Source organism: Paraburkholderia sp. WS6, assembly GCF_030464835.1.
GTDB classification, from domain to species: domain Bacteria; phylum Pseudomonadota; class Gammaproteobacteria; order Burkholderiales; family Burkholderiaceae; genus Paraburkholderia; species Paraburkholderia madseniana.
In genome coordinates this window covers 56,967-114,637 of sequence record NZ_JALQCK010000024.1, presented here as the reverse complement: position 1 = coordinate 114,637, position 57,671 = coordinate 56,967, and the positions used below count along the sequence as shown (strand labels likewise).

The 57,671-nt window shown below is 60.7% G+C and carries 50 protein-coding genes and 2 pseudogenes (2 of these 52 cut by a window edge); 34 read left to right on the top strand and 18 right to left on the bottom strand.

What is annotated here, in order from left to right:
* Positions 1–370, bottom strand: partial view of a nicotinamidase gene (locus M0D64_RS26425; protein ID WP_266259864.1) — the start only. The gene continues 380 nt to the left of window position 1, outside the view; 370 of the gene's 750 nt are visible here — the first part of the coding sequence; the start codon lies at positions 368–370; the stop codon falls past the left edge of the window.
* A gap of 45 nt (positions 371–415) precedes the next feature.
* Between M0D64_RS26425 and M0D64_RS26420 the strand changes: the two genes are divergently transcribed.
* Both M0D64_RS26420 and M0D64_RS26415 read left to right on the top strand, forming a co-directional pair.
* Positions 416–766 (top strand): NUDIX domain-containing protein, encoded by a 351-nt coding sequence (locus tag M0D64_RS26420; RefSeq protein WP_323135784.1) that lies wholly within the window; start codon positions 416–418, stop codon positions 764–766.
* A 105-nt stretch (positions 767–871) separates the two neighbouring features.
* On the top strand, positions 872–1,279 hold the full coding sequence (locus tag M0D64_RS26415; RefSeq protein ID WP_266259862.1) for a lysozyme inhibitor LprI family protein: 408 nt from the start codon (positions 872–874) through the stop codon (positions 1,277–1,279).
* A 304-nt stretch (positions 1,280–1,583) separates the two neighbouring features.
* On the opposite strand, the pseudogene M0D64_RS26410 reads toward M0D64_RS26415, so the two are convergent.
* From M0D64_RS26410 to M0D64_RS26400, 3 genes and pseudogenes are all read right to left on the bottom strand, one after another.
* Positions 1,584–1,817 (bottom strand): annotated as a pseudogene (locus M0D64_RS26410) (altronate dehydratase); the annotation flags it as partial.
* A gap of 4 nt (positions 1,818–1,821) precedes the next feature.
* A pseudogene (locus M0D64_RS26405) lies at positions 1,822–2,003 on the bottom strand (LysR family transcriptional regulator); the annotation flags it as partial.
* Between the two features lie 240 nt (positions 2,004–2,243).
* Entirely contained in the window at positions 2,244–2,783 is a 540-nt protein-coding gene (locus tag M0D64_RS26400; protein ID WP_266259861.1) for a hypothetical protein, read from the bottom strand.
* Positions 2,784–3,053: 270 nt separating this feature from the next.
* Between M0D64_RS26400 and M0D64_RS26395 the strand changes: the two genes are divergently transcribed.
* Positions 3,054–4,985: an SMP-30/gluconolaconase/LRE-like region family protein gene (locus M0D64_RS26395; RefSeq protein WP_266259860.1), complete on the top strand. Its 1,932-nt coding sequence runs from the start codon at positions 3,054–3,056 to the stop codon at positions 4,983–4,985.
* A 417-nt stretch (positions 4,986–5,402) separates the two neighbouring features.
* Here M0D64_RS26395 and M0D64_RS26390 read toward each other — a convergent pair whose 3' ends face one another.
* Complete coding sequence (locus M0D64_RS26390; RefSeq protein ID WP_266259859.1) at positions 5,403–6,074, bottom strand: c-type cytochrome; 672 nt, start codon at positions 6,072–6,074, stop codon at positions 5,403–5,405.
* A gap of 517 nt (positions 6,075–6,591) precedes the next feature.
* Positions 6,592–7,002, bottom strand: coding sequence for a VOC family protein (locus M0D64_RS26385; protein WP_266259858.1), 411 nt, complete (start codon positions 7,000–7,002; stop codon positions 6,592–6,594).
* Between the two features lie 764 nt (positions 7,003–7,766).
* Between M0D64_RS26385 and M0D64_RS26380 the strand changes: the two genes are divergently transcribed.
* The 7 genes from M0D64_RS26380 (at position 7,767) to M0D64_RS26350 (ending at position 15,131) form a co-directional block, all read left to right on the top strand.
* A complete protein-coding gene (locus tag M0D64_RS26380; protein WP_095423610.1) occupies positions 7,767–9,431 on the top strand; it encodes a cbb3-type cytochrome c oxidase subunit I in 1,665 nt (554 codons plus the stop codon).
* Positions 9,432–9,433: 2 nt separating this feature from the next.
* Positions 9,434–10,030 carry a cbb3-type cytochrome c oxidase subunit II gene (locus M0D64_RS26375; RefSeq protein ID WP_266259857.1) on the top strand — a complete coding sequence of 199 codons (597 nt, stop codon included), beginning with the start codon at positions 9,434–9,436 and terminating at the stop codon, positions 10,028–10,030.
* Positions 10,027–10,614 carry a cytochrome c gene (locus tag M0D64_RS26370; RefSeq protein ID WP_095423608.1) on the top strand — a complete coding sequence of 196 codons (588 nt, stop codon included), beginning with the start codon at positions 10,027–10,029 and terminating at the stop codon, positions 10,612–10,614. The genes M0D64_RS26375 and M0D64_RS26370 overlap by 4 nt, the downstream gene beginning before the upstream one ends.
* Positions 10,615–10,632: 18 nt before the next feature.
* Positions 10,633–12,924: a cation-translocating P-type ATPase gene (locus tag M0D64_RS26365; protein WP_266259856.1), complete on the top strand. Its 2,292-nt coding sequence runs from the start codon at positions 10,633–10,635 to the stop codon at positions 12,922–12,924.
* Between the two features lie 13 nt (positions 12,925–12,937).
* Entirely contained in the window at positions 12,938–14,179 is a 1,242-nt protein-coding gene (locus tag M0D64_RS26360) for a molybdopterin-dependent oxidoreductase (RefSeq protein ID WP_266259855.1), read from the top strand.
* A gap of 15 nt (positions 14,180–14,194) precedes the next feature.
* Positions 14,195–14,629 carry a cytochrome c gene (locus M0D64_RS26355; RefSeq protein WP_095423605.1) on the top strand — a complete coding sequence of 145 codons (435 nt, stop codon included), beginning with the start codon at positions 14,195–14,197 and terminating at the stop codon, positions 14,627–14,629.
* 67 nt (positions 14,630–14,696) lie between these two features.
* A complete protein-coding gene (locus M0D64_RS26350) occupies positions 14,697–15,131 on the top strand; it encodes a hypothetical protein (protein WP_266259853.1) in 435 nt (144 codons plus the stop codon).
* 69 nt (positions 15,132–15,200) lie between these two features.
* Here the strand turns inward: M0D64_RS26350 and M0D64_RS26345 are convergent, their stop codons facing one another.
* Positions 15,201–16,097 carry a LysR family transcriptional regulator gene (locus M0D64_RS26345; protein WP_266259852.1) on the bottom strand — a complete coding sequence of 299 codons (897 nt, stop codon included), beginning with the start codon at positions 16,095–16,097 and terminating at the stop codon, positions 15,201–15,203.
* Between the two features lie 107 nt (positions 16,098–16,204).
* Between M0D64_RS26345 and M0D64_RS26340 the strand changes: the two genes are divergently transcribed.
* On the top strand, positions 16,205–17,338 hold the full coding sequence (locus M0D64_RS26340) for a TDT family transporter (RefSeq protein WP_266259851.1): 1,134 nt from the start codon (positions 16,205–16,207) through the stop codon (positions 17,336–17,338).
* A gap of 366 nt (positions 17,339–17,704) precedes the next feature.
* On the opposite strand, the gene M0D64_RS26335 is transcribed toward M0D64_RS26340, so the two are convergent.
* Positions 17,705–18,076, bottom strand: a complete 372-nt coding sequence (locus M0D64_RS26335; protein ID WP_054035614.1) for a YciI family protein — start codon at positions 18,074–18,076, stop codon at positions 17,705–17,707.
* Positions 18,077–18,342: 266 nt separating this feature from the next.
* On the opposite strand from M0D64_RS26335, the gene M0D64_RS26330 reads away from it, so the two are divergent.
* Complete coding sequence (locus M0D64_RS26330) at positions 18,343–18,858, top strand: SRPBCC domain-containing protein (protein ID WP_266259850.1); 516 nt, start codon at positions 18,343–18,345, stop codon at positions 18,856–18,858.
* A gap of 435 nt (positions 18,859–19,293) precedes the next feature.
* On the opposite strand, the gene M0D64_RS26325 is transcribed toward M0D64_RS26330, so the two are convergent.
* Positions 19,294–20,217 carry a LysR family transcriptional regulator gene (locus M0D64_RS26325; RefSeq protein WP_266259849.1) on the bottom strand — a complete coding sequence of 308 codons (924 nt, stop codon included), beginning with the start codon at positions 20,215–20,217 and terminating at the stop codon, positions 19,294–19,296.
* 167 nt (positions 20,218–20,384) lie between these two features.
* Between M0D64_RS26325 and M0D64_RS26320 the strand changes: the two genes are divergently transcribed.
* From M0D64_RS26320 to M0D64_RS26295, 6 genes are all read left to right on the top strand, one after another.
* Entirely contained in the window at positions 20,385–21,125 is a 741-nt protein-coding gene (locus tag M0D64_RS26320; RefSeq protein WP_266259847.1) for a glucose 1-dehydrogenase, read from the top strand.
* Positions 21,122–22,042 (top strand): SDR family NAD(P)-dependent oxidoreductase, encoded by a 921-nt coding sequence (locus tag M0D64_RS26315; protein WP_266259846.1) that lies wholly within the window; start codon positions 21,122–21,124, stop codon positions 22,040–22,042. Before M0D64_RS26320 ends, M0D64_RS26315 begins: the two co-directional genes overlap by 4 nt.
* A gap of 23 nt (positions 22,043–22,065) precedes the next feature.
* On the top strand, positions 22,066–22,794 hold the full coding sequence (locus tag M0D64_RS26310; protein WP_266259845.1) for an SDR family NAD(P)-dependent oxidoreductase: 729 nt from the start codon (positions 22,066–22,068) through the stop codon (positions 22,792–22,794).
* Entirely contained in the window at positions 22,788–23,237 is a 450-nt protein-coding gene (locus M0D64_RS26305) for an ester cyclase (protein ID WP_266259844.1), read from the top strand. Before M0D64_RS26310 ends, M0D64_RS26305 begins: the two co-directional genes overlap by 7 nt.
* 137 nt (positions 23,238–23,374) lie before the next feature.
* Positions 23,375–23,764, top strand: a complete 390-nt coding sequence (locus tag M0D64_RS26300) for a Rid family hydrolase (protein WP_266259843.1) — start codon at positions 23,375–23,377, stop codon at positions 23,762–23,764.
* 539 nt (positions 23,765–24,303) lie between these two features.
* Positions 24,304–24,834 carry a GNAT family N-acetyltransferase gene (locus M0D64_RS26295; RefSeq protein ID WP_266259841.1) on the top strand — a complete coding sequence of 177 codons (531 nt, stop codon included), beginning with the start codon at positions 24,304–24,306 and terminating at the stop codon, positions 24,832–24,834.
* Between the two features lie 125 nt (positions 24,835–24,959).
* On the opposite strand, the gene M0D64_RS26290 is transcribed toward M0D64_RS26295, so the two are convergent.
* Positions 24,960–25,931 carry an AraC family transcriptional regulator gene (locus M0D64_RS26290; RefSeq protein ID WP_266259840.1) on the bottom strand — a complete coding sequence of 324 codons (972 nt, stop codon included), beginning with the start codon at positions 25,929–25,931 and terminating at the stop codon, positions 24,960–24,962.
* Between the two features lie 94 nt (positions 25,932–26,025).
* Between M0D64_RS26290 and M0D64_RS26285 the strand changes: the two genes are divergently transcribed.
* Together M0D64_RS26285 and M0D64_RS26280 are read left to right on the top strand one after the other, a co-directional pair.
* Entirely contained in the window at positions 26,026–26,859 is an 834-nt protein-coding gene (locus M0D64_RS26285; protein WP_266259838.1) for an oxidoreductase, read from the top strand.
* A 174-nt stretch (positions 26,860–27,033) separates the two neighbouring features.
* A complete protein-coding gene (locus tag M0D64_RS26280) occupies positions 27,034–28,395 on the top strand; it encodes an MFS transporter (protein ID WP_266259837.1) in 1,362 nt (453 codons plus the stop codon).
* A 72-nt stretch (positions 28,396–28,467) separates the two neighbouring features.
* Here M0D64_RS26280 and M0D64_RS26275 read toward each other — a convergent pair whose 3' ends face one another.
* The 3 genes from M0D64_RS26275 to M0D64_RS26265 form a co-directional block, all read right to left on the bottom strand.
* Positions 28,468–29,109, bottom strand: coding sequence for an MAPEG family protein (locus tag M0D64_RS26275; RefSeq protein ID WP_266259835.1), 642 nt, complete (start codon positions 29,107–29,109; stop codon positions 28,468–28,470).
* 157 nt (positions 29,110–29,266) lie between these two features.
* A complete protein-coding gene (locus tag M0D64_RS26270; protein ID WP_266259834.1) occupies positions 29,267–30,046 on the bottom strand; it encodes a carbonic anhydrase in 780 nt (259 codons plus the stop codon).
* A 437-nt stretch (positions 30,047–30,483) separates the two neighbouring features.
* Entirely contained in the window at positions 30,484–32,103 is a 1,620-nt protein-coding gene (locus M0D64_RS26265) for a methyl-accepting chemotaxis protein (protein ID WP_266259833.1), read from the bottom strand.
* A gap of 530 nt (positions 32,104–32,633) precedes the next feature.
* Here M0D64_RS26265 and M0D64_RS26260 point away from each other — a divergent pair.
* Positions 32,634–33,086: a cupin domain-containing protein gene (locus tag M0D64_RS26260; protein ID WP_266259831.1), complete on the top strand. Its 453-nt coding sequence runs from the start codon at positions 32,634–32,636 to the stop codon at positions 33,084–33,086.
* Between the two features lie 25 nt (positions 33,087–33,111).
* Here M0D64_RS26260 and M0D64_RS26255 read toward each other — a convergent pair whose 3' ends face one another.
* On the bottom strand, positions 33,112–33,711 hold the full coding sequence (locus M0D64_RS26255) for a hypothetical protein (RefSeq protein ID WP_266259829.1): 600 nt from the start codon (positions 33,709–33,711) through the stop codon (positions 33,112–33,114).
* 442 nt (positions 33,712–34,153) lie between these two features.
* On the bottom strand, positions 34,154–34,933 hold the full coding sequence (locus M0D64_RS26250; protein WP_233469127.1) for a YoaK family protein: 780 nt from the start codon (positions 34,931–34,933) through the stop codon (positions 34,154–34,156).
* A gap of 386 nt (positions 34,934–35,319) precedes the next feature.
* Here M0D64_RS26250 and M0D64_RS26245 point away from each other — a divergent pair, with 386 nt between their 5' ends.
* The 12 genes from M0D64_RS26245 to M0D64_RS26190 all read left to right on the top strand — a co-directional run bounded on the left by M0D64_RS26245 (position 35,320) and on the right by M0D64_RS26190 (position 54,311).
* The gene (locus tag M0D64_RS26245; protein ID WP_171929396.1) at positions 35,320–35,715 is read left to right on the top strand and encodes a response regulator; all 396 of its coding nucleotides are present in this window, start codon (positions 35,320–35,322) and stop codon (positions 35,713–35,715) included.
* Between the two features lie 11 nt (positions 35,716–35,726).
* The gene (locus tag M0D64_RS26240; protein ID WP_266259828.1) at positions 35,727–38,204 is read left to right on the top strand and encodes an ATP-binding protein; all 2,478 of its coding nucleotides are present in this window, start codon (positions 35,727–35,729) and stop codon (positions 38,202–38,204) included.
* A 226-nt stretch (positions 38,205–38,430) separates the two neighbouring features.
* Positions 38,431–38,844, top strand: a complete 414-nt coding sequence (locus M0D64_RS26235; RefSeq protein ID WP_266259826.1) for a response regulator — start codon at positions 38,431–38,433, stop codon at positions 38,842–38,844.
* Between the two features lie 353 nt (positions 38,845–39,197).
* Complete coding sequence (locus M0D64_RS26230; protein ID WP_266259825.1) at positions 39,198–44,717, top strand: AAA family ATPase; 5,520 nt, start codon at positions 39,198–39,200, stop codon at positions 44,715–44,717.
* 221 nt (positions 44,718–44,938) lie between these two features.
* Complete coding sequence (locus M0D64_RS26225; RefSeq protein WP_266259824.1) at positions 44,939–45,685, top strand: response regulator; 747 nt, start codon at positions 44,939–44,941, stop codon at positions 45,683–45,685.
* A gap of 566 nt (positions 45,686–46,251) precedes the next feature.
* A complete protein-coding gene (locus M0D64_RS26220; protein WP_266259823.1) occupies positions 46,252–47,181 on the top strand; it encodes a LysR family transcriptional regulator in 930 nt (309 codons plus the stop codon).
* Positions 47,182–47,314: 133 nt separating this feature from the next.
* Positions 47,315–49,051 carry a ubiquinone-dependent pyruvate dehydrogenase gene (poxB, locus tag M0D64_RS26215; RefSeq protein WP_266259822.1) on the top strand — a complete coding sequence of 579 codons (1,737 nt, stop codon included), beginning with the start codon at positions 47,315–47,317 and terminating at the stop codon, positions 49,049–49,051.
* A gap of 9 nt (positions 49,052–49,060) precedes the next feature.
* Positions 49,061–50,452, top strand: coding sequence for a cytochrome ubiquinol oxidase subunit I (locus M0D64_RS26210; protein WP_266259821.1), 1,392 nt, complete (start codon positions 49,061–49,063; stop codon positions 50,450–50,452).
* A 16-nt stretch (positions 50,453–50,468) separates the two neighbouring features.
* Positions 50,469–51,455, top strand: coding sequence for a cytochrome d ubiquinol oxidase subunit II (gene cydB, locus M0D64_RS26205; protein ID WP_266259820.1), 987 nt, complete (start codon positions 50,469–50,471; stop codon positions 51,453–51,455).
* A gap of 149 nt (positions 51,456–51,604) precedes the next feature.
* A complete protein-coding gene (locus tag M0D64_RS26200) occupies positions 51,605–52,348 on the top strand; it encodes a (Fe-S)-binding protein (protein WP_171928146.1) in 744 nt (247 codons plus the stop codon).
* Positions 52,345–53,721 carry a lactate utilization protein B gene (locus M0D64_RS26195; protein ID WP_266259818.1) on the top strand — a complete coding sequence of 459 codons (1,377 nt, stop codon included), beginning with the start codon at positions 52,345–52,347 and terminating at the stop codon, positions 53,719–53,721. Before M0D64_RS26200 ends, M0D64_RS26195 begins: the two co-directional genes overlap by 4 nt.
* Positions 53,718–54,311: an LUD domain-containing protein gene (locus tag M0D64_RS26190; protein ID WP_266259817.1), complete on the top strand. Its 594-nt coding sequence runs from the start codon at positions 53,718–53,720 to the stop codon at positions 54,309–54,311. The genes M0D64_RS26195 and M0D64_RS26190 overlap by 4 nt, the downstream gene beginning before the upstream one ends.
* 93 nt (positions 54,312–54,404) lie before the next feature.
* Here the strand turns inward: M0D64_RS26190 and M0D64_RS26185 are convergent, their stop codons facing one another.
* Entirely contained in the window at positions 54,405–55,145 is a 741-nt protein-coding gene (locus M0D64_RS26185) for a response regulator (protein ID WP_154561142.1), read from the bottom strand.
* Positions 55,146–55,370: 225 nt separating this feature from the next.
* The gene (locus tag M0D64_RS26180; RefSeq protein ID WP_266259816.1) at positions 55,371–56,153 is read right to left on the bottom strand and encodes an SDR family NAD(P)-dependent oxidoreductase; all 783 of its coding nucleotides are present in this window, start codon (positions 56,151–56,153) and stop codon (positions 55,371–55,373) included.
* A 121-nt stretch (positions 56,154–56,274) separates the two neighbouring features.
* On the opposite strand from M0D64_RS26180, the gene M0D64_RS26175 reads away from it, so the two are divergent.
* Positions 56,275–57,174 (top strand): LysR family transcriptional regulator, encoded by a 900-nt coding sequence (locus M0D64_RS26175; protein WP_266259815.1) that lies wholly within the window; start codon positions 56,275–56,277, stop codon positions 57,172–57,174.
* 1 nt (position 57,175) lies between these two features.
* On the opposite strand, the gene M0D64_RS26170 is transcribed toward M0D64_RS26175, so the two are convergent.
* Positions 57,176–57,671, bottom strand: the 3' portion of a protein-coding gene (locus M0D64_RS26170; protein WP_168435734.1) for a LysR family transcriptional regulator. 464 nt of this gene lie beyond the right edge of the window; 496 of the gene's 960 nt are visible here — the last part of the coding sequence; its start codon lies off the right edge, out of view; its stop codon occupies positions 57,176–57,178.

Sequence of the window (57,671 nt, the reverse complement as noted above, 5' to 3'; positions counted from 1 at the left end):
CCGGCCACAAGACCTGTGTGCCGTACGACAACTGCGCCGTCTCGAACGGCTTCTTACCGGGATGGGAACTGGCGAACGACGCGTGTCCCGGTGTGTGCCAGTCCTGCGTAATGACAATGTTCTCGAACTTGCTAGCCAACTCGTTGATGAGTGGCACGACCTCGGCGCCGCCTTTCACCGGCAACGTTCCGCCATCGATGAAACAATTTTGCATGTCCACGACGATCAATGCGGATTTGCTGCCGGGCTTGATGTGTTTGCCTGACGCAGCCGCTGCTGCCAAAGCGCTCAGGCTTCCAAGGCCACAAAGGTGGGCCAGACCAAGCACGGCGGTCGACTTGATCAGTGTCCTACGATGGTTTTCTCCCATGACGAATCCCCTTTTCGATTGAAGCCACAATCATAGAGGCGTCAAATTTATTCCAGACTTCATCTTGATGCATTTGTTTCGTCGAAAGCCACCGTTGCAGCCTTGAATCATAATCACGAAGGCAAACCGCTGCTGCAGGAAAAGTCGTCTGGTGAGACTTGGAGCCTGCCCGCTGGCGGAATTGAAATAGGAGAAAGCCCGCAAGAAGCGACCATCCGGCAGGTAACATTTCGGAATGCGCCAGATGCCGGAACCGGCACTACCGTATCCGAAAGACGAGTTGTTTCGTACATTCTAGGAACGTCGCCTCAATACACCTCCACGCATCAATGCCTATTGAGGTGGCTTTCAGGCCGCTCGCACCTAAGCAGGCATATCGCTGGATGTGCATATTGAGGAGCCCACCATAAGGAAGATCCTACGAAATTCGACGGACACCTTTTGCTTGACCACAGGCAAAATGCGAATTGCACATTTGCAGCTGTCAACGGACGAGGGCGGATGATGACACGAACGGTTAGTTTTCTGATCCTGATGGCTCTTGCTTTGCCCATAGCGTCGGCGCAAAAGAAGGTCGACCCGATCGAGGCTCAGGCCGAAGCATGTCTCGGTACACCGGCGGGGCAGACTACGGCGGGCATGACCGACTGTTCGCACCAGGCTTACCTTGCGTACGACAAACGCATGAACGACGTGTATCAACGGATCATGCGCAACGCCGATCCGCAATCGCGCATGCTGATCCGCAATGCCCAGCGTCAGTGGCTGGCCTTTCGCGATGCGCAACGTCAAGCCGATAACGGCCCATGGCGAGCCGATCGGGGATCGATGACGAGCGCCGATATCGAGGCACTCAATGTGGACGCGATTCGTGCTCGGATCGATGAATTGAACTACTACGCTCCCTAATCAAGTCGGTCGACGCGCCGCGCCCTCTCAGTAGTCGATCTTCGCTGCTCTCGACGAGAACTCGAGATGAGCTCGGAGAATGGCGGGCGCGTTCCCCGTCGGACCGGGTTCGACCACAACGCTTGATACGGACGGTTTGCACGCATGGCCGATGTCCGGCGGATTGCGAAAGATCCTTCCAGTTGTCCCCGCTGTGGGAATCCGCAGGTGCTGCCGATCTCTGCGACTGCATGGGACCAGGTCCACGCGCAAACGCGAACCTCGTCTGTCAAATTCACCCTTCGCCATAGAGCGGAGCGAGTTTTCAGGTGATGACGCCCAATTGCCACGGCACGAATTCGTTTTGTCCGTAACCGTTCACTTCACTTTTCGACGGGACGCCGGACGCACATTCGAGCATGCGCTTGAAGATCGCGCCTCCGAGCTGCGCAATCGAGACGCGTCCATCAACTACGCCGCCGCAATTGATGTCCATATCGTCTTCCTGTTTTTCCCACAGCGCTGTATTCGTTGCAAGTTTCAAGAAGGGCGATGGAGCACCCAGCCTGATGCGTTACGTTTGGTAAAAGCCTTGTTCGCGGCACCAGCTTTCGACTTGAGCAGCGAGTCCTGGCCCACGCGCACGCTGCAGGGCCAGGAAACCCATTTCATTCAGCCTGGCAAAATCGGAGGGAAGACGCACGTGCTCAAGGCGTGGGGGTAACGCCAGCGCCAGTGTCTCGTCGCCCTCGCTTCGTCGACGTATCGTCGGCAGACGATGGCCACGTTCAGACGGGCGCGATCGCCGTGAGCTTCGCCGTCGTCTCTCGCATCGTGTTGACGGATTCGGGTTGAACAGGCGCGAATCGAATTCGACCGTTTGCAAAATCAACCGTTCGGAGACGAATGAACCACGTCACATATCGGTAGAAATTTCGCCGTCCAAAAAGACGGCATTTCGCGGCTGCTGTCACTGCCCGATGGGTTACTCCGAGAAGACGTACTTCCCATTCATTTTTTTAGGCGCAATGAAATTGAAATCAGGGAAGATCCGGGTTCTGACGTACCAGATATAGGCGAACAACCCCACACCAAGCAGACAACCAATCAACGTTGACACTGGACGTTCCGCAAAGCCCGTGAACTGCCTCGGCAATTGCGTAATCGTCAAAATCAGATAGGCGTTATAGGCGCCGACATTGTTTTTCGAAAAACCCCAGACAAACAGCAGGGAAATCGCTACAGCCACCCCCGCGACGATCAACCCCGCCACCGCAGATATCTCGCTGCCAACGGCATATCCCGCCAACAAACCAACAATCACCTGCAGCCAGGCGATGGTCCGAACGGCAATCAAATGGCCGCGGTTTGCACGGCACCGCTCAGGATCTGCGTGCGCTGCGATGAGATATGCAAGCAGACGATCCTTGACGCCTTGTCCCGCCAATCTGGTGAACACTTCGGATTTCGCAACGCCATCCGATAGAAGCTGCACGACCTGGGCTTTGATTTCTTTTCGATTCATTGAGTCCACCCCTATGTTTTTTGGGTAACGGTCAAAACACCCGGATTCATTCGCTATGCATAGCGATACGCCAGGACAACGCGAAATATTACCTGTTGCGCGCGAAGGCGAGGGGAGACCGCGATTCACGCCCGCATACAAAGTCGCCGTGCGGCTTGTAAAGGCGCAATGCGTTGCATATGGTCATACGTGGGTCACCGATCACGAATTTGAAATCTGGCTGGCCGATCATTCACGTGAATGATCACTACATTCTGGAGAGCATCAGTCATGATCGAGAGAAAACGGATTCATGCGGTGCTACTCGCCGCAGCGATAGCCACGATTGCGCCGGCGTGTCAGGCAGGAAACACGACCGACTGGCTGGCGAACACCTATGGCACCCTCGCAGCCCACGTGGGCAACACTGCGCGTTCCATGTGGGTCTCGCCCGAAGGCGTCATCTATACGGCCTCCATGTGGGACGAGTACGAAGGTGGCGTCGCTATCTACCAGGCCGGCAAGAGCCTCGGCTCGATGGGCGCGCATGGCGAGTTTCAGGGCAGTGCGATCACGGGCAACGCGACGTCGATCTTCGTGGCACTACAGCCCGGCGGGACCTACGGAAGCGGTGCGGTGGGACGATACAACCGCACCACCAAGACTCGCGATCTACTGATTCAGATCAGCGCGTTGAACAACCAGCCTCGGATCGACGTTGTCACCGGACTCGCCACGGCGGGCTCGCTCCTCTACGCGAGCGACTTCTACGGCAATCGCGTCCGGATCTTCACTACCGGCGGTGTCTGGCAGCGGGACATCAACATCGCCGGCCCGGGCGCTCTCGCACTGGATGGTGCCGGCAACGTCTGGGTCGCGCAGAAGAGTGAGGCCTCGATCGTCGGGTTCAGTCCAACCGGCGCCCTGGTGAACACCATCCGGATGCCAAGCGGGTCGAAGCCATCGGTGCTCTATTTCGATGCGTCGTCGGGGCAGCTCATGGTCGGGGACGAGGGCCCCGACATGAACATCAAGCGCTACAAGCTCTCGGGCACGCCGGCGCTGGCAGGTACGTTCGGCATTCAGGGCGGTTATCTCGACACCACGACGGGAATCAAAGGCCAGGTTGGCGACAAGCGTTTTACCCGCGTCGCCGGCATCGGCAAGGACACCGCAGGCAACCTCTATGTGCTCAACAACCCTTGGGGCGGAAGCTGGGACCTCGGCCGCGACGGCGGCACCGACATTCACTCCTACAACAGTTCTGGTCGCCTGCAATGGAAGCTTCAGTCTCTCAACTTCGAGGGGATCGCCGCTCCGGACCCGGGTACCGACGGCGTCTACTTCTATGGCGGCACGAACATCTACACCGGCACCGCTGGGGGAACCTTCGTAGCGAACACGGTCGATCCCATCGCCTATCCATCCGATCCACGCATCAACATCAACGATCGCTCACGGGATGAGCACTTCGGTCAACTGGCCACCGTCGGCGCCAACCGGATCCTCGTGGCATCCGGCCAGAATCCCGATATCTACTACTTCTTCCACTTCAATGCTGCGAATGGCTACATCGCAATACCGGACGCCACGCTTCCCGGACCGGCGTTCAAGACGACTGCATCGGTCAGGGACGGATTCTGCATCGACAGCAACGGGGGCGTGTGGGCCGGCCTCGACAAGACCGGTTACATCTACCACTACCCGCTGACCGGCTTCGACGCCAGCGGCAAGCCAACATGGGGACCCGGTATTCCCATCCGCATTCCCGATAGCATCAAGCCGTTGACGCGCATCGTCTACCTCGCGGACAGCGACACCATGATTCTCGGACAGGGCGTTGTCGGGAGTACGGACTGGACGTCGATAGGCACGCGGATCGAGGTGTATCACGGCTGGAGCGCGGGCAACACCACGGCACCCAATCCGGTGATTAAGCTCCCCCACGCCGGCGCCAAGTCGATTGACGCGGCCGGCAGTTATCTATTCGTCGGCTACTGGTTCGGCACCGGGCAAGCTTTGCCGAACATCGACGCCTTCAATCTCGCTACAGGCAATCTCGACACCACGCTGGTCAACACCAGCACCGGTACCGTCGACGCCAGCAGCGCCATCGATTCGATGTACGGCATCAGGGCATACCTTCGATCGACGGGCGAGTACGTGGTCACGAAGAACAACGTCAAGGGTTCCAGTATCACTGTTTATCGCTGGACGCCCTAATCCCATCCACCAACGTGCGTCACTCTGAGCGGGTCATCCTGGTCATCCAGGTTGCGGCGAACTTTGATGAAGCCGCACGCGTCACCGTCCACGAGGTCGCGAACGCGGTCGGTGCCTTCCTATCCGGGTGGGCAAGTCATCGGCTTAACGTGCAAGCTTTGGCAAGGATAGGATTCAGGTAGCTGCGGGTTCTGCGCGGCACTCAAATTTGAGCCGTCGCTACTCACGGTGCAGCCGGCGAGCATCACTACCAGACCCGATATCACGGCGACGTTACTCCACACAGTAAATTGCATTTGTACTCGACACAAAGGGAATGGGTTGCGGTACGGGGAAACCCGTCGCAAACGCTGTCAGGCGTTGCGTTGCAACGCCAACCGACGCAATGTTGACGCGCAGATCACGCGTTGTCGGTCGTCAAGGTCTGGTGACCGAAAGGTAAGCCGCAGCCGCTTCGATCTGTGCGTCGTTCAGCGTGGCCGCGACGGCCGTCATCGTTCCCGGCGCCGGCGTTTTCTCCTTCGCGCGCGCCTGAAATTCGTGTAGCCGGGCAACGACAAACGCCGCCGGTTCACCTGCAATGCCAGGGAAGCGCGCGCCATTGCCTTTGCCGCCGGCCGCGTGGCAACTGAAACAGGCGGGAACGCCGGGTCCTGCACCCATCTCGGCGAGCTGCTTTCCAGCCAGCACCAGGCTTTGTTGCGGCGGCGCACCTTCGGCAAGCGGCGGGTTCTGCTTCGAGAAAAAGGTTGCGAGCTCGCGTATTTCGCTATCGGAAAGATTGTGTGCGACCGTCTGCATGACAGCGCTCGCGCGTGTGCCCGCCTTGAACATTGACAATGCGTGCGCGAGATAATCCGGATCTTTGCCAGCAAGCCGCGGCCCGCCGGTTACGGTGCCGGCGCCCAATGCGCCGTGGCACGCGACACAGGTCGCGATGGACGGAGCCTTCGTCCCCCCGGCGGTGTCCTGCGCATTCACTGCGACAGCGGATTGTGCATGACAGGTACTTGCGAGACCGACGAGCGCCGCAACCGAAAGCGGACGCAAGCCGGCGCGCAACATGTTGACAGAACGTGAACCGATCATCGTGATCTTCCCGATATCCTTTGAACAAGCGCCCGGTGAACGACGCGATGGGACGATTCTGCCGGGATGATTCTGACCGGCGAGCGTCGAGCGGATTACGGATCTGTTATCTGGGGCGATAACTGACCTGTCTGCAAGCGACGCCTGGAACGTCATCGCGACGATGCGTCGTCCCGATGCGTGGCTCGCCGCGAAAAACGTGCTAGTTGGAAGGATGGATGTGCAGGATGTCAGCGATGTCGGACATGCAGTTGTCGGATGAACTGGTGTCGCGGGATCGCCATAGGCGGAAATTCGTGGTCGAGCGATTCACCTGGTATCGGAGTGACCGCTATCGCGGATGGCGAGCTATACGGCCACCACTATTTCTCGATGCATGATCCCGATGGCAATGGCATCAGTTTCTATACCAGCCACTGCAGCGATAAGCCCGTTTGATATTACAGCGGGTCAGTCGCGCAGCATCCGCCCATTTCGCTTTATTTCTCTTCACCTGGCCCGCTCTCCAGATATCGGCCTATCCGTCCTTGGCCAACCTTGACCGGATCTCTGCAGCCGTGAGGTCGCGGTGGTGTGTGGCAATTTGCCATGTGTTTCCCCACGGATCTCTTACCATTGCTCGCCTGTCGCCGTATGGCATGTCGGTCGGAACTTCGAGCGAGATCGCATTCGCCGCAATCGCTCGCTGGAAGGTCGAATCGGCGTCCTCAACGTAGACATACAGAAATGCCGGCATCGGATCGCGAAGGCCGTCTCCGCCGCTAACCATCACGACGGAATCGCCGATCATGATTTCGGCAGGCAGCCCGCGACGGAATTCGCCCTGTGCCTGAAACACCATTTTGATGAATGTGATCAGGTTTTCCGGATCCCGTACGACGATTCGGGGCGTGACGGTATGCCATCCATCAGGCTTAAATTTAGCCATGTTGCGCAGCCTCGGAAGAGATTCGCAAGGGCATTGTCCTCCGAGCGCCGGATGTCCGCAAAGGGGGGCGGTCGTTGAGATGTCGCTCGCCCAAAGGACGGCATTGGGTCGCGTGCTGCCGACCACCGCCGTTCAAGCCCAAAGCGGTTATGCGATTCGCATGAGGCAGTGCCCGGCCATCTACGGCCGTTGGGCCGCGCTTTCGCGCGGACATTTGAGCGTCGGCTACGCCCAGGTATCGGACATTCGGGTACAGACTCGATCCAGAAAGTCGTCGGCCATAACGGCCGTTCGCGTCGGCCCCCCGCCTCGCCTTGCGAAGGTCTGCTTCCGAGCGTGAAGATGTTGCTTTGGATACCAAACGGATATGCCGCGCTGTTCTGTCAATACCTGCATCCGCACCCATCGCAGTCATGCAACGCCAGCGCCGATGCGTTTTCGAAAAAACATCACAGTGACGTCTGCTGGTTGTTTGGCAGGTAACGCGACTTGACAGGTCCACGGGTGCATGGGACATGCCCAGCGGAACAGGCGCCGCCGCGGCGCGGATGCATATCAATAAAGCATGAATCGCATCGCAAAAATGCATATTACATATGTGAGCGCGAGTCCCATACTGCTTTTCAGCCGACGTGCCGGGATCGACAACCGTCTGCATACGGCGATTGTGGTGGACGAAATAAGTCACGGGGATTCCCCAGAGTCGCATAAGCGTGACCGATGTCACCACCGATTTCCTTCGAACAAATGGGGGCTTTACAGCCATGACGCTCACACTCGGCGCGTTGCTCGCGCTGTCGTTTCTCATTTCCGTGCTCGGGCTCTTCATGTTCATATGGGCACAGACACGGGGTTTAATGCGGGCCGGCCCCGAGGCGGCACAAGTGATATTCGAAACCGGTGAACTTGGCACGGTCGAAGAACCCGCGATTTCGTCGACGCAACGCAGCGCGCTGCAGAGGGCCGAAAGCAATGGCAACGCTTCGACGCCGCACGGCGACGCGCAACGAGCCGTGCACACGCGGCCTGATTTGCTGGCCCGCGAAGCGCAGGACAGGTCGAGCCGCACCGCCGCGTTCGCGTTTCTCGCGTCGTCGATCCTGTGGCTGGTGCTCGGCTCGCTCGCCGGCCTGGTCGCCTCGCAAAAGCTGACGTCGCCGGATTTTCTGGTCCAATCGGCCTGGCTGACGTTCGGCCGCATCAGAACCGCGCACTTGAATATGGTGATCTATGGCTGGGCATCGATGGCAGGACTGGGCATCTCGTTATGGATGCTGCCGCGGCTGCTGAAGACCCGTCTCGTCGGCGAGCACTACGCCGTCGCGGGTGCCGGTCTATGGAATGCCGGCGTCGCGGCCGGTGTCGTGGCGATACTCGCGGGCTGGACGGACGGCCTGCAGTGGCTCGAGATTCCGTGGCAGATCGGCATTCTTCTGGCGATCGGCGGCGCACTGTCAGCCGTGCCGCTATTTTTGACGCTATCCCGCCGCAATGTGGACCACCTGTACGTTTCGGTCTGGTACATCGCTGCGGCCCTGCTCTGGTTTCCGATCCTGTATGTCGTCGCGAAAGTGCCGTACGTGCATTTCGGCGTGGAGCAGGCGATCGTCAACTGGTGGTTCGCACACAACGTGCTTGGCTTGTGGCTTACGCCGTTCGGTCTTGCTTCGGCCTATTACTTCATCGCGAAGGTGCTCGGCCGTCCTATCTACTCGTACAACCTCTCGCTGGTCGGCTTCTGGGCGCTGGCGATGTTCTATAGCCAGGCCGGCATTCACCATCTGCTCGGCGGCCCCGTGCCAGCGTGGCTGCAAAGCGTTTCGGTCGTGCAAAGCGTGATGATGCTGATCCCCGTCCTCGCGGTCGGCGTCAATCAGCACATGACGGTGGTCGGGCGCTTCGCGACGCTGCGATATTCGCCCACGCTGCGCTTCGTCGTACTGGGCGCCGCGCTGTACACACTCGTTTCGCTGCAAGGCTCGCTCGAAGCCGTGCCGTTCTTCAATCGCCTCGTGCACTTCACACAGTACAAGGTCGCGCATGCGCACCTCGGCCTGTACGGCTTTTACTCGATGATCATGTTCGGTTCGATCTATTTCGTGATGCCACGCGTACTGGAGCGGGAGTGGCCCTATCCGAAGTTGATTTCCCTCCATTTCTGGCTGGCTGTGATCGGCTTCGCGATCTACTTCGTGTTTTTGAGCATCGGCGGTGTTCTGCAGGGCATCGCAATGCTTGATGCCACGCGGCCCTTCATGGATTCCGTCAACGTGCTCGCGCCTTACCTGAGAGCCAGAACGTTCGGTGGCGTGCTGATGACCGCCGGGCACCTCGTATTCGCATGGCACTTCTTCGCGATGCTACTCGACCGCGGGACGATCCGCTCCGGCCAGGCGCTTATCGGCGGCGCGCCGTCCACAGGAGTCTGACCATGAACCGGGTTCTCACCATCGTCATCGGCGCGCTGATCATGCTGGCGATCGCCACGCTCGTGCTGGTCGCATTGCCGTATCGCGAGTTGCAGGACGAATCGCCGCCCGAACAGCTAAAGCCGTACACCATCGCACAACTGCGCGGCCGCGCCACATACGTCAACATGGGTTGCGTGTATTGCCACTCGCAGCAGCCGCGGGCGGCGACCCTGGGTCCGGACGCATTGCGCGGCTGGGGCCGCCCGTCGGTATCGGCCGACTATGCGTACGACTACCCGCACCTGCTGGGCGTGTCGCGCACCGGCCCGGATCTGTTCAACATCGGCGCACGGCAGCCCAGCGTCGACTGGCATCTCGCTCACCTGTACCAGCCACGCAGTGTGACGCCTGGAAGCGTGATGCCGTCGTACCCGTTCCTCTTCAAGGTGGTCGCGCATCCTGGACCGAACGACAAGGTCGTGACGCTGCCGCCGCAATTCACGCCAGCCGGCGGCCAGGTCGTCGCCACGCAGGAGGCGCTCGATCTTGTCGCTTACCTGACTGCACTCAATCACACGTATCCCGTTCCCGCCACTGAATCCGGAGTGACGAAATGAAACACGACACGCAGCACGACACGATCCAGACACGGGAGTATGCGGAACCCATCGAACAGGCGAATCCGGTGCCCTGGCTTCTCGGGCTCGTCGGCGCATCGCTAGCAGTCTGGGGCGTCAGCTATTTCCTGCTCAATCCGGACCTCGCGCCCGCCAGCGCCAAAGACACCAGCCGCGACGCCGTGACGAGCGCCGCAGCACCCGCCGCGGCCGACGGCGCGCAGATTTTCGCGAGCCGCTGTGCGTCCTGCCATCAGGCAAACGGCGCCGGCCTGCCTGGCGTGTTTCCACCACTGGCCGGCTCTGCATGGGTGAACGGCGACGCGAAGACCGTCTCGCGCATCCTGCTACTGGGCATCAACGGCAAGATCGACGTTGCCGGCGCAACCTTCAACGGCACGATGCCCGCCTTTGGCACGACCCTTTCCGACGCGGAAATCGCGGCGGTGGCCACGCACGTTCGCGCGAGCTTCGGCAACAAGTCGGCTGCACTGACAGCCGACCTTGTGAAGGGTGAGCGAACCGCTCTGGGCACTCGGACGACGCCGTGGGCAGGCGGCGACGAACTCTCGAAGCAGCCGTAGAGCCGGACGAAACGCAAAATGCAATCCAACCTTCCAGATAGTGCGCTGCTGGATGTGCGCGGCATGTGGTGCACCAGTTGCGCGAACGCATTGGAAACCATGCTGCGGCGCCAGCCCGGCGTGCTCGCCGCGAGCGTCAGTTTCGCGGCTGAGTCCGCCTCGCTGCAATGGGATCCGCTCGCGACGTCGCTTGAGCGCCTGCTGCAGCGCACCGCCAAACTCGGATACGCGTGCATCCCCGAAGGCGCGGGGCACGACCGGCGCGCGCATTTCGCGAAAATCCGCCATGACCTGATGGTCCGGCTCGTGGTTGCCGTGTTCTTTTCAATGTGGGTAATGCCGGCGCAATGGGCGCTGTACGTTGCGCCCGAGGGCAGTCTTTCGCCGGCCGCCCGATTTGGGCTGGCGCTGTTTGCAGGGCTCGCCACCATGCCGGTGATCGGCTACAGTGCGCTGCCGTTTTTCCGCGCGGCGTGGCGCACGCTGCGCGCTCGAGCGCCGGGCATGGACGTCCTCGTCGCAACCGGGGCCGGTGGGTCCTGCCTGCTTTCGGTATGGCAGTTGATACGGGGCGAGTCGACCGTCTATTTCGATTCCGCCGCAATGATCGTGGTCTTCCTGTTGGCCGGCAGGCTGCTCGAAACGACCGTGCGAAGCCAATCGGCCGACGCCGTACGCAGCCTGCTCGAATTACCGCCTGAAACCGCGCAGGTGATCGATGCATCCGGCGCCGAAACGCAAGTCCTTGCCAAGCGGGTGGAACGCGGCAGCGCGGTTCGGGTGTGCCCTGGCGAGCGCGTTCCGCTCGACGGCGTCATCACGCAAGGCGTGTCGTCGCTGGATCGCTCGCTGCTGACCGGCGAAACGGCGTTCATCACGGTCGAACCCGGCGACGTGGTGGAAGCTGGTGCACTCAATGGAGATGGCGAACTGGTGGTGCTGGTCGAGCGCGCCTGGGGCGAGCGTCGCGTGGATCTGATCGCGCATAGCGTGCGGCAGATGCTCGCGCGCAAGACGGCGACCCAGGCACTCGCCGAACGGTTCACCCGCTACCTCGTACCGGCCATCTGCGGGGTCGCGACGCTCGCCTTGCTGTGGAACGCAGCCGAGGGTATGGCCATCGCCGCTGCGCTCGAACGCGCCGTGGCGGTGCTCGTCATCACCTGCCCCTGTGCGCTCGGTATGGCCGTTCCGCTCGCGCTTACCGCTGGGGCGGGGCGAGCGGCGCGCGCGGGCGTGCTGTTCCGGGATGTCGAGGCGATCGAGAAGGCCGGCCGCATCGACCTCTTCTGCTTCGACAAGACCGGAACACTGACCGAAGGCTCGCCCCGGCTCGTCCAGTCGCAATGTGCCGACAGCGTGAGCACCGTCGACCTGTTCGTCGACGCGGCGATCGCCGAGCGCGGCAGCGAGCATCCGCTCGCAAAGGCCATCGAATCATTGGTACCGCCGTCATGCCGTGCAACCGTCGACGGCGCGACGGGAACGTCCCATGCGACGCCCGGCGCGGGAGTCGAATGGATCGGCGCGGACGGCTCTCGCATTCTCGCCGGAAACGCGTCCTTTCTCGCAGGGCACGGTGTACCAGTTCCGGACACGGCAGCCACGCATACGACGGTTCATGTCGCGCGCGATGGGCGGTGGCGCGGCGCGCTGCATTTCGCGGACGCGCCGCGTGCCGGTGCACGCCGCGCGCTGGCCACCTTGCGGACGACTGGCGCGGCGCTCGCGATGCTGACCGGCGACGAGCCGGCCGTCGGCTTGCGCGTCGCCGAGGCTGTCGGCATTGACTCCGGCGCCGTGTACGCGGGCCAGTCGCCGGAAGAGAAGGCCCGTCGCATCGTCGCTGCGCAGGCAGCGGGAACGAAGGTCGCGTTCATCGGTGACGGTCTCAACGACGCGCCCGCGCTCGCGGCGGCAGATCTCGGCATCGCCGTCGCCAACGCGACGGCGTCGTCGGTGGCCGCCGCATCGATCGTACTGGTCGAGGGCGGCATCGAGCAGCTCAATGCCGCTCTGGCGATCGCACGGCGCACGGCGCGCGTGATGCGCCAGAACCTCATTGCCGCAGCGATCTACAACTTGCTTGCCGTGCCGCTCGCGTTATCCGGAGTCGTGTCGCCAGCAATGGCAGCCGCGTTGATGATCGCGAGCTCACTTTCGGTGACGCTCAATTCGTCCCGCCTCGCTGCCGGCGTAATTAACCGGGACGGCGCTACTGCTGACACGTTCGACACGGACACCGCACATCACTGCAGCACACAGGATCCGGATCTGCAGCGGCCACCTGCGCCGATGTTCAACACCTGACAGAAGGATGACCATGAAGAACGATGAACGCGACATCTTCCAGCAGCGCCGCAGGCTGCTCGGTGGCCTCGGTGCGCTGGGGCTCGCGGCATTGACGAATCCCATAACGGGGAGGGCAGCACCAGGCAATAACATCATGCTGCCCTTCGAAAATGGTGCACGCCCGCTTACGTCCGCGTTTCCGCAGAAGTCCAACGTCATACTGCAAAGAACGCGGCCGCCGTTAATCGAAACGCCGTTCGAGGTGTTCGACCAGGGAGTCTTTACGCCAAACGACCGCTTCTATGTGCGGTGGCACCTTGCGAACATTCCAACGTCCGTGGATCCGGCCGCGTTCAGGCTGGACATCCGGGGTCACGTGAACAGGACCGTCAGCCTGACGCTGAACGATCTTGTGAAAAAATTCCCGCGCTTCGAAATTGCCGCAGTCAATCAATGCTCGGGGAATTCCCGCGGCTTTTTTAGTCCCCGCGTGCCAGGCGGTCAATGGGCGAACGGCGCGATGGGCAACGCTCGGTGGACGGGCGTGCGGCTGAAGGATTTGCTGACGCATGCCGGTGTCGGCGCAAACGCAGTGCAGGTGCGCTTGAACGGCCTCGATACCGGCGTGATTCCGCAGACGCCGAAATTCATGAAGTCGCTCGCGATCGACCACGCGCTCGACGGCGAAGTGATGGTCGCCTATGCGATGAACGGAGAGCCGCTACCGCTGCTCAACGGCTATCCGTTGCGGCTTGTCGTGCCCGGCTGGTATGCAACGTATTGGGTCAAGATGCTGCACGACATCGAGGTGCTCGACAAGCCCGACGACAACTTCTGGACTGCCAAGGCCTACCTCGTCCCCGATAACCATTTTGCCAACGTGCATCCCGGCGACAAGGACTTCAAGCAGGTGCCCATCAATACAATGCTGCCCCGGTCGTTCTTCACCAATCTGCGCTCTGCGGGCACGGTACAACGCGGTCAGCCGATGCTCGTACGCGGCATTGCGTTCGGCGGTCTCAACGCGCTCGCCAAGGTGCAGTTTTCGTCCGATGGCGGCCGCAACTGGACCGACACCGCGATGGGCCGCGATTACGGCCGCTACAGTTTTCGGCAGTGGCAGACGACGGTCAGTTTCCCGCAAACGGGCAGCCGCACACTGATGGCCCGCGCGATCGACTCGACCGGACAGGCGCAGCCGGATACACCGAACTGGAACGGCGCGGGCTTCATGCGCAACGTCATTGAATCCGTCGATATCAACGTAGTCTGACACGAGGCGAAAACCATGAACTTGAAGCTGCTTCGTATCGCGGCGGTCTGGGCCGCCCCTGTCGCCGTCGGTGCCATTGCCGCGCTGACCGGCAGTCACTACCTGCCTGAATCGATCGCCGGACAGGCGCAGCGGCAGGCCGCCCTCGTGCCTCCGGTGCATTTCGCCCCGCTCGACGTTTCTTTGCCGGCTGGCAGCACGCTCTTTCCACCCGGCGAAGGCGCAGAGATCGCGAATGCCAATTGCGTGATGTGTCATTCGACCGGAATGGTGCTGCGCCAGCCACCGCTGACCACTCCCGAGTGGAAGACCGAGATCATGAAGATGCGCAACGGCTTCGGCGCACCGATTCCTCTCGATCAGGTCGACCAGCTTGCTCACTATCTTGGCGTTATCAATGGGAAGAAGAATGAAGCGGGCCCCTCCGGTGTCGACAACCAGGCCAGCTGACGCACAAGCATCGGACCTGGGAACGCGCGGCTGCGAGTGTGTTCCTGCCCAAGGACTCGACGCTTGCATGCCGCCAATCCGCATGCGGCCTGGTATCGGGACAGCCGCACGACTCGCCGCCGTCGGCTTGCAGATCTTCGCACCGAAATGCGCGCTTTGCTGGACCACCTACGCTGGCCTCGTTAACGCAAGCTGGTTCGTCGCAACGAACATTCATCCGATCTGGGCGTCGCTTGCAGCGCTGTCCTCGACGCTCGCCGTGTGCATCAGCCTGCTCGCGGCGCGGCGAACGCGCCGCTATCGAGCCTGGTCGTGGACGGCAGCTTCGTGGTCGTTCCTCATTGCCGGCTGGTTGCTGGACTGCTTGCCCGTCAGGTGCCTGGGATTCGGTTTGCTCGCAGCCAGCTTTACCTACGCTGGGCTTACCCGCAGAGTGCGCGCCCGTACGTCAACGGGATCGGTGCCCGGTTCGCTGAAAGCGGCCCGGGCGCAATCCGGCTAGCAGCATGCCGACGGGCGCCAATTGACCGTTACGACGACGCGAGACGCCACGATGACGCCCCCTCGTCCGCTAGACGATCATGTGTTCGAACATCTGATCGGCGAGCGTGCGAAAGACGCGCGCGCTCGGGCTCAACGCACGCGCCTTACGCCAGATCATGTTCAGATCCCGCTCGATCTTCAGGTCGTGCACCCGCAACTGCACCAGCACGCCTGTGGCGAGTTCGTCGGCGACCGTTTGGCGCGACACCCAAGCGACCGCATTGCCAAGGCGCAGCATCCGTTTGATCGCCTCCGCGCTGCCCACCGACAGCTTCGGCGACAGCTCATAGCCGTGCCGGGCATACGCGTCCTCGATCACCATGCGTGTGCCGGACCCGGGTTCGCGCATCACGAGTTCGGCATTGCCGACCTCCGCTGCGCTGACGCGGCGCTTGCGCGTCAGCGGGTGGCTGGCGCCGGCGACCGCAATCAGTTCGTCACGACCAATGACGGCCGCATCGAACGCCGATGCGTCGTATGGTCCTTCGATCAGCCCAAGCTGCCGTTCATGCGCCAGCACCGTCTCCTCGACATGTTCGGTGTTCGACACCGCGAGGTCGACCGTGATGCCTGGATATAACCGCCGGAACTCGTCCAGAACGGGAGGCAGCAGATAAACGCCAATCGTGCGGCTTGAGGCGAGCCCAAGGTGCCCGCGCGTCAAACCCGCGAACTCGCCGATCGCGGTTTCGGCTGCGTCCGCCAGCGAGAAAATCTGCGCGGCGTATTCGGCAAGCAGACGGCCTGCCTCAGTGGGCTGCATGCCGCGCGGGAGCCGGTCGAACAACGGCACGCCGACTCGTTCCTCCAGTTCGCGGATCTCGCGCGTAAGCGCCGGCTGGCTAACGTGAAGTCGCTCCGACGCGGCGGTGACGCTGCCGGTCTCCGCAACAGAAAAAAACGCTGCGAGATGGGTGAAGTTCATCGTCTTCTGTATATCAAATAGGCATTAATTCCATATTAATGATGTATTTTCAATATGGGTAGCAAATCCGCACAATCAGTTCATTCCGTTTCGCTGTGGAGATGACCATGTCCAGCCAGATTGGTGCACACGAGGCCACGTCCTTGCAACACTTCTCCGACAAGATTCGCCAGTTCACGCCGAACTGGTTCGCGATGACAATGGGTAACGGCATCGTGTCGCTCGTGCTCGCCGCGTTGCCCCTGAGCTTTCCGGGCCAGCATGCACTCGCCGTTTCGTTGTGGTGCGTGGACATCGTGCTCTATGCGGTGTTCACGGCGATGTTCGCTGCGCGCTGGATCTTCTATCCAGAAACGATCAAACCCCTGCTGCATCACCCGCTTCAATCGATGTTCCTGGGCACCTTGCCAATGGGTCTCGCGCCGATCATCAACGGCGTCGTGCTGTTCGCAGGACCGCATTTCGGCGCAGGTGCCTACTCGCTCGCGTATGCGTTGTGGTGCTGTGACGCACTGCTGGCAGTCGTTGTCGCGGTGGGAGTGCCGTACCTGATGTTCACCGAGCAAAGCCATGCCTTCGAACGCGTTACAGCCGTGCTGCTGCTGCCGATTGTGGCGCCCGAAGTGGCGGCGTCAAGTGCCGCGGCGCTTGCCCCGCACCTGGTCGAACGAACCGCGCAGCTCGTCGTCGGCGCAGGCTATCTTCTGTGGGCGATTTCGGTGCCGCTCGCCTTCTCGGTGCTGACCGTCGTCTTCCTCCGGCTGGTCATTCACAAGCTACCGCATCGTGATCTGGGCCCATCCAGCTGGCTAACTCTCGGCCCGATCGGCACTGCCGCGTTGGGACTGCTTACGCTGGGCCAGGCTGCGCCCAGCGCATTTGCCGGCACTACACTCGCGAACGTTGCCGCCATGGCACGCGACTTCGGCCTGATCGGCTCGCTGATCCTGTGGGGCGCGGGTGTGTGGTGGTTTGCGGTCGCGCTCCTCTTCACATTGCGCTACCGCCGCGAAGGCTTGCCGTTCAACCTCGGCTGGTGGGGCTTCACGTTCCCGCTCGGCGTCTACACCGCGGCGACGCTGAGCCTGTATCGGGTGACAGGGTTCGAGGCGTTCGCCGTGGCCGCCGTGCTGTTCGCAATCCTGCTGTGCGGACTCTGGAGCATCGTGCTGTCGTGGACGTTGCGGGAAGTGGCACGCGGTCGCCTGTTCTACGCGCCTTGCCTTGCCACCGCGCGCTAGCTAGTTATCGATTTTCGGCCGGGGCCCCGGTCAGGGGGCTGCCGCATCGAATACCCTCGCCGTATAGTTTTGCGACGCGGCAGGCGATAAACTCATGCTCGAAAGCGGGCATTGGAAGCGTCAGCTTTCGACGTGACGCGAAGGACCGAAATGGCCGATGACTTCACTGGCAGCACGCGTGCACGAATGACCGCTGGACCTCGGAAGCCGCCGTTCACGTCGCGCTAGCTCCAACGGCCGGAGAGGGTCGATCACAGGCGTCGCCGCTCGGCCCAGAAGTAGCATCGCCGCGATGACTCACGAAGCCGTGAAGGTGTTTGAAGAGAACAGAGCGCCAACGCATATTTGAGACACGCGTCCAAGCCCTCATCGGGCCCAGTAGAAATCCACGGGGATAAGCTCGACGACCCATCCACCTTCTTCGCCCAGCGTGGCCGCCGGGTGCATGGAGGCGATGCGCAACGCCTCGTCATGGGTATCCGCCTCGATGATGAACAGGCCGCCCACGACTTCCTTCGACTCGGTATAGGGCCCATCGGTGACGTGCGTCTTGCCACTGCGCGGGCGGAGCGTCCTCCAGTTGTCCAGATCGCCAAGCGATGCGGAAATCAGTACCTTGTCGGTAGCCCGCATCTTGTCGTCCAATGCGGGGCATTGGCTCACCAGTTTCTTGACGTCGTCTGGCGCCATCGCGGCGAATTTATCGGGGGTGAAGTAGGCCAAGCCGAGGTATTTCATGGGAGATCCTTTGGGTGTGAATAACCTGACGACGAAGCTGATGATCGAAAATCGACAATCTTCTGAAAAGTTTGTAGCGGGTCTCGCCAGACTGTCCGCTTTTGGGGTCGCGCGGTGCCGACCGCCGGGCTCGTGCTGTACATGCGGATCGCGTAAGGCAGAGGTCGGCCAGGTTCAGACACTTGACACCGGCCCGCTAATGGGCGTCAACAATCTGTGCAGTTCAAAACTGCAGCAGTACAATTGCAACCGATTACGGGGCGAATATGGGCTTGCGGGGATTGCTGCTGAAAGGCATCGCTGTCATTGTTGTCGGCGTGATTGGAACCCTTTTTGTCCTGCGCGAAGATAGCAGCGTGCATGCTGACATTCTCATCGATCGGCCGCCTGCCGATGTCTGGAACGTCGTATCTAACAGCACAGCGTATCCCGATTGGAATCCCTTCATTACTCGTGTTGACGGCGACTTCAGGGAGGGAGAGACAATCCGCATTGTGCTAGGCATTGGACCGGATTCGATGGTGTTCAAGCCGACTGTTCTGGTCGTTCGTCCGGAACAAGACCTTTGCTGGCGTGGCAGTGTATGGATTCGGGGCGTCTTCGACGGCACACATTGCATTCACCTCACGGCAGTAACCGGCGGCACCCATCTTGAGCAAACGGAGTCTTTTTCGGGATTGCTCGTTGGGCGGTTGACGAAAGAAGTGATCGAAGAAACTCAGCGGAACTTTCAGGCGATGAATGCCGCGGTTAAGCAGCGCGTGGAAACGAAAACGCCCTGAACGCCCGCTTGTCGCGCGACACTCAACGGTGTCAATGGCCGCAGTCGCTGGTCGGCCAGCAGCGGTCACTCGACGTCGCTGCCCAGATCGCTGACACCCATTAGCGGGCCCGGTGTCAAGTGAGCAAACAATACCGTCGACTGACCGAGCGTCTTAGGTCGAAGTGCATGGGCCTGGCGGTACAGAAGAAGGACTGCGGACCCGAATATCATGCGCTTGAGAGTTTGCTGATTGAGGCGAGCAAATTGACGGGGCAGGACATTTACGGACACAAGATAGATTCATCAACTGCCCCGTAGATCAAGCTAAATTGATCAAGTTCTATGTTGGACCGGGTTCGGCCATAAAGCGACGCTCGTTCGACTGCGACATATGGCTGAACTTCGACACGTTCCGGTCATTCGTCCGATTTTTTATCAGATATCCGCGGATTTATCAGGCATCTGTCTGGCGGATCGGCTTCGCCAGTTCGATCAACAGGCTGCGCAGCCACCGATGAGCCGGGTGAGCATCTGTCCGCCGATTCCAGAGAAGATGAAAGGTCACGGGGGCAACCTGAATTGGTAACCGATGGATGCTGAGGCGTTCCAAGACGCTGCAATGTGCTGCGACTCCGTACATCACTGTCGCGATGTAGCCGGTTTCTGCGACCACGATCGGGGCGATGTACGGGTGTGCCACTGAAACACCGATGCGCCGGACGCGACCGATCTCCGCAAGGGCAATGTCGACGACGCCTTTGTCGTCGGCCTCCGGAGAAACAAGGACGTGAGTGGCTGCGACAAAATCATCCACGGTATCGAACGACGACGAAGCAGGCGATCCCGCCCGTGCGATGCCGACGAACGGCTCCTCGAACAGCGGGTGGTGAAGAATCCTCGTCTCGTTGCCTGGCGCTACTCCGATAGCGAGGTCGACGTCCCCGCTATCGAGAAGTGCGATAGCGTCCCGTCGATCGACGAAGGAGCGTGCCCGCAAGTCGATGCCCGGGGCGTCGACGGACAGCCTGGCGGCGAGCTGGGGCAAAAGAAGGTAAGCGGGGTGATCCGCGAGCGCAAGTGTGAACACGTGATTGCTGGTCGCCTGATCGAAAGCCGGCTCCAACTGAAGCGCGGTACGGACAGTTTCCAGCGCCTGTCTAAGCGGAAGCGCCAGATCGCTCGCTCGCGGCGTGGGAGCAAGCCCATGCGAGCTGCGCACAAATAGCTGATCCCCGGTTGCGCTTCGCAATCGGGCGAGGGCCGCGCTCATAGCCGGCTGGCTGATCCCTATACGTGCTGCCGCACGAGTGACATGCCGCTCGGCCATCAACGCGTCGAAAGCGACCAGCAGGTTCAGGTCGAAACCTTCAATATCCATGCGACGAATGATATCAAATAAACATCATTTGTTGGATATATGGCTATGCGCTCCCATAATCAATTCGAAGCTGATCGCTCAGTCTTCTTGAGTAGTTGGTATTCCCATTGACGCGTGGCCACTGCGGTTCACGCGGGATAGTCAAAGCATCGAAGGAGAGTTTGCCGATGTCTGTTCCATCTAACGTCGCGATCGTCACTGGGGCGTCGCGTGGTATCGGTGCAGCGATTGCGCGCCGATTGGCCGAAAGCGGCTTCACTGTGATCGTCAACTATGTTTCGAATAAGGAGGAGGCAGACAACGTTGTCGCCTCCATCACCGTGGCCGGCGGCATCGCACATACCGTCCGGGCCGATATCAGCAAGGCGGATGACTTTGCCCGGCTGTTTGACGAGGCAGAGGCGAAGGCAGGCCCCGTTGCATTGCTCGTGAACAACGCCGGCCTCATGTCTGCAAAGCGTATCGCGGAGGTCGACGATGAATGGTTCGACCGGTTGTTTGCGATCAACGTGCGGGGCACGCTCAACGGCTGCCGCCTCGCCGCGACCCGGCTTGTCGACGGTGGTGCCATCATCAATCTTTCTACGAGCGTGATCGGCATGTCGCCGCCGGGATACGGTCCGTATTGCGCGAGCAAGGCTGCGGTAGAGGCACTCACGCGCAGTCTGTCGAAGGAACTGGGTGCGCGCGGAATTCGCGTCAATGCAGTGGCACCCGGACCGACCGATACCGAACTGCTCCACGGAGCGAACACGCCGGAACGGACGCAGGGTTTTCGCGACATGACACCGCTCGGTCGATTGGGCGAGCCCGACGACATCGCCAATGTGATCGCTTTCCTTGGCACGCCCGCTGCGGCGTGGATCAACGGACAGACGATCCGTGTCAACGGAGGCATCGTCGCATGAGTCAACAGACCATCCTGATTACGGGCGCCGGCTCCGGCTTCGGCAAGGTCATCGCTCTCGAGCTTGCACGGGCTGGGCACATCGTCTACGCGTCGATGCGCGACCTTGGCGGGCATTCAGAAGAACGGGTTACGGAATTGCGTGCCGTTGCCGACGAGGAAAAGATTGCGTTGCGGCCGGTTGAACTCGATGTTCGAAGCGAGGAGAGCGCACGCGTCGCTGTCGATCTGATTCTCTCGCGGGAAGGGCGTATCGACGTGGTGATGAATAACGCCGCGATGATGATGCATGGATTGACGGAAGCATTTCGACCCGAGCAGATCGCGGAAATTATCGATCTCAACGCGATCAGCTGGGTGCGGGTGAACCGCGCGGCATTGCCCGCGATGCGTCGCGCCGGTCGTGGCCTGCTGCTTTATATCGGCAGCGGCATCAACCGGCTTCCTGATCCGTTCACTGGCCCTTATGCGGCGTCCAAGGCTGCCGGCGATGTGCTCGCGGAAGTCATGGGGCTGGAGGTGGCGCGGTACGGCATCGAGACCGTGATCGTCCAGCCCGGTGCCTACACCTCCGGGACTAACCACTTCAAGAATGCGGTGAGCCCGATCGACGCTGAGGTTGTGTCGCAGTACGACCGTCTTGCTGGTCTTGCGGGAGAACTAGCCGAACGTCTCGACAGAACAAATCTGCCGGACCGGCGTCACGATGTCGGGGAGGTGGCCGAAGCCGTTCGCGACATTGTCGCGATGACTCCGGGTACGCGCCCGAGGCGAGTCGATATCGACCCGCAAGGTCGAAATGTCTGTCGCATCAATGACGTTACCGCCGAACTGCAGCGGGACTACTTCCGTCGGTTAGGTGTCGAGGATCTGCTGCAGCCGGGAGTCGAAGGCGCGGGATCGTCGAGCATCCGATAAACATATATGAGGGTAAGTTAAAGATGTCGAATGAAATAGCAGGCAATGGTGTAAGGGCAAAGGTTGCGGTAGTCACGGGCGGTACACGCGGCATAGGAGACGCCCTGGCGCGTGAATTCGTTGCACGCGGTTTTACCGTGGTGATTACCGGGCGTCGCGCGGATGAAGCCGAGCAGGTTGCGCGAGCTCTTTCGAAAGATGGGGCAAGCGTATCTGGATACCCCGTTGAAATTAATGACGAAGAGTCGGTTGCCCAGTTCGCCCGCTGGCTGAAGGACAGCTTCGGAACGATCGATGTGCTTGTGAATAACGCCGGAGCGCACTTCGATTTCGCGAACGATGTGCTTGCGCCGGACCTGGTGGCTGCGGAGATTGCATTCAGGACCAACGTAATCGGTACGTGGCGAATCACGACAGCGTTGCTGCCGCTGATCGATCGAAACGGCCGCGGCCGTATCGTTAACGTCTCCAGCGATATGGGCTCGTTGAGCCTGCATTACCCGGGGGCACCGGGTTACAGCATCTCTCGTGCGGCGCTGAACATGCTCACGGTGAAACTCGCGGATGCATTGCACAGCGAACGCATTCTGGTCAATGCGGCCTCACCGGGTCATGTGCGAACCGCGCAAGGCGGCCCGGATGCACCGTTGTCTGTCGAGGAGGGTGCAACTGCGGTGATACATGCGGCGCTGCTTCCCGACGATGGTCCTACCGGTCAATTTTTTCGTGAATCCGCTCCGGCGGCATGGTGAACAACATGGCTTCCAGTAACGTTTCGCAGTTAATGCAGCAGTTTTACGCTGCCTTTGAAAAACAGGATGTCGACGCGCTCAGGGCAGTAGTGACCGAAGACTGGCAGGATCTTCCACTCGCGCCGACGCAGACCCCTGGACCCGATGGAGTCGGTCCGGTGTTCGCGATGCTGTCAAACGCATTCGACTCCCTCGAGGTCATCGTCGACGACGTGCTGGTCGATGGCGATCGCGTAGGTGTGCGCGCGCGAATGAGTGGCGTCCATGTGGGCCCGCTTTTTGGTGTGGAGGGCAAACAGGCCAGGTTCAACATTGCGTTGCACGAATTTCACGAGCTTCGCGACGGACGGGTTGCGCGCACGTACCATCTGGAGGATTGGCTCGCGTTCTTTACGCAGGTTGAAGCATTTCCTGGTTCCCCGGGGATTGAGAATCCAGCGTAGCGTGGAGAGTGAGCGGAGCAGAAGGGTGGTCAGGACGAACGAGGCTAAGTCTTCCTGCTCCGCGAATGGAGTCGGCTATAACGTATTACTCATGAATGCAACAACGCTCGACCTTTGAGCCTCATACAGACGAGCCCATGATGCGAGCCATTAACCCGGCTGGACAATCGATTCCCCAGACCTCGCAGGCCATGCTTGTTTCCGGCGATAACCTGCTGTTCATTTCCGGGCAAGTGGCATACGGAGCTGAAGGGGTTATCGGCAGTGATCTCGAGACTCAACTCAACGAGGCGTTCAAGAATCTACAGACCGTTTTGCACGAAGCCGGCGCGACGTTTGAGCATGTGGTGCGTCTAACCATCTATGTGGTCGACTACGATCAATCGATGCTGCCGACAATCCGATCAGTCCGGGGACGCTACGTCAATATGGAACGCCCGCCCGCTAGCACGCTACTCGGAGTCAGCGCGCTGTTCCTTCCCGGAGTACTTGCCGAAGTCGAAGCCGTGGCGACGATTTCGCGGTAGCTCGGTTGGTCGCCGTGGCGCACGATGTAGGTATGTGTCGCCTCGAAATGCGAGCGGTTCGGAACCGGAAACTGGAAGTTTCTATTATCTTTTCCCTTGAAGGGCCAACAAGCGTATCACTTTGCTGCCGTCTTCCGGTCCAGCATCAGGGGTTCACTTCACCGTGAGGGCTGAATTTGATCCATAAGGGGAACAACAAGTCTCTCGGAAAGGATTTGCGAGAAGAGGGTCTCATCGTGATGACTTCGTAAGTGCCATGCGAACGTGTCCACGGTGGTGGCTCGTCGACAGCAATATTTTCTCCAGATAATCAAAGGCTGCTTTGGATCAGATAGGAGCCATCAACCAACGGAATAGCCAACGACTGCATCGGGTCGCCTTGTGCCACTCGCATAGATACTGCGCGCGGCGACCCCTTACGTTTGCGTCGGACCGGGTGCGGCCACAACCGGTCGTTCGACATCGCCGCTCAGATCGCTGACAATCTCTTACTCGCACCCGCGCCCACCGGCGCAATTCTGCATCCGAAAGAGCCTTAAATGACTGGAATATCCATCAGGTCCGCAAATATCGACGATGCTCAAATGATCGCCGATTTTCACGTGAAGGTCTGGAGGCACACCTACCAGGATCTTGCGCCAGCGGAAGCATATGCCGTCCTCAACGAGCAATATCGTGGCGAACAGTGGAAGGAAAAACTGTCTTCGAATGACAGCAGCCAGGTAGCACTCGTTGCTGAGATTGACAGTAGAACCGTTGGAATCGGAGCCGCTGGGGAGCCTTCAGAATCGATATTTGACGGCCGCGGCGAGATCAAATTCCTTTATGTCGATCCCGACTTCAAGCGCCGCGGCATCGGCCGCGAGTTGCTTGCGCAACTCGCGATTCATTTGAGAGAAATGCACTATCGGGGAGCCGCTTTAAGCGTCGTCAAGGGAAACGAACCCGCGATCGCCTTTTACGAGGCGCTAAATGGCCGGCCAGCAGGCGAGTACATCGATCCGGGGCCGGTCTGGCGATCGCAAAACATCGTCTTCGCGTGGGACGACGTTGCGAGTCTGATCCCCTGAGAAATGTCACTTGCATAGACGGCGCAAGTCCCAGCTCTATCGAGCGTTCCTGGAGCCGAGAGCGGCCAACACCGGTAGTGGAGGCCGCAGCGGCGATCGGACTATGAAAACGAAGCGTGCCAAACTCAGTGTGACGAAACGTACGTCGCATCGCCGAACGCTGCCGGAATGGCGAAGCTCTCGCGCATACGCTTCGTCTCCGCCGCTGGCGTCAAGCCAAAAAGCCGTTTGAACTCTCTGCTGAACTGGGACGCGCTCGTGTAACCGACTGCGTGGCTCGCGGCCTCCGCAGTCAAATCCTCGCGGACCATCAACAGGCGAGCCTGATGCAAACGCGTTGACTTCACGTACTGCATCGGCGAAACGTGAGTAATTGCCTTGAAGTGGCTGTGGAAGCTCGGAACGCTCATTCCCGCTTCCTCTGCCAACTGCATCACGTCCAGCGGCTGCGCGTAGCCGGCATGGATGAGGCGTAGCGATCTGCCTATCCGGCCGAACTGCCCTCTCATCGCTAAAGCCCCACGCATCGAGCTTCCTTGCTGTCCGGTGAGCACACGGAAATAAAGTTCGCGCAGCAGGCCCGGGCCTAATACAGCGGCTTCGAGTGGCCGATGCATCGCCGCAAGGAAGCGCAACACGGACGCTTGCATCGCGTCATCCATCGACGTCGACATCATGCTTTGAGGCGCCTGCACGTGTTCCTTGGCGCCTTCACGATCGATCTGTACGGCCAGTTCAGCGGCCAATGTGAAATCGAGGTGAAGGTACAGCGCGAGCAGCGGGCGCTCCTGGGTTGCCTCGGTTTCCATGCTGAACGGAACAGGCACGGACACGGCCAGGTAGTGATGCTCGTCGTACAGATAGAGCTCGTCGCCGAAATAACCTCGCTTGCGGCCCTGACAAACGATCACGATGCCGGGGTCGTAAAGAACCGGCGTGCGTGACAGGGGCCGGTTTGAACGCAAGATGCGGACGCCCGGCAGCGCCGTGAGGTTGTAGCCCTCCTCGGGCGCCAACGCGCGGAGCAACGCAATCACGCGTTTCTGGGTTCCCGAGGAAAGATCTGGATTGTGGGTGGAGGCCCGCTTCGTACTCATAGCTTTAGGCAAGAAAAATAGCGGAATATGGCTTAGCTAGCCCATTCGTTCAGACTAGTATGCATTCTCCAAACACCATTTGGGAGAAGCTTCAGTGGCATTCAGCAAAATTCTGCTCATCACTGGCGTCAGCAGCGGCTTCGGCCGTGCGCTCGCAGGAGAGGCGTTAGCGGCGGGACATAAAGTCGTCGGTACTGTGAGAAGTGCGCAGGCAAAGCGTGATTTCGAGTCTCTGTCCGCGAACGCTGCTTTTGGACGTGTACTTGACGTGACTGACTTCGATGCCATCGAGGGCATCGTGGCGGAAATTGAAGCGAGCGTCGGACCCGTGGACGTTCTGGTCAACAATGCCGGCTACGGGCACGAAGGCATCATGGAAGAATCGCCTTTGTCCGAGATGCGCAGACAGTTCGATGTAAATGTGTTTGGCGCTGTTGCCATGATGAAAGCCGTCCTGCCCTTCATGCGTAAGCGCAGACGTGGCCACATTCTGAATATCACGTCGATGGGCGGCCATATCACCATGCCCGGAATCACCTACTACTGCGGAAGCAAATTCGCGCTGGAGGGTATCTCTGAGGCGCTTGGCAAAGAGGTCAAGCCTTTCGGCATCGCTGTAACAGCCGTCGCGCCAGGCTCGTTCCGCACCGACTGGGCGGGTCGCTCGATGACGCGAACGCCCCGTTCGATTGCGGACTACGACGCTATCTTCGAGCCCATCCGCAAAGCGCGTGAGGAGAAGAACGGCAAGCAATTGGGAGATCCCCAAAAAGCGGCACGCGCGATGCTCGCCGCAATCGCCGCGGACCGCCCTCCCACGCATCTTTTGCTCGGTAGCGATGCACTCGGGCTCGTGAGGGACAAGTTGTCCGCGTTGGGAAATGAGATCCGTGACTGGGAGTCTGTTACGGTCTCGACCGACGGCTGAAAGACCGCTGGAGCAGGGAGGCTGTCGCGTACCTGATCCCTCGCCGTCTGGCCCGGAAAGCTGCGGTCCACAACCGGGACATGGTCGTTTGCTGTCGCCCCTCACTATCACAACGGAAACATTCATCGTCCCACTAGTGAAACACCAACGTCTGGAAACGTTGATCTAAACAACGTGGAAAATGTTGAGGTAGCATCATCGAACTCAACAGGGGAGAAAGCGGTGTTTCGGCGAATCAAATCTCGTATAGACGCAATCGCCCCCGCTCTTGCCAGTCTGCTTCTCAGCGATCTTCTGACGATCCTGGCAGACATGGTTGGCTATATCACGCTCCCTTGGTGGATCGTTCATCGGGGCGGTGCACATGACCTTGCGATCTACAGCGTAAGCATTGCCATCACCACGATTTTTGCAATGCCGCTGCTTTCGCCGCTTGGGGACCGATACGCCAAGAGACCGCAGATTGTATGGGGTGTCTGCGCTTTGATGGTCGTTGCCTTTACCCTCGCTACGCTCGCCTCGCAGTCCGACTACCGACTTATGCTCATCGTCTGCATAGGCGTGGCCACCGTAATAGCGAAAGCTTTCATCGATCCGGCCAGCTCCACCATTTCGGCTGAACTTGTTCCGGCGAATCGTTTGGCCGAGGCGCTTCGTCTTCGTAAGTCGACGCAAGCGGCTGGTCGTGCCTTGGGACCGGCACTGGCTGGAGCAACACTCGCCTTGGGCGGTATCTCTGCAACATTCTGGATGAACGGTATTCTGCTTGGCGTCGCTGCCTACGTGACTTCGCAGCTTCCATCCCAGTCTGAGCATAGCGACCACCATCGCGGTTTAGCCCGTTGGTGGGAAGACCTGCGTGCTGGACTGTACGCTAAATGGATCGTCCCGTTGGAGCGCGGCTGGACACTTGTCAACTTCCTCGTATGGATATTCCAGGGGCCGGCAGTCGGCATGCTGATCCCGCTTAAAGTCCAATCACTCGGGCTGTCGGGTCTCTGGCTGGGTGGTTGCGAAGCGGCCTTATCCATAGGTTTGCTACTCGGCAGCTTTCGTGGTTCTGACGCACTGGTAAGCCGGTTCGGCCGATTCAATGTCCGCGTGGGTGCCGCTATGTGCGAAGGGCTGGCACTTGCCGTTTCGGGCTGGGCCCATTCATCAGTCTTGCTAGTACTTGCGCTTACCTGTGTGGGTTTCGCCAACGCATCGATGGGGCTCGTTGGCGCGACTCATCGGTCATTGGCTATCCCGCAGAATTTCCGCGTGCGCATTCTCGCTGCCAGCATGATGACCACACAGATCGCCGGCATTCTTGGGCCGATGATCGCAGGTGCGGCGCTCACGCATTGGGCGGTAAGCAAGGTCTATACATGCTTCGGTCTCGCCACCTGTCTGCTGGCTTTCGGCTTTGTCCTTATCCCTCGATCGCGTGAATTCTTTGCGCTTAATCACGATCAAGTAAAGGATTGGTTTCGTCACGAATATCCCGATGCGTTCAAAACACCTACACCGTCCGCATCGAAACAAATTACGTAGATCGCATCGCGACAGGAACAGAGTGCCATCGGCTCGGCGAATCAAACGGTCGGCTCGACCGACTCCATTGAATCAACCTGCTTTCACCGGCCGCGTCCCCCAAAACAAGACCGCCTCAATCGCGAAAAATGCAACGAGCGGCGTAATGGCGCCCACCGTCCCCGCGATCTCGCTCCCAAACCGGCTCGTTACATACAGCAGCACGATCATGCTGATCGCCATGCCCGGCGCCCCGAGTCCGCGCATCGCGGCGCTGCGATGGTAGCCGAGCCAGAACGCGGCCCGCGCGACGATCCAGACCACGGTCGTCGCCACGACCGCGCGCATGGACGAGCCGTCGGGACAGTAGGCGGCCAAGCCGAACAGCGATGCCGCAAACACGATGATCTGCTCCACCGTGTTCTGCAGGTATCGTTGATTGATGCGCAACCTGCGTGTCTCGAAGCCCGCCAGCGGATCGAATGCGGGCGAGGTCAATCGTTCGTGCGCTACGGCTTCGACGCCCGTCACCAGGCAGAACAGCACGGCAGCACAGCAGCATTTGAGCGTCAGAAGCATCCGCGCATCGAGGCTGTCCATGCCCGGCAGGGGCGACATCAAAAGATCGATGCCGAGCCAGAGCCCCGAGGCAAACAGCGACGCGACTGCGATGCCGGCAATGCCGACGCTGCGCTGCCGTCGAAAGTCGGACGCGTGATAGGTCGGGTTGGTCATGGATTTTTCCTCCGAGCGTTTCATACGGGGGCATCGGCCTCGGCCAACTGCGGACGGCTATCTTCAGCGTATACATAGCCCAGAAGCAGATTTTTACTTAAACAAAACAAAACCGCCGTACGGCTGCTGGCATCCGTGCACGGGCAAACCCACTCGTTTAGACGAGTGCAATCTTGCCGGTGGCGAGGTCATACATGCCGCCAACAATGTCGATCTTCTTGCTCTCGTAAAGTTTTTGGACGATCGGCGGTGAGCTCTTCAGTCGAGCCATTTGCCGTCGCACGTTCTCGGCGGCCGCGTTGTCCAGCAAGTTGCCGGTCTGCATCTTCTCGGCGGCGATGACGGCCGGCTTGATTGCGGCGATGAGTCCCGGCAAATGACCCGGAAGGACCGCCTTGGCCTTCAGCACTTTGATTGCGGCGTCGACTGCGCCGCATCCGGTATGGCCTAGCACCATGATGAGCGGCACCCCCAGGAACTGGGCGCCGTATTCGAGCGATGCAAGCAGATCCGGGTTTACGATGTTGCCCGCGACGCGTAAAACGAAGAGATCGCCCGGCCCCTGATCGAACGCGAACTCCGGCGCCACGCGCGAATCGGCGCAGCTCAGGATCGTAGCGATCGGATACTGCACCTGCACACGGGCGGCGCGACCTGATGAAAAGTCGCGCTCGTTCGGCGTGTTGGCGGCGTAGCGTGCGTTGCCATCCATGATTCGCTTCAACGCGTCCGCAGGCGCGATCGAGTTGGGTGGTGGCGATGCGCCGGGTGCCGGCGGCTCGGCCGCGATGGCGGCACCCACGCTCCACGGGAGGAGCGCCGCGAGTGCGCCAGTCTTCAGGAAATCCCGGCGCGATACTTGGGGCTCGTGCTGCGCATCACCACAGACATCACACATTTGAATGCCTCCGTCAGTGCTGGGCGCATCCGGCCGCAAACAGGTGCCTTGTTGCGTCGCAACGCAAATGGCACACCGGTCACCTGCTATGTGCACCTCACGTGGTGGTCCAACGCCACGCGGTAGATCAACCAACTTGCATAGGTCCGAGTCTATACCGTCGCCAGGCGCAGTGTCCGGAAAATCCCACGGCTGCGAAGAGCAGACCGTGATAGCGTATTGCGAACTCAACAGAGTCCGGCATTGTTAGAGGTCCGTCAATACGGCGTGCACGCGCGTCCCAAATCAGTGGAACTAAGCCAGGACAAACCGACCCCGGGCGTTGACTCGGGAGAGTGTCTGGACGACATCGAGAAGCACGGGTTCCACATTACCGATGCTCACGTTCGCATTACTGACGAGGTAGTTTGATGCCTGCGTTCGCGTAGGCTGTGGTCCGCCTCACGAAGCTCGCCGCGAGTTCACGACCACCGTCCTTACGCGAACGCCACGCGGCGCGACGTCGAAGCCGGCGCGAACGATGTGCCGCCGCTAGCGTCGGCGTCGCCCACCTGGAAGGCCGCGGCCGCGCGTTGCAGGCTCATCGCCTGCTCCTTCAGCGACTGCGCCGCGGCCGCCGCCTGCTCGACGAGCGCCGCGTTCTGCTGCGTCATGCTGTCCATCTGCGTGACCGCGAGATTCACCTGGTCGATGCCGGCGCTCTGTTCCGCCGCGGCCGCCGCGATCTCCTGCACGACGCCGGTCACACGCATGATCGCGTCGCGCGCTTCGTCGATCGTCGAGCCGGTGTTTTCGACCAGCGTTGCGCCACTGCCGACGCTGCCCACCGCATGACTGATCAGCTCGCGAATTTCCTTCGCCGCGGTCGCGCTACGCTGCGCGAGGCTGCGCACCTCGCTCGCGACGACTGCGAAGCCGCGGCCCTGTTCGCCCGCGCGTGCCGCCTCAACCGCCGCATTCAGCGCGAGGATGTTGGTCTGGAACGCGATACCTTCGATCGTTGCGATGATCTCGACCATGCGGCCCGATTCGCTCGAAATGCCCTTCATCGCCGCGACGGCCTGCGTGATCATGTCGCCGCCGCGGTTCGCGATTTTCGCGGCGCCGGCCGCAAGTTCGCTGGCGGTGCGCGCGTTGTCCGCAGTCTGGCGGACCATCGCCGTCATCTGCTCCATGCTCGATGCCGTTTCCTGCAACGACGCCGCCTGGCTCTCGGTGCGCGCCGACAGGTCCGCATTGCCGTTCGCGATCTCGTTCGCACCGCACGCGACGTTGTCGGATGCATGCTTGATCTGGCAGATGGTGCCCGTCAGCGCGTCGCGCATCCGCTGCATCACGTGCAGCAGGCTCGACGTGTCGCCGTCGCGCGTGCGAATCGCTACCGTCAGGTCGCCCGAAGCGATTGCGTCCGCTACATTCGCCGCGTAGGCCGGATCGCCGCCGACCGTGCGCGCGATACTGCGGTTCGTCACCGCGACGAGCGTCACGAGCACCGCCGACACGGCCACGAAGATCGCGCCGATCAGCCACAGCGATGCCATGAACGCAGCGTCGATGTCGTCGACATAGGCGCCGGTCGCGATGATCCAGTCCCACGGCGCATAGCGCACCACGTAGCCGATCTTGCCGACCGCTTGCGCCGACGCCGCGCCCGGATGCGGGAACACGTAGTCGACAAAGCCGCCGTCCGGCGCCTGTGCAGCCGACGCGAACGTCACGTAATGGTGGCGGCCATCGGCATCCGCGCTGCCCGCGAGATCCTTGCCTTCGAGTGCCGGCTTGATCGGATGCATCACCATCTGCGGCTTCGAATTGATCACGAGGAAGTAGCCGTCTTCGCCGTAGCGGACGCCGCGCAGGCGTTCGAGTGCCTGCTTGCGGGCGTCCGCCTCCGGCAGCGCGCCGCTTTGCGCCAGCGCCGCATACTCCGTCACGATGCCGAGCCCGACGTGCGCGATGTTCGTGAGGTCGTGCTTACGTTCCTCGATGCGCGTCTCGCGCGACTGCCACGCCGCCGATACCGAGACGGCGAGCAACGCGATGAGGCTGATGATCAGCGGCAGCCACAGCTTCTGCGTAAAACTGAGCTTGTGCATCCTGAGTCCTCGTGCAAACGAATGGAAATCGCGCAGGGCTGCCGTGCGAAGTGGCATGTGTATGGACGCGCCGAGTGGCGCCGGTGGACTGTGCGGCGGCCATCCAGGTGGTTCCTGTTCGAGTTATCGGCGGATGCGAGCGAAAGTTTCGTCCTGTGAAACCCTCGGTTAACACCTTGCCGCTGCCTCCACCCCGGCTTCGCGCAGAAAATTCGACAATGCCGTACGCGAAAGCGGATCACACACGACGGTCACGGTCTCCGCTGTAAGATCGAGCCGTTTTATCGTGCGGCGAAATAACTGACCTGAATCGCGTGCGGTCAGGAACGCAAAGCCCGCATCCAGCGCCACCACCCTGCCTGCGCCGAATTGGCGTGGAACCGTCCCCCTGAGACTGCCGGACAGTTGAGAGGCGCATAATCCTGGATGAACCGCGTTCCTTTTGGTCGGCGGACGCGCCGCAAGCGGCACGCCCCTTACCCGCAACGCTGGTGGACTGACGAGTATCCTTAATGCAAAGGAGTTCGAAAATGACACTGAACGGCGCGGCTCCAATCGAACCAATCAACATTGGTCAATTGAGCATTCAGTACCTGGTCGATGGAACTGCCACGGGCGGGATGGGTGTTTTCGAATTGACGGTGGGGCCTGGTTCACAAGTCCCACCGCCACATAGCCACACGCGTAACGAAGAGTGCGTCTACGTGCTGGAGGGCATGCTTCGGTACTCGGTCGACGGGGTAGTCCGAGACCTGGTACCGGGAGAATGGATGTTTACTCCGCGTGGGTCGGTTCATCACTTTAGCAACCCGCACAATGACGCGGCCCGCGCGCTGATCGTTCTTACGCCCGACATAGGCGCTCAGTATTTTCGTGATGTCGGGGCAATCGTAAGCGCCGGCGGGCCGCCCGACCGCTCAAAGCTTATCGATGTCATGTCAAGGTACGGGCTGGTGCCGGCGGCACCACCACCATCGCCTTAGCGAGCGTGGTCCGTCCGGGACTCGACTAACGGAAGCCGTAGACCAGGACCTTTTTCCCCTCAAAGCTTTCTTGCACACCTTGCTCGCAATCCGGTGGACACACTGCTTGGCCGTCCATGCTAGCGCCTGCCACAGTGACCGCCCTGTAGACAACGGATTCGACGAGCGTCCCGTCGGCAGCGACGACGATGTTCAGATCAGTCTCGACGCCGGCCGGCACGGCTCCGCCTGCGGTATAGACGATTTTCATCGTGCCGGTGCAATCGGAGTTCACCGTGTAGGCTCCGTTCTGGTTCGGATTAAATGTAGTCTGCCCCCCTTTCGGCAGACCGCCGATAACCCCGAAGTCGGTGCGCGTAAAACCGCCTGCGCCGTCGAACGTCACCAGGGCGACGTCATCAAGGATCGACGGTGCGGCGTACGGATGAAACGTACCATCGGCAGATTTCTTCAATCCAAGTATCTGACCGTGACCGATAAAACTAAACGGTCCCCTTAGCGTTGCGTTCGAGCAAAGGCCGCCGCGGTCGCCGCGCTCGCCGGCGCCGCCGGCCTGCGCGGCGCCACTGAGCGAGAGAAGTACAACGGCGAGTGCTGACAAAGTGCCTAAATGCTTGATCTTCATGGTCATCCCCTTGTTACCGAACCAGGCACGTAACATCACAGCGCGCAGCGGGCTATTGCCTGGCGAGATGAGGCGCCCAATTCAAACAAATGAAATAAAAAGCGGTCGCAGTGTTACCGGCTGCCGCCGTTTGCCGAGCAAGCGATGAGAGAACGAGAGGCCGTCGGTGCGACCGCCTGTTCCCGAGCGTGAGGCGAGAAAGCCCATGCGTGGGCCAATGTAATGAATGGCGAAACTCTTCACCAGGCAGTCAATTTTCGCCCGGTGTCGGCAGACACGTGCGGAAAGGGCGCACGAAAGTCCGCGCAATTGTGACGTCGAGGGTCAGCCATGCTTTAGAGTCGCATAGCAAAAAGTAGCGTAGTCCACGCTATTCGCAGATGCCAGATGAAGATCGGACAAAAGGCAGGCGCATTCAGCATTGCGCGGTGCGAATGATGAACTATCGCGCTTGGCCGGACACTCGATCGCGGTTTGAGACCTGGCCGCGAGGCCCGGATGTGGCGCCGCGCTCGTCCGCTGTGGTGCCTGACAAGCGGCCTGATAAGACGCGCCGAAAAATGTCGAGCAACGCAATGAAAAGAAAAGTGGCCGGCACGCCTAACGCCGCATCGTGCAGGCGGCGTGTAGTCAAACCGCCCACCACGGCGCCGAGCGCGAAACTGAGGCTGATCGTGCCGAGTACGACCGCCTCGCGTAAGCCGGCGGGGTCGCGTTTCGGTATCGTCGATTCGAAAAATAGCTGGATGCTCCGCCGCAAATTGCCGGTGGTCATGACCGACGTATAGGTCACCGTTCCGGACTGCATGAAGAACATCGTTTGCAACGTCGCGACGAACGAAATGCCGGGTATCAACCAGAATTCGGGCAGCCCTTTCAGCGCCGCTGCCGCTAGAAACACGATTTCGAATATGAGTGCAGCGATGGCCGGCTGACGGACCCAGCGTGGCGTCATCAATTGCAACAGACGCGCTGCCAGAATTCCGCATGCAAAGCCGACGAGCGGCGAAACATGTCTCGACGCCTGGTGCCAGTCACCGGCGGCCAGATTGACTGCCATCAGCACGATATTGCCGGTCATCGAGTTGGCGAAGACCTTGCCGTGTCCCAGGTAGGTGAACGCGTCGAGAAAACCGCCCGACAACGTCAGCAACACTGCCACATTCAAATGCGCCTTTGCCGCTTCCATGTCCATCGAGCGCATCATTTCTCGAAGATTCATTTGCTTTCCTTTAGAGCATTCAGGATTGGGCAGTCCGCTCGGCAAGGTCGCCGCATTGCGGGCCGCGCCGTGATAAATATCAGATGACGTGGTTTGTCCGGCGCTGCAGGAAGATCATCTATTGCACGTATTGCCTGCCTGGGCTTCGGTCGTTGCGTTGACGTCCGATGACCGCATTTCATCAACGGGCCGTTACCTGCGGGTTTCAGTCATGAACGGTTCGGTTGCAATTGAAATGAGGCGGTCGCTTCACTCCGTTTCATTTGTAACTTTGGGCGAGCGCACTGAAACAGTGGCGAGACGGGCAGCCGCTTTAATACGTCATACAGTGCTGCGGCGAGCTTGCCTCGCCACCTCGCGGTCGCTTGAAAAGGGGTATTGGGACGATGGAAACCAAAACAGATATTCTCGTAATCGAAGACGATCCGTTCATGCGCGATCTGATTGCGTTGTCGCTGCGGGATGCCGGATATCGCGTCCTCGAGTGCAATGCGGCGCACGCGCGACGTCTTGACGAAACGGTCTCTGCGAAGGTCGTCGTCGTCGATCTGAATGTGCCGAAATCCGGTTCGATGGAGACCATCAATGCACTGCGCGCGCGTTTTCCGCAGGCATCGATCGTGGCGATTTCCGGTTACTTCAGGGGCGGCCCTGCGATGGCCGACGCGGCCATCCGGCAACTTGGAGTGGAGCAGGCACTGGCGAAACCGTTCGGAGGCAACGAGCTCGTCGCGTCAATCAAGACGCTGCTCGCGCCGTTGTCCATGAATGAACCTCGATGAGGCGGCTTGACATGACCGATACGGAACGGGCGAGACAAAGTTTCGCGTGGCCGGGCAGATACTGGCTCATCACATTGGGCGGCGGTCTGCTGATCGTTTTGCTGTGGATCGGCGCGGCGACCGACATCATGCGCTCCCGCCGGCTAACGCTCGCCTACAACGACCACGAGCTGTCGAGTCTCGTGAGCGCGCTCGCGGAACAGACTGCGCGCTCGCTGCAGGGCGTCGAATTCATCCTTGGCCGTACTTCCGTGTGGGCGCTCGATCCGGCGCGCACGCAATTATCGCCCGATGAGTCCCGCGCATTTCTGCGTCAGGAAATCGACGGTGTACCGCAGATTCGTCAACTCGAGATTTTCGATGCGGCCGGCAACCGGGTCGCGACAACGCTAACGGCGCCAAAACCCGTCAATGTCACAGGCCGAACGTACTTCCAGCAACTACAGCGCGCGCACGGAGATGCACGGGCGATCAGCGAGCCCATTGTGAGCCTCGCAGACGGAAGACCGACTTTCGCTCTCGCGCGGCGGCTTGAAGACGCGCAAGGTCAGTTCAGAGGCGTCGCGGTCGCGCTGGTCGAAAACGAGTATTTCCGCAACTTCTATGAACAGGTCAATCTCGGTCCCGGCACCTCGATCCGCCTGCGGCGCATCGACGGAACACCGGTTGTCGTGTTCGAAGGACAACCGGCGGACCACCCGTCGCGGCACGTGCGTTTAGCGCAGCGAGCGGTAGTCGGTTTTCCACTGAGGGTTGAGGTTACCCGCGACGAAGCGGTGGCACTTGCAACGTGGCGCACGTCGACCATCGATGAACTGATTGGCGCGGCTGCACTCTCGTTGTTCGTCGCGGTGCTCGCCATCGCGCTCGTCAGACAGGTTCGGCGCCTCGCCCGGGTCAATCGCCAGTTGCAGTCCAGCCAGCAACACTGGCGAGTCGTGTTCGAGAACGCGCCGGCGGGCATCATGCTGCTGCGTCCGCACGGCTACTATCTGAGCGCCAATCCCGCATTCCAGCGCATGATCGGGTATACGGCGGCCGAACTCGCCGAATTGACGGCTGCGGATATCTCGCATCCCGACGACATCGAGCTCACGCAACGGTTCATCGACCAGTTGATGCGCGGCGAACACGACAGCTTGCGTTTCGAGAAACGCTATCTCCATCGCGACGGGCATGTGGTCTGGACCGATATGAACGTTGCCCGCCTCACTGTCTCGACGGAGTCCCCGGATCGTTCATCGCCGCAACTCGAGGACGTGGTCGTCGCCACCGTGGAGGACGTGACGCAACGCCGTGAGGACGAAGCGGCGCGTCGCCAGCTGGAAAGTCAGCTCCGGCAGTCGCAGAAGCTCGAAGCGCTCGGCACGTTCGCGGGCGGCATCGCTCACGACTTCAACAACATCCTGGGGGCGATACTCGGCTATGGCGAGCGCGCCCTGGATGCGATCGAGGAGGGCACGCCGGAGCGGCGCTATATCGAGCAGGTGCTGAATGCCGGCGATCGCGCACGATCGCTCGTCGAGCGAATTCTGACTTTCAGCCGCAGCGGAATCACCACCCGGATGCCGGTTCATCTCCAGCCGGTGGTCATGGAGACCATTGAACTCCTGAAGGTGCGGCTGCCGGAAACCGTTCAACTCGAGGTTCGACTCGATGCGCGGGATGCGTTCGTAGCCGGCGATCCTGCGCATATGCACCAGGTCGTCATGAACCTGTGCAGCAATGCGATTCACGCGATGCCGGACGGCGGCACACTCCGCGTCGAACTGGCGCTGCAGCACCTCGATACCCCGCGATCGCTATCGCACGGCGCTGTCGGTTCGGGCGAGTTCGTGCGGCTCACGGTGCGCGACACTGGTGTCGGCATTTCCCCCGATCTGCTCGAACGCATCTTCAATCCTTTCTTTACCACGCGCAAAGCCGGCGAAGGCACGGGGCTGGGTCTTTCACTTGTCGAGGGCATCGTTCGGGAATACAGCGGCGCGGTGGACGTGCGAAGTGTCGTCGGAGCGGGCACGCACTTCGACGTCTATCTGCCGGTGATCGACGCGGTGGCCGTATCGGTTAGTCGGCACGAAGCGGCTTTGCCGCATGGTGGCGGACAGACGGTGCTGCTCGTCGATGACGAAGAGGCGCTCGTCGCTCTCGGCGAAGAAGTCCTCGCGGAACTGGGCTATGAACCGATAGGTTTCGTTTCGAGCGAAGCGGCGTGGCAGGCGTTCAACGCGAGTCCTCAGCGCTTCGATGCGGTGATCACCGATCAGACCATGCCGGGTATCACGGGTCTCGAACTGGCCACACGCATTCGCGCGGCTCGCCCTGATGTTCCGGTAATTCTTGCCAGCGGGTATAGCAATGCCGCCCTGGAACGCGACGCGAAAGCGGCCGGCATCGCCGATGTGCTGCGCAAACCGCTTCGGCAAGCCGATCTTGCGTGGGCGATGAATCGCGCGCTTTCGCAGCGGGACAACGAAAGGGCTGGATGATGGGATCGTCGTCCGCGGCGAGGACGTGCGCTAACGCAGTCTATTGAGCGCGAACGTGCATATTCACGATACTTGTGTGCTCATCATGGACAGCACAGCCCGCGTTGGTTACAGATGTGACTTCCCAGACCGCTCGCCTCGTACACTATTCGCAATCAGCGCCAAGCGAAATGCAGGCGTCGACCCATCGCACAAACTGTGCGGTCACGTGCCCCGAAGCGCCGCAATGCCAGTGTCAACCACCGAAATGAACGCCACCACAGCGACGGACATTCTCGTCATAGAAGACGACGCGGTCATGCGCGAAGCCATAGGGGAATGGCTGCAAGCCGCGGGCTACGGCGTGCGCACGGCGGCGGACGGGCATGCCGGACTTGCGGCAGTGAAACTCGCGGCACCTGCGCTCGTCGTGACTGACATCTACCTGCCTGGCACGAGTGGCGTCGCGGTCATCGCCGAATTGAAGCAGGGGTATCCCGGGATTCCGATCATCGCCATATCAGGCCTTTTCAACACGGGGCATGGCATCACCGCGGATTCGGCAATTGCCCTTGGCGCGGCACGGGCGCTTGCCAAGCCGTTCAGGCGCGGCGATCTGCTCCGCGCGGTGGCCGATCTGCTCGGATCGCCTGGCCCGTAGCTGAGCCGTTCCTCATGTTTATCGCACGGGCCGACGTAGTCAGCACTGCGCTCCGCCTGCCAAAACCTTGTCCGCCAGTTAGGCGTGCAGACATCGATGGGGGGCGGCAACTGCTTTGACAATGTCCTTAAGCTGGCCCACGATCATAGGCTGGCGACCCGCGAGCAGACTCAGCAAGAAATCGCGGCTCGGGGCCGACCGGGCGACAGTGGGCTTTGTCTGGTTGATCCTCATCACACCGCTGTCCATGACGGGCAGCATCGTTGGATCGGCCATGCTTGCCATTGTTGCCGACGCCTGCCTGAACTGTTTCGTGTGGAAAGTGCATCCATGTGCGGTCGCAGGAGGCCCTCATGACTGAGCTTTCGGGCTACGTGTTCTCGCCGCTGCGGGAGGGAGACTTCACCCTCTACCGCGGCACTGGCCGCGGCCTGGCGCCGGTCCTGCTTGTCACCGCGGCAGATGCCTCGCTCGCGTGCCTCAAGCGGCTCGAACACGAATATGCGCTCAGCGCCGAACTTGATTCGGCTTGGGCGGCGCGACCCGTCGCGCTGTCCCGCTACAACGACCGCTTGACGTTGGTGCTCGAGGATCCTGGCGGCGAACCTCTCGATCGACTGCTCGGGAGACCGTTGGACATGACGGAATTTCTGCGCATCGCGCTTGCGCTCGCGGGCGCGCTTCGGCAAGTGCATGAGCGCGGACTGATTCATAAAGACATCAAACCGGGAAACATTCTGTTGGACAAGGCAAGCGGCGGCGTTTGGCTCACCGGCTTCGGCATTGCTTCCCGCCTGCCTCGCGAGCGTCAAAACCCGGACATGCCCGAGATGATCGCCGGAACACTGGCCTACATGGCGCCGGAACAGACCGGCCGGATGAACCGCTCGATCGACTCCCGCAGCGATCTGTACGCTCTGGGCATCACCTTCTACGAAATGCTCACGGGGACGCTGCCCTTCACCGCCACCGATCCGATGGGGTGGGTCCATTGCCAGATCGCTAGGCAGCCGACGCCGCTCAGCGAGCGCGCCACAGTTCCCGGGCCGCTATCGGCGATCGTGATGAAGTTGCTGGCGAAAACCGCCGAGGATCGATACCAGAGTGCCGCGGGCGTCGAAGCCGATCTCCGGCGGTGCCTGACGGATTGGGCGTCGCATGGCCGCATCGACCCGTTCGCGGTGGGCTCGCACGACGCATCGGACCGGCTCATGATCCCCGAGCGGTTGTATGGGCGCGAGCGCGAGATCGACACCCTGCTCGCGGCCTTCGATCGAGTCGTGGTCAACGCCACGCCGGAACTCGTACTCGTGTCCGGCTACTCCGGGATCGGCAAGTCCTCCGTGGTGAACGAGCTGCACAAGGTGCTCGTCCCGCCGCGTGGCCTGTTCGCCTCAGGCAAGTTCGACCAGTACCAGCGCGACATCCCGTATGCCACCCTGGCTCAAGCCTTCCAGAGTCTCCTGCGCCCGCTTCTGGGCCAGAGCGAGGAGCAACTGGACCGGTGGCGGGAGGCCCTGAGCAACGCACTCGGCCACAACGGTCAGCTCATCGTGAACCTTGTTCCTGAACTGGAGCTTGTGATCGGAACACAGCCGCCCGTCCCGGAACTGCCCGCGCAGGAGGCGAAGAACCGCTTCCAGATGGTTTTCCGGCGCTTCCTCAGCGTATTCGCGCGCAAGGAGCACCCGCTCGCGCTGTTTCTTGACGACTTGCAGTGGCTTGACACGGCGACGCTCGACCTGATCGAGCACCTGGTGACGCACCCGGAGGTGCGGCATCTGCTGGTGGTCGGGGCCTACCGGGACAACGAGGTCGGCCCCGACCACCCTCTGCGGCGCACGCTCGAGGCGATCCGCGCCGCCGAAGCGAGGGTGCATGAGATCGCGCTTGCGCCGCTCGGACTCGACGATGTTGGCCGGCTCGTTGCCGCTGCCCTGCGCTGTGAGTTGAAGCGCGCGATGCCCTTGGTGCGTCTGGTACAGGAAAAAACCGGCGGCAATCCGTTCTTCGCGATCCAGTTCCTCACGACGTTGGTCGAAGAGAGCCTGCTCACCTTCGACCCGGTCGCGTCAGCCTGGGCATGGGACATCGATCGCATCCGCGCCAAGAGCTACACCGACAACGTGGTGGACCTCATGGCCGGGAAGCTGAAGCGGCTCTCTGCCACCACGCAGGAAGCCCTGAAACAACTCGCCTGCGTGGGCAATGTCGCCGGGATCGCCACGCTGACGCTGGTTCACGCAACCACGGGGAAGGCGATGCACGCGGCACTCTGGGAAGCCGTCCTCGCTGGGTTCGTCCTTCGTGAGGAGGACGCTTACAAGTTCGTACACGACCGGATCCAGCAGGCGGCCTATTCGCTGATTCCCGAGGCGAGCCGTGCCGAAGTCCACCTGCGCATCGGCCGTGTGCTGCTGGCGAGCATGACGGCGGACGAACTCGCCGAGCATGTGTTCGATGTCGCAAACCAGTTCAATCGGGGCGCCGCCTTGCTCACCGAGCGCGATGAGAAAGCGCAGGTGGCAGCAATTAACCTGCGAGCGGGGTGCCGAGCCAAGGCCTCGGCGGCCTATGCGTCGGCGTGCGTGTATCTGACGGCGGGCATGGACCTGCTCGACGACAGTGACTGGAGCAGCCAGTACGAAGTCATGTTCAGCCTGTGGCTCGAACGCGCGGCGTGCGCGTTTCTGACTGGCAACCTGGACCAGGCCGAGCAAGTGATCGAGGCGCTATTGCAGCGCGCGGCGTCAAAAATTGACCAGGCGGCCGCCTGCCATCTGAAGCTCCAGTTTCATGTCGTGAGGTCCGAGAACTCACAGGCCGTCAACAGCACCCTCGCGTGTCTACGCCTGTTCGGGATCGACCTCCCGGCACACCCGACCCAGGAGCAAGTCCAGGCGGAGTATGAGACGGTCTGGCGCAACCTGGCGGAGCGCCAAATCGACAGCCTGATCGACCTGCCTCTGATGAACGATCCGGAACTGCAGGCCGCTATGCGTCTACTTTCGGCCCTGTTCCAACCGGCTTATTTTACCGACTCCCAATTGTTGTGTTTGCTCCTGTGCCGCATGGTGAACATCGGCCTGCAACACGGCGCGAGCGGTGCGTTCGCCCACGCTTGCGGCTCTCTCGGGGTCCTCCTCGGCCCAGTGTTTCACCGTTACTACGACGGTTACCGTTTCGCCAGGTTCGCATGCGATCTGGTCGACAAGCATGGCTTCCTCGCCGACCGGGCAAAGGTTCATGCTGCGATGGGACGAATTGCCGTCTGGACGCAGCCGATCGCGACTGCAAACGAATTTCATCGGGCGGCCGCTCGCACCGCGCTCGAAACGGGAGATCTAACCTGCGCTTGCTACAGCATGGGCCATGTCGTCACCGACCTTCTGTTGCGTAACGACCCGCTCGACGCGGTGTGGCGCGAGTCGGAGCGGACGCTCGACTATGTACGCAAGGCCCGGTTCCGAGACGTTGCGGACATCATCACGAGTCTGCAACGCCTGATCGCGACCCTGCAGGGCCGGACCGCGAGTTTGTCCACTTTCAGCGATGCCCAGTTTGACGAGGCAGCCTTCGAGGCGCAACTGACGGGCGACCGGATGAGCGCGCTGATCTGTGGGTACTGGGTTCTCAAACTGCAGGCACAGTTTCTGGCGGGCGACTACGTGGCCGCCCTCGCCGCCGCCCAACGCGCGCAACCGCTGCTGTGGACCTTAGTCGGCCAGATTATGTGGTTCGACTATACCTACTTCACCGCGCTAACGGTGGCCGCGCTCTTCGAGAACGGTTCCGCCGACGAACGGCAAACATGGCGCGACCTCCTGAAAAAGCACCGCGAACAACTGAGCGAGTGGGCCGATAACTACCCGCCGACTTTCGGCGACAAGCACGCCCTGGTGTCGGCCGAGATCGCGCGGATCGAAGGGCGGCATCTGGATGCCATGAGTCTGTACGAGCAGGCCATTCAATCGGCTCGCGAGCACGGTTTCGTGCAAAACGAGGGCGTGGCCCATGAGGTGGCCGCGCAGTTCTACGCGGCGCGCGGCTTCGGGACCATCGCCCACGCCTATCTGCGTAACGCGCGGTACTGCTATCTCCGCTGGGGCGCGCTCGGCAAGGTGAGGCAACTCGACCAGCGTTACCCACGGCTGCGCGAGGAATCGGCTTCGTTTGCGCCGACCGCGACAATCGGCGCGCCCTTCGAGCACCTTGATGTCGGGACGGTGGTCAAGGCCTCGCAGGCCGTGTCGGGCGAGATCGAGCTCGGCAAGCTCATCGAGACGCTCCTCACGATCGCGGTCGAGCACGCGGGTGCCCAGCGGGGTCTGCTGATCCTTTGCCAAGGCGACAAGCCGCGGATCGAGGCGGAGGCCACCACTAGCCGGGGTAGCGTTGAGGTTACATTGCGGCAGACGGCCGTGACAGCCTCTGAGCTTCCTGAGTCCTTGCTCCACTACGTGATCCGGACGCACGAGAACGTGCTCCTCGACGACGCCGCAGCGCCGACGTTGTTCTCGGCGGATGCATACATGCAGAAAAGGTCGCCCCGGTCCGTGCTTTGCCTGCCGCTTGTCAAGCAAGCCAAACTCGTTGGCGCACTCTATCTTGAGAACAATCTGACTCCGCGTGCCTTCACGTCAGGCTGCATCGCGGTGTTGGAAGTGCTGGCTACGCAGGCCGCTATCTCGCTGGAAAATGCCCGCCTCTATTCCGATCTGCAGCATAGCGAAGCATTCCTGGCTGAAGGGCAAAGCATCAGTTCGACCGGAAGCTTCGGCTGGAACCTTGCAAGTGGAGAACTCTATTGGTCGGATGAAACTTACGAGATCTTTCAATACGACCGAGCGGTAAAGCCTACGGTGGCGCTGGGCCTGCAGCGCGTTCATCCCGACGACCTGGCGTTCGTGCAGGAAGTTATCGCTCGCGCGTCCCGCGAAATGACAAACTTTGATGTTGAGAATCGCTTGTTGATGGAAGACGGTACGGTCAAGACTGTTCACGTGATAGGTCACGCCATGCAGAATTCATCAGGGAGCGTCGAATTTATAGGTGCCGTGATGGACGTCACCAGGCAGAAGTGGACGGAGGCGGAGCGCGCCCGGCTCGAGCAGCGGCTGCGCCAGGCCGAGAAAATGGAAGCGGTCGGGCGGCTCGCCGGCGGCATTGCGCACGATTTCAACAATATCCTGGCGGGTGTGTTCGCCTACGGGGAAATGATCCTTGACGAAGCGCCCGAGGGCTCACCGCTCAGGCGCTATGCGCACAACGTGCTCACCGCCGCATCCCGTGGCCGCGAGCTGGTCGAACAGATCCTCGCCTACAGCCGCAGTCAGCGCGGCAAGCGCGCGCCTGTCGAAGTCGCTCAGGTCGTGGCCGAGACGATCGAGCTGATCCGAGGATCCCTGCCCGTCAACGTTCGCCTCGAAGCGAGCGCCCCCGAGCTGCCGCTTGTCGTCGTCGGCAATGCTACCGAGCTGCACCAGATCGTGATGAACCTATGCAGCAATGCGATTCAAGGCATGCGCACAGGCGGCATCCTGCGGGTGGCACTGGAGGCTGCAGCGTTTTCCGGCGAACAAGCGCTCTCGCACGGAACGCTTGAGCCGGGCCGTTATGTGTGCCTGATCGTCGAAGACAGTGGATCCGGCATGGACGAGGCAACCCTGACTCGCATTTTTGAGCCTTTCTTCACCACCAAGGAGATCGGGCAGGGTACCGGTCTTGGCCTGTCGCTCGTTTACGCAATCGTTGCCGACTCCGGTGGCGCAATCGACGTGAAGAGTACGCCGCAACAAGGGAGTACCTTTGCGATTTACCTGAGGCGCTCGGACGTTGCAGATTTCGGGGAAGGTGAACGCTCGTTCCGGTGAAGTCGAACAAGCTGGAGGGTAGTGCTGCAAGGTGCATAAATTGCAGTGTGAGTGTTCGGGACGAGGCTGCGACGTCATCGTGTTTGTTCTTTTTATCCATCGAATTTATGATCATTGTCGAGCGGGAACCGACGCGACCGACCCTTTGTTCAAGAAACGAGCGGGTGATCGCACCTGTGACCAACGCGGGCTAACTTGCCCGAGATGAGCACTGAAGGGTCATGAATATGCCAGTTCATGCGCCACAGACTGCGTTAGCGCATGTCCTCGCCGTCGACGACGATCCAATTATTCGGCAGGCGATTGCCGACTATCTCAGTCAACACGAGTTCCGCGTCACGACCGTCGCCGACGGGAGCGAGATGCGGACGGTGCTCGCTCGAGACGTGGTCGATCTCGTCGTGCTGGACCTCAAGCTGGTGTCCGAAGACGGAATGGCGCTCGCGCGCAGGTTGCGCGACGAATCGGCGATTCCGATCATCATGCTCACCGGTCGCCGCGAAGAGGCCGATCGGGTCATGGGGCTTGAATTGGGTGCCGACGACTATCTGACCAAGCCATTCAGCCCGCGCGAACTGCTCGCACGGATCCGGGCCGTGCTGCGTCGCCGCCGGCCCGAGATACAACAGGGCCGGCCGGAGGGCATTCGTGCGTATCGTTTCGACGGCTGGGAACTGAACCTCAACACCCGGCGCCTGAGGAGCCCTGATGGCAAGACCGTGCCGCTCAGCAACGGCGAGTTTGGCCTCCTCGTTGCGTTACTGGGGGCGCCGAATCGCATTCTTTCGCGCGACCAGCTTCTCGACATGTCTCGCCTGCACGGCGACGACGTTTACAATCGATCGGTCAACACGCAGATCCTGCGGCTGCGGCGAAAGCTCGAGACCGATCCGGCGAACCCGCGATACATCTGTACGGAACGCGGCGCCGGGTACGTGTTTAGCGTACGGGTTGAGATTATCTATTGACACTCAACCTGCAAGCCGACAGGCACACATCGTCGGTATGCATGTCCTTCTCCTTCAAGCACGTTCACGTATGGTGTGATCACCAACCCGCGAATGACCTGTTGTGGCGCCATGCCGTCGCCGCCGCGTGTGGATGCGCGACAGGCTCACGGCGAACGCTCACAGGCACAGCCTTCGTGCGACCTTTGCCTTTGAAAAAGTTTGGATGCGTGCGATTACCTACGGATGGCAAACCAGCTGCGTTGGGTTGCATCTGTAATGCGCATTGACCGCCTGGGCGTTCCTAAGCACCGTCCCACGGAGTTCTTTGATTTCCGGGCGGCACCCTCGCACGGCACTTTCCCCTCAAGGTTACGGCTGTAACCTGGCTTCCAATTCCGGTAACCGGCGCGTAATCGGGCGGACGGAAATTGTGCACGTGGATGGCACGCTGAACGATCTGAAATTGAAGGTCTTTATAGGAGAATTGGCATGGCAAGCGTTCAACGCGAATGCGCAGCGCTTCGACGCGATGATCACCGGTCAGACAATGCCGGGTTTCACCAGAATCAGAAGTATTGTCAGTCATGAACCTTCGGCACCTGCAATTCTTCGTCATGCTGACGGACGAACTGAATTTCAGCCGCGCTGCAGAACGTCTTCACGTCGCGCAGCCGGCGTTGAGCCGGCAGATCAGTTTGCTGGAACAACGCCTCGGTGCACAACTGTTCGACCGCAGCGGCCGTCCGTTGAGGCTGACGGAAGCGGGGCATTATTTCAGTGCCGAGGCGCGTCAGCTACTGGCCAGCTATGAGCGAGCCACGCTCGCCACGCGTGAGATAGGGTGTGGCAAACGGAGTTGGCTAGGCGTTGGCTTCACGCGCTCGGCGATGTATAGCGTGTTGCCCACAGCGCTCAAGGCCTTCGACCGCACTCATCCTGATGTCGAACTCAAACTGTTCGAGATGCTCACCGAAGAACAGGCAGATGCGCTGCATGAACACCGCATCCACGTCGGCATTGGACGGCAGGCGCAAACCGCAGCAGGGTGTTCCTCGCTACTGCTGCTGCGTGAACGCGTGATGATTGCGCTGGCCCAGGATCACCCGCTGGCGGGCAACAAGGCCGTGCGCATCGCGCAGCTGGCGCAGTCACCGCTTGTGCTCTATCCGAAGCATCCCAACGCCCGCTTCTCGCGCTTTATCGAATCGTTATACCTGGACGCGGGAGTGACGCCCCGCGTCGCGCACCATGCCTATGAGATTCAGACCGCAATTGCGCTGGCGGGGGGCGGACTTGGTGTCACTTTCGTCGGTGAATCGGTTGCGCGCCATCGTCGCCCGGATGTGGTCTACCGGCCGCTGCAAGGCGTCGGCGCGTCCCGGACCACCACGCTGACAGCGAGTTTCCGGAGTGACGATCTCACGCCCCATTTGCATGCATTCCTTAAAACGCTGGCGCCGCGCGACAGCATTCCCGGGGCGCCGGCACCCAACTCTATAAGAAAAAAGACATAGAAGCATAACAAGCTGGTCTTGGACCGTCCCCCGACGGATTCGTAACATGACCCGACGTATCTTCCGTCGCGAACCGACGTCGAGACGGGCACGTGCGGGCAATCAGTCGATCTTTATTTATTGGAGAATTTCAATGTCGATGACCGTAGCGGAGCAGTTTGTCGAGGTACTGGTGGCTGCAGGCGTCAAGCGGGTGTACGGCATCGTTGGCGATAGCCTCAACGGCTTGACCGACGCGATCCGCCGTCACGGCGGAATCGAGTGGATCCACGTGCGGCATGAGGAAGTTGCCGCGTTCGCCGCGGGTGCCGAAGCCCACCTGACGGGTTCGCTCACGGTCTGTGCCGGCAGTTGCGGGCCCGGCAACCTGCATCTGATCAATGGCCTTTTCGACTGCCATCGCTCGGGAGTTCCAGTGCTGGCGATCGCCGCGCATATTCCGTCTCGGGAAATCGGCAGCGACTACTTTCAGGAAACCCATCCGGAGTCGTTGTTCAAGGAGTGCAGCCACTACTGCGAACTGATCTCGAGCGCCAACCAGATGCCGCGTACGCTGGAGACCGCGATTCGCGAGGCGACCGGCAAGCGCGGCGTGGCGGTGGTCGTTATCCCGGGCGACGTCGCGTTGCAGCAGGCGGTTGATGCGCCACCGCCCTCGGCCTTGGGTCTGCTGCCGCCACAGGCGGTCGTCACGCCGGCCGAAGCCGATCTTGACCGGCTGGCCGCGATGCTCAACGGGCAGGGCCGCGTGACCATGTTGTGCGGGTCGGGTTGCGCGGGTGCGCATGATGAGGTGGTGGCGCTGGCCGAGCGGCTCAAGGCACCGATCGTGCACGCGTTGCGCGGCAAGGAGCACGTCGAATGGGACAACCCGTACGACGTAGGCATGACCGGCCTGATCGGATTCTCATCGGGCTACTACGCAATGCTCGATTGCGATCTGCTGCTGATGCTGGGAACGGACTTTCCCTATAGCCAGTTCTATCCTCGCAAGACGGGCACGCGCATCGTCCAGATCGACATCCGCCCTGGTAATCTCGGGCGCCGCACGCCGATCGATCTGGGCATTGTCGGCGACGCGAAGGCGACGCTCACGGCGCTCATGCCGAAACTGCAGGAGAAGACCGACGCCGCGCATCTTACGCAGGCGCAGCAGCATTACCGGAAGGCGCGCAAGGATCTCGACGCGCTGGCGCAGAGCAGTGCCAGGAAGTCGTTGATCCATCCGCAGCAGGTTGCCAAAGCCATCAGTGACCATGCAACGGAAGACGCGGTGTTTACCTGCGATGTTGGCTTACCGACGGTATGGGGCGCGCGCTACCTCGCGATGAACGGCAAGCGCCGGCTGATAGGGTCGTTCTGGCACGGCTCGATGGCCAACGCCATGGCGCAGGCGATCGGCGCACAGGCGGCCTTTCCCCACCGCCAGGTGATCTCCATGTCGGGCGACGGCGGTTTCGCGATGCTGATGGGCGATTTCCTGAGCCTTGCGCAACTCGGCCTGCCGGTCAAGGTGGTGGTCTTCAACAACGGCGCGCTCGGCTTCATCGAACTCGAACAGAAGTCCACATCGTTCGTGCCGATCGGCACCGAGCTGAACAACCCGAATTTCGCCGCGATGGCCGAAGCCGTAGGTATCCGCGGTATCCGCCTTGAAAAGCCAGACGATGTCGAGCCCGGCATCGCCGCGGCGTTCGACCACAACGGTCCGGTGTTGATCGACGCGGTTGTCAACCGGATGGAGCTGGCGATGCCCCCCGCGGTCAACCTCGAAATGGCAAAGGGGTTCTCGCTTTATATGGTCAAGGCAATCCTGAACGGACAAGCGGACCAGGTGATCGATCTCGCGCAAACCAACCTGTGGCGCTAGGGGAGTGAAATGGACACCACCGCACTCATGCTGTCGAGACTGCAATTCGCCTTCACCGTATCGTTCCACATCATCTTCCCGTCGTTCACGATCGGACTGGCGGCGTGGCTGACGGTACTCGAAGCGCTGCATCTGATCATCGGGCGGCCCGCGTACCGCCGGGTATTCGACTTCTGGCTGAAGATCTTCGGGATCGCATTCGGCATGGGCGTGGTCTCCGGGATCGTGCTGGCTTTCGAGTTCGGCACGAACTGGAGCGAACTCTCGCGGCTTTCGGGGCCGATTCAGGGGCCGCTGTTGTCCTATGAGACTTTTACGGCGTTCATGCTGGAGGCGTCGTTTTTCGGCGTGCTGCAGTTCGGCAAGAGCAGGGTGAGGCCGGGCTTCTACCTGTTTTCCACCGCGATGGTCGCGCTCGGCACGACGCTCTCGGCGTTCTGGATCATGGTGAACAATAGCTGGATGCAGTATCCGGTGGGCTACATCATCCAGGGTGGCGTCTACGTGCCGGACGACTGGTTGAAGATCATCTTCAGCCCCGTCGTCTGGGTGCGGTTTCCTCATATGTTGCTGGCGGCTTACGTTACTGGAGCGTTTTGTGTGGCCGCGACCGGTGCGTGGTACACGCTGCGCAGGATGTGTCCCGCCGAAGCACGCATCATGCTGCGCATGGGTCTTCTGCTCGCGGCGATCCTCGTACCGGTTCAACTGCTGTTCGGACATCTGGTCGGTGATTATGTGCACCGCTATCAGCCCATCAAGTTTGCAGCGATCGAGGCGCGCTGGCACGACGAACAACCCGCATCCGAAGTTCTGCTTGCGTGGCCCGATGCCGCCCACGAAAAGAACGACTATGCGATTTCGGTGCCGGTGCTGGGCAGTCTGATTGGGTCGATGACGCTCGATTCGAAAGAGGTCGGTCTCACCGACTTCCCACGCAGCGAGCGTCCGCCGATCGTCATTCCATTCTTTGCATTCCGGGTCATGGTGGGTTGCGGTCTCATCATGCTGCTCGTTGCGTGGGGCGGCACCTTGCTATCGCTCAAGGAGCGCCTGCTGCAGCGGCGCGCGTTGCTGTGGACGGTATTCCTGTGCTTTCCGCTGCCTTTCGTCGCGACGCTCACCGGCTGGTTTACCGCGGAGGTGGGACGGCAACCGTGGACCGTCTATGGGCTGCTGCGCACCGCTGACGCGCTTACGCCGTTCCTGACGCCGCGCGCAGCCGCGGGTTCGTTGCTGGTCTTCTGTGCGACCTACGTCTTCATCTTTGCCTTTGGCACGTTCTACATTTACAGGCTGCTCAAAGGAGGACCTGCCGAAGATCTGCTGCACACGCCGCCTGCTGCCTTGCCGAACCGTCCGCTTTCAGTGGCGACGGATCTGTCGTCGACGGTCAAATGATCTGGGAGACGCTCAAATGATCCTCTACTGGTCGCTGATACTCGCCTTTAGCATCTTGCTGTACGTGTTGCTCGACGGTTTCGACCTCGGTGTCGGCATGCTGTTCGGCCTGACCCGGGACGAAACGCGACGGCGCCATATGCTGGCCGCCGTGTCGCCGCTGTGGGACGGCAACGAGACGTGGCTGATCGTGGCCGGCGTCGTGTTGTGGGGGGCTTTCTCCGTCGCCTACTCGTTGCTGGTCTCCGCATTCTATGTGCCTGTGATGCTGATGCTCGCCGGCCTGATCTTTCGCGGTGTCGCCTTCGAGTTCCGTGGCAGGGCTCGCCGTACGCGGGCGATCTGGGACGTTGGCTTCGTATTGGGTTCGCTCGTCGCCGCCTTCATGCAGGGCGCAATGGTCGGCGCACTGGTCAAAGGGCTGCCGGTCGTCAACGGCCGCTTTACCGGCGACGTCATGACGTGGTGCAGCAGTTTCTCGGCACTGTGCGGTGTGGCGTTATGCGCCGGCTACGCTCTGCTCGGTGCGAGCTGGGTTGTCAGGAAATGCGAGGCAGACGCGCGCGACGCTGCGTATCGTGCGATTGCACCCTTGCTTCTGGTGATGCTCGTTCTGCTGATCGTGCTGTTCTTTCATGCACTTCATGAAAACCTCGCGATCATGCACCGCTGGCTCGATCGCCCCTATCTTTTCCTTGTACCGTTGATCGCGCTCTGCGCCATCGTAGGCACTCTGATGGGCGTCAGACGGCGCCGCGACGACCAGCCGTTCCTCATGATCGTGCTGCTGTTCATCTGCGCGTACGCGATGCTGGCTATCTCGTTCTGGCCGTACATGGTCCCGTTCTCGCTCACTGTGGCAGCCGCCGCGAGTCCGCATGCCAGCCTGGCCTTCATGTTCTGGGGAGAGGGTCTGTTCATCTACCCGTTGATGCTGGGCTATACGGCCTACAGTTATCACGTCTTCAAGGGCAAGGTCGACCTGACTTCAGGACACTACTGACACGCGGATGGAAGCGCCGCGCCGGATTACGGATGTAACTCAACCTGTGTGATTTGCAATCTGGCGGCAACCGCAGGCCAGGAAACTTGAGCACAAGACGAGTTCAGCCGCTTCATCCCACTGGAATTCATCCCGCCACCGGAGACACCATGAAAGTCGCCTTGTTCGTTCCATGTTTTATCGACGCCTTCTTTCCGGACGTCGGTGTCGCAACACTCGAGCTTCTCGAGCGTTTTGGTTGTGATGTCGACTTTCCACTCGAACAGACCTGCTGCGGACAGCCGATGGGCAATAGCGGTTGCGAGAAAGACGCTGCTGCCACTGAAGCGCTGTTCGTCAAGAACTTCTCCGGCTACGACTACATCGTGGCGCCGAGCGGGAGCTGCGTGCACCACGTGCGCGATCATATGACGGCCGTCGAATCGACAGCGCAAAGCAGGGCAGTGCGTGCCAATACCTACGAGTTAGTCGAGTTTCTGCACGACGTGCTGAAGGTCGACGCACTTCCGTGGGCCGAGTTTCCGCATAAGGTCGGGCTGCATAACAGTTGCGGAACGCTGCGATCGTTGCGCACCGCGAAGATGTCGGAGATTGAGGAGCCGTTCTTCTCGAAACCGCTATCGCTGCTGAAGAAAGTCAAGGGAATCGAGTTCGTTATGCCCGCCCGGCCTGACGAATGCTGCGGATTCGGCGGCACGTTCTGCGTGACTGAGGAACCCGTCTCTGCGCGGATGGGCCAGGACAAGGTGCGCGATCACAAGCAGGCCGGCGCCGAATACATCGTATCCGCCGATTCGTCGTGCCTGATGCACCAGAAAGGCTGCTCGGAACGGCTCGGCCTTGATCTGAAGTTTATCCATATCGCCCAGATTCTCAATGGAGCCCGCTCATGAAACGTGTCGACCACGTAAAGGCGTCGCGCGAATTTATCGCCGACGAAAAGCACCTCGAGTTTCACGACAAACGCCTGTGGACTCTGCGAACCTTGCGGGACGAGGCCGCGCACGGCATCGAAGAATGGGAACAATTACGCTCGCTTGCATCAGGGATCAAGGAACATACGCTGACGCACCTCGCCGACTACCTCGAAGAATTCGAGCGCAACGCGACGAACAACGGCGTGATCGTGCACTGGGCAAAGGATGCGGAAGAGCACAATCGCATCGTGCACGAGATTCTTGAAAGCCACGGCGCGAAGACGCTTGTCAAAAGCAAGTCGATGCTGACCGACGAATGCGGAATGCGCGAGTACCTCGAACCGCGCGGCATCACGGTCGTGGAAACCGACCTGGGCGAACGGATCCAGCAGCTCGATCATCAGCACCCCGCGCATATCGTCGTGCCGGCAGTTCATAAGCTTGCATCGGACGTCTCCAGAGTGTTTGCGAAGACACTCGGAACCGACCCGGACAACGACGACGTGCATTACCTTGCCGAAGCGCAGCGCGATGCGACCCGGCCGCTGATCCTGAACGCCGAAGCCGGGATGACCGGCTGCAATTTCGCGGTCGCGGAAACAGGCGGTATCACGGTGTGTACGAACGAAGGCAATGCCGATCTCAGTGCAAACGTGCCGTCGCTGCATATTGCATCGATCGGCATCGAGAAGGTGATTCCGAAGCTCGAGCACCTCGGGGTATTCATTCGCATGCTGTCGCGCAGCGCACTCGGCTCGCCGATCACGCAGTACACATCGCACTTTCGCGGCCCGCGCAGAGGCGGCGAAATGCACTTCGTGCTGGTCGACAACGGCCGCTCGGCACGGCTTGCAATGGACGACTTCTGGTACTCGCTGAAGTGCATCCGCTGCGGCGCCTGTATGAATACGTGTCCGGTTTACCGGCGCAGCAGCGGCCTGAGTTACGGCGGAGTTTACTCCGGGCCGATCGGTGCGATTATCAATCCGACCTTCGATCTGAAAAAATACAGCGCGCTGCCGTTTGCTTCGACAATGAACGGTAGCTGCACGAACGTTTGCCCGGTCAAGATCAACATCCACGAACAGATCTACAAGTGGCGCCAGATTGTTGCCGAGCAGCATGAGCTGCCGTTCGTGAAGACGCAGGCAATGAAAGTCGCGGGGAAAGTGCTGGCCGAGCCGGCACTGTATCGCGCGGCGATCAAGGCAGCGGACACCGCCGTTGCCAAGTTGCCGCGTGCCTTCATCTACAACCCCTTTAATGCGTGGGGCAAGCAACGGGAAGTGCCGGACGCGCCCGAGCAAACCTTCCGCGACTGGTACCTGAAAAACAGGAAAGCAAAATGAGCAGCCGAAACGCTATTCTCGCAAGTCTGCGCAGCGCGCAGCGCACGCCGGCCACGCTACCCGACGTGCCCATGTTCGATGCCGGCCTGCCACCGGCACTGGAAAAATTCAAGGAAACGTTCGCCAGCATGGGTGGCATCTGGGCGGACAGGTCCGCGGACGGTGATCTCGAAGCGCAGATCCGCGCGCGCTTTCCGGACGCGAAAGTGATCTGCTCGGCCGTGCCCGAAGTGGCGGGTACCCGACGCATCGAACAGGTCCGCGATCCGCACGAACTGAACGATGTCGATGTCGGCATCGTCCGGCCGCTGTTTGCGGTCGCCGAAACCGGGTCGATCTGGCTCAGCGAAGCGCAGTATCAGGTCAATGCCCTTGGGTATCTGTCACAACACCTCGTTGCGTTGCTGGATCCTGCGGACATTGTCGGTAATCTGCACCATGCGTATCACCGGTCCGACTTCTTCGCTGCGAATTACGCGGTGCTGATGAGCGGGCCCTCGGCGACCGCTGACATCGAGGGTGTCCTGATTCGCGGGGCACAGGGGATTCGGTCTTTAACGGTGATTCCGGTGGCGCGTGGGGCAGGCTGACGGAGGCTGGCGCGCGTGGATGCTCTCGTCTTCATATGAACGTTGATCCGGCGGTGCGCGCAAAGCCCAGCGGTTGTGGCGGCAGGACGGCGCTTATGAGGCCGCTGCGCTCAGTTTGTCGACGCTCGCTGCGAAGATGTAGCCGGCACCGCGTTCGGTCTTGATGTAGGCAGGATGCGATGGATCCTCTTCAATCTTGCGGCGCAGCCGGAGAATCTGGACATCGATCGACCGGTCGTACACGTCGTCGTAAAGCCGGCTCGCTTCGAGTAGCTGCTCGCGCGTGAGAATCCGGCCCGGAGAAGCGAGAAACGCGTTGAGCAGGCAGAACTCGCCATTAGTCAGCTCGACGCGCTTGCCGTCCGGCGATGTCAGCCGGCGCGTGCCGATATTCAGTTCCCATCCGGCGAAGCGGTACGCGCGCGCGTCGACCTGACGTCCTGTCAGCGACTGCGTGGCCGCTGTGCGCCGCAACACCGTGCGGATGCGAGCCAGCAGTTCGCGCGGGCTAAATGGTTTGGTCAGGTAGTCGTCGGCGCCGAGTTCGAGTGCCATGACGCGGTCGGCCTCGTCGAGGCGGCCTGATACAACGATGATGGGCAGCGATGACTGCTCGCGTAGCCGACGCGCGATTTTCATCCCATCCTCGCCCGGCATCCGCAGATCGAGTACGACCAGGTCGATCGCGTATTCCGCCAACGCGGCGGTCATTTCCTGGCCATCGGCGGCGACGGTCACCTTTAAGTCGTTGTCCGTCAGATACTCGCAAATGAGATTGCGAATGGCTGGATCGTCGTCCACTGCAAGCACATGTGGAAGATTAGACTCGCTCATCACCGGAAGCCTCGTTGCAAAGCGGGAACGCGGCGCTGTCGTGCTGCCACGTGCGGTGGACTAGCGATCGCCCGCCGGATGGCACATTATAGCGACGGATTGACGCGAGCACAGAACCCGTCGCGGACCGGGCCGAGCGATGGTCCGCCGGCATCACGAACCCGTGCGTTAAAAATGGGTGCTGCCTGCTAAGGGCGAGCGGCCATCGATCCGGCGCTGAAAAAATCAGACTTGCACGCGTCCACCATCAACGAACAGTTCTATCCCGGTGATATAGCTGGCATCGTCGGAGGCGAGAAAGGAAACCGCCTTGGCGATTTCATCGGTGCTGCCGACGCGGCCAAGTGGTGTCGTTTCGGCAACCTCCTTGCAATAGGCTTCGATCTGTTCGTCGGTCAGCTTGAGTTCGGTCTTGTACGCAGGCGTGACGACGACACCAGGCGCGACCACATTGACGCGGATGTCGCGGCCTTTGAGATCCGATGCCCAGGTGCGTGCGAAGGAGCGCAATGCAGCCTTGGTGGCGGCGTAGACACCGAACGCCGGTACACCTTGTACCGATGTGATCGATCCTGTAATCACGATGGCGCTGCCGGCCCGCATGAACGGCAACGCGCTCTGTACGGTTAGCAAGGTGCCTTTCACGTTGATGTCGAAGTACTTGTCGAATTGTGCTTCGGTGATCTGTCCAAGCGGGGAGAACTCGCCGCCGCCCGCATTGGCAAAGAGAATATCGATCGTTTGATGTTCCGCAGACACCGCGTCGACGACTCTCTTAAGGTCCGCCGCCGACGAAATGTCGCCACGAATCGCGCGTGCCCCGTGCCCGATTTCAGATACCGCCGTGTCCAATTCTGCCTGGCGTCTACCGGTGATAAACACCGTTGCACCTTCGCGAGCGAGGCGCTTGGCGGTAGCGAGGCCGATTCCGGTGCTGCCGCCGGTTACGAGCGCCACCTTTCCCGCATGCTTGGTCGAATGGATGTTGTCGTAGAGGGACGTTGTCATTTCAGGACTCCTGGTTCATCTGTGGATTAATGAGCCCAGCTTAGTTTAAACACCCATGCAGATAAATATGTATATTATGGTTTGTCTATTCACATGAGTGGATAATCGACGAGGTAAATCCATGGACCATCTGCAGGCCATCCGTATTTTTGTTCGCGTTGTCGAGACAGGAGGCTTCGGGCGGGCAGCCCTTTCTCTGAATATGCCCAATGCCACGGCGAGCAAATGGGTCCAGTCACTGGAAGCGCATCTTGGCGTAAAACTGCTGGAGCGCAATACGCGGCGGGTCAGTGTGACGACCTATGGCGCGGCTTACTATGAGCGCATGCGGCAACTTCTCAGCGAGCTCGATGACATCGAGGCTACGCTCGGTCGGGAGGAGGCGAGCCCGCGCGGCGTGCTGAGAATCGACGCTGGCGGATCGACGGCAAGCGGCATTCTTATTCCCGCTTTGCCAGCCTTTCTTGAACGTTATCCGGACATACAGGTTCAACTAAGCGTCACTGACCGTACCGCGGATCTTGTCGCCGAAAACATAGACTGTGCAATTCGAAGTACAGCCGACGATCCGGATCTTGTGACGCATCCGATCGGGAAGCTTGTATGGACCACATGTGCGAGTCCCGCTTATCTTGCGAAGTACGGCACACCGAAACATCCTCAGGAAATCGTGGATAACAACCTGCCTGTTGCGGGATATTTTTCCGCCAGTACGGGTGTGACGCAGCCCCTTATGTTTCGCCGGGACGAGGAGACGATCACGCTTGGCCGCGTACGTAATGACGTTCTTGTCAGCGAGAGCAATTCACACATTGCAACTGCACTGGCCGGTTTGGGGATCGTCCACACGTTGGACTTCATGGCTCGTCCGTTCATCAAGCAGAGGAAACTTGTACCCATTCTCACGCGATGGCGGCCGGACCCGCTTGAGGTCTATATCGCGTATCCGCCTAGCCGACGATATAGCACCAAGGTGAGGGTGTTTGCGGATTGGGCCGCTGCATTGTTCGCGTCTGCGTGACTTATGACTTGCGGCCCGTTTTCTTTTTTTGATCATAGATCGAAGCACCGGTTTCGACAGGTATAAACGGTGCTTGAAAGCGATCGATCAGAAAGTCGATGAATGCGCGGGCGCGGGCCGTCTGGTTTCGCTGGCTCGGATAGTAGACGAAGAGGTCGGCTGAGGGCAGCACCGTTTCCGGCAAGACCAGTTTGAGCCGCCCACTTTGGACGTATTTCGCCAGATCCCATTCGGAACGAATCAATATCCCATGCCCGTCGAGTGCCCACCGCAGCACGATATCGCCATCGTTGCTCGATAGCGCGCCTTTGACTTTCAACGCTTCGGTGTGGTCCCCCTGCATATACCGCCACACGCCATAGGCATCATCGTTCTGACGATGAATGATGCAACGGTGCCGAACGAGATCCTCTACGCACTCCGGTGTCCCGAAACGCTCGAGGTATTTCGGGGAGGCGCAAAGAAAGCGACGATTGCTCATGATACGCCGGGCGCTA

Bases quoted from the DNA above. Each gene is read 5' to 3' on its own strand.
- M0D64_RS26370 (WP_095423608.1), top strand. From the start codon at position 10,027: ATGAAACACGACACGCAGCACGACACGATCCAGACACGGGAGTATGCG.
- M0D64_RS26185 (WP_154561142.1), bottom strand. From the start codon at position 55,145: ATGAGCGAGTCTAATCTTCCACATGTGCTTGCAGTGGACGACGATCCA.
- M0D64_RS26360 (WP_266259855.1), top strand. From the start codon at position 12,938: ATGAAGAACGATGAACGCGACATCTTCCAGCAGCGCCGCAGGCTGCTC.
- M0D64_RS26195 (WP_266259818.1), top strand. From the start codon at position 52,345: ATGAAACGTGTCGACCACGTAAAGGCGTCGCGCGAATTTATCGCCGAC.
- M0D64_RS26235 (WP_266259826.1), top strand. From the start codon at position 38,431: ATGCCAGTGTCAACCACCGAAATGAACGCCACCACAGCGACGGACATT.
- M0D64_RS26320 (WP_266259847.1), top strand. From the start codon at position 20,385: ATGTCTGTTCCATCTAACGTCGCGATCGTCACTGGGGCGTCGCGTGGT.
- M0D64_RS26335 (WP_054035614.1), bottom strand. From the start codon at position 18,076: ATGAAATACCTCGGCTTGGCCTACTTCACCCCCGATAAATTCGCCGCG.
- M0D64_RS26345 (WP_266259852.1), bottom strand. From the start codon at position 16,097: ATGAACTTCACCCATCTCGCAGCGTTTTTTTCTGTTGCGGAGACCGGC.
- M0D64_RS26385 (WP_266259858.1), bottom strand. From the start codon at position 7,002: ATGGCTAAATTTAAGCCTGATGGATGGCATACCGTCACGCCCCGAATC.
- M0D64_RS26395 (WP_266259860.1), top strand. From the start codon at position 3,054: ATGATCGAGAGAAAACGGATTCATGCGGTGCTACTCGCCGCAGCGATA.
- M0D64_RS26350 (WP_266259853.1), top strand. From the start codon at position 14,697: ATGCCGCCAATCCGCATGCGGCCTGGTATCGGGACAGCCGCACGACTC.
- M0D64_RS26265 (WP_266259833.1), bottom strand. From the start codon at position 32,103: ATGCACAAGCTCAGTTTTACGCAGAAGCTGTGGCTGCCGCTGATCATC.
- cydB (WP_266259820.1), top strand. From the start codon at position 50,469: ATGATCCTCTACTGGTCGCTGATACTCGCCTTTAGCATCTTGCTGTAC.
- M0D64_RS26255 (WP_266259829.1), bottom strand. From the start codon at position 33,711: ATGAAGATCAAGCATTTAGGCACTTTGTCAGCACTCGCCGTTGTACTT.
- M0D64_RS26390 (WP_266259859.1), bottom strand. From the start codon at position 6,074: ATGATCGGTTCACGTTCTGTCAACATGTTGCGCGCCGGCTTGCGTCCG.
- M0D64_RS26220 (WP_266259823.1), top strand. From the start codon at position 46,252: ATGAACCTTCGGCACCTGCAATTCTTCGTCATGCTGACGGACGAACTG.
- M0D64_RS26250 (WP_233469127.1), bottom strand. From the start codon at position 34,933: ATGAATCTTCGAGAAATGATGCGCTCGATGGACATGGAAGCGGCAAAG.
- M0D64_RS26260 (WP_266259831.1), top strand. From the start codon at position 32,634: ATGACACTGAACGGCGCGGCTCCAATCGAACCAATCAACATTGGTCAA.
- M0D64_RS26325 (WP_266259849.1), bottom strand. From the start codon at position 20,217: ATGGATATTGAAGGTTTCGACCTGAACCTGCTGGTCGCTTTCGACGCG.
- M0D64_RS26365 (WP_266259856.1), top strand. From the start codon at position 10,633: ATGCAATCCAACCTTCCAGATAGTGCGCTGCTGGATGTGCGCGGCATG.
- M0D64_RS26275 (WP_266259835.1), bottom strand. From the start codon at position 29,109: ATGACCAACCCGACCTATCACGCGTCCGACTTTCGACGGCAGCGCAGC.
- M0D64_RS26375 (WP_266259857.1), top strand. From the start codon at position 9,434: ATGAACCGGGTTCTCACCATCGTCATCGGCGCGCTGATCATGCTGGCG.
- M0D64_RS26305 (WP_266259844.1), top strand. From the start codon at position 22,788: ATGGTGAACAACATGGCTTCCAGTAACGTTTCGCAGTTAATGCAGCAG.
- M0D64_RS26380 (WP_095423610.1), top strand. From the start codon at position 7,767: ATGACGCTCACACTCGGCGCGTTGCTCGCGCTGTCGTTTCTCATTTCC.
- M0D64_RS26200 (WP_171928146.1), top strand. From the start codon at position 51,605: ATGAAAGTCGCCTTGTTCGTTCCATGTTTTATCGACGCCTTCTTTCCG.
- M0D64_RS26230 (WP_266259825.1), top strand. From the start codon at position 39,198: ATGACTGAGCTTTCGGGCTACGTGTTCTCGCCGCTGCGGGAGGGAGAC.
- M0D64_RS26190 (WP_266259817.1), top strand. From the start codon at position 53,718: ATGAGCAGCCGAAACGCTATTCTCGCAAGTCTGCGCAGCGCGCAGCGC.
- M0D64_RS26180 (WP_266259816.1), bottom strand. From the start codon at position 56,153: ATGACAACGTCCCTCTACGACAACATCCATTCGACCAAGCATGCGGGA.
- M0D64_RS26175 (WP_266259815.1), top strand. From the start codon at position 56,275: ATGGACCATCTGCAGGCCATCCGTATTTTTGTTCGCGTTGTCGAGACA.
- M0D64_RS26225 (WP_266259824.1), top strand. From the start codon at position 44,939: ATGAATATGCCAGTTCATGCGCCACAGACTGCGTTAGCGCATGTCCTC.
- M0D64_RS26290 (WP_266259840.1), bottom strand. From the start codon at position 25,931: ATGAGTACGAAGCGGGCCTCCACCCACAATCCAGATCTTTCCTCGGGA.
- poxB (WP_266259822.1), top strand. From the start codon at position 47,315: ATGTCGATGACCGTAGCGGAGCAGTTTGTCGAGGTACTGGTGGCTGCA.
- M0D64_RS26300 (WP_266259843.1), top strand. From the start codon at position 23,375: ATGATGCGAGCCATTAACCCGGCTGGACAATCGATTCCCCAGACCTCG.
- M0D64_RS26340 (WP_266259851.1), top strand. From the start codon at position 16,205: ATGTCCAGCCAGATTGGTGCACACGAGGCCACGTCCTTGCAACACTTC.
- M0D64_RS26315 (WP_266259846.1), top strand. From the start codon at position 21,122: ATGAGTCAACAGACCATCCTGATTACGGGCGCCGGCTCCGGCTTCGGC.
- M0D64_RS26245 (WP_171929396.1), top strand. From the start codon at position 35,320: ATGGAAACCAAAACAGATATTCTCGTAATCGAAGACGATCCGTTCATG.
- M0D64_RS26400 (WP_266259861.1), bottom strand. From the start codon at position 2,783: ATGAATCGAAAAGAAATCAAAGCCCAGGTCGTGCAGCTTCTATCGGAT.
- M0D64_RS26330 (WP_266259850.1), top strand. From the start codon at position 18,343: ATGGGCTTGCGGGGATTGCTGCTGAAAGGCATCGCTGTCATTGTTGTC.
- M0D64_RS26295 (WP_266259841.1), top strand. From the start codon at position 24,304: ATGACTGGAATATCCATCAGGTCCGCAAATATCGACGATGCTCAAATG.
- M0D64_RS26415 (WP_266259862.1), top strand. From the start codon at position 872: ATGATGACACGAACGGTTAGTTTTCTGATCCTGATGGCTCTTGCTTTG.
- M0D64_RS26240 (WP_266259828.1), top strand. From the start codon at position 35,727: ATGACCGATACGGAACGGGCGAGACAAAGTTTCGCGTGGCCGGGCAGA.
- M0D64_RS26210 (WP_266259821.1), top strand. From the start codon at position 49,061: ATGGACACCACCGCACTCATGCTGTCGAGACTGCAATTCGCCTTCACC.
- M0D64_RS26310 (WP_266259845.1), top strand. From the start codon at position 22,066: ATGTCGAATGAAATAGCAGGCAATGGTGTAAGGGCAAAGGTTGCGGTA.
- M0D64_RS26355 (WP_095423605.1), top strand. From the start codon at position 14,195: ATGAACTTGAAGCTGCTTCGTATCGCGGCGGTCTGGGCCGCCCCTGTC.